The sequence below is a fragment of the Ramlibacter sp. GCM10027632 genome (genome assembly GCF_042675325.1).
GTDB lineage: Bacteria > Pseudomonadota > Gammaproteobacteria > Burkholderiales > Burkholderiaceae_C > Ramlibacter.
In genome coordinates this window covers 107,924-161,193 of the sequence record NZ_JBHTGW010000005.1, presented here as the reverse complement: position 1 = coordinate 161,193, position 53,270 = coordinate 107,924, and the positions used below count along the sequence as shown (strand labels likewise).

General features: G+C 69.0%; 61 protein-coding genes (2 of these 61 running past the window's edge). 17 read left to right on the top strand and 44 right to left on the bottom strand.

Going from position 1 to position 53,270, the window contains the following annotated elements:
* The 3 genes in view from ACFQZY_RS09725 to ACFQZY_RS09715 are tightly spaced (at most 8 nt apart) and all read left to right on the top strand, a layout consistent with a single transcriptional unit that may run on beyond the window.
* On the top strand, window positions 1-45 hold the end of the coding sequence (locus ACFQZY_RS09725) for a LemA family protein (RefSeq protein WP_377415555.1). 552 nt of this gene lie to the left of the window's left edge; only the last 45 of its 597 coding nucleotides appear in the window; its start codon lies off the left edge, out of view; its stop codon occupies window positions 43-45.
* Between the two features lie 8 nt (window positions 46-53).
* Window positions 54-950, top strand: coding sequence for a TPM domain-containing protein (locus tag ACFQZY_RS09720; protein WP_377415427.1), 897 nt, complete (start codon window positions 54-56; stop codon window positions 948-950).
* Window positions 950-1,462 (top strand): TPM domain-containing protein, encoded by a 513-nt coding sequence (locus ACFQZY_RS09715; RefSeq protein ID WP_377415426.1) that lies wholly within the window; start codon window positions 950-952, stop codon window positions 1,460-1,462. The genes ACFQZY_RS09720 and ACFQZY_RS09715 overlap by 1 nt, the downstream gene beginning before the upstream one ends.
* A 91-nt stretch (window positions 1,463-1,553) precedes the next feature.
* Here the strand turns inward: ACFQZY_RS09715 and ACFQZY_RS09710 are convergent, their stop codons facing one another.
* The 9 genes from ACFQZY_RS09710 to ACFQZY_RS09670 are packed head-to-tail and all read right to left on the bottom strand — an operon-like array spanning window position 1,554 to window position 8,613.
* Window positions 1,554-1,982 carry a F0F1 ATP synthase subunit epsilon gene (locus tag ACFQZY_RS09710; RefSeq protein ID WP_377415425.1) on the bottom strand — a complete coding sequence of 143 codons (429 nt, stop codon included), beginning with the start codon at window positions 1,980-1,982 and terminating at the stop codon, window positions 1,554-1,556.
* Between the two features lie 3 nt (window positions 1,983-1,985).
* Window positions 1,986-3,395: a F0F1 ATP synthase subunit beta gene (gene atpD / locus ACFQZY_RS09705; RefSeq protein ID WP_377415424.1), complete on the bottom strand. Its 1,410-nt coding sequence runs from the start codon at window positions 3,393-3,395 to the stop codon at window positions 1,986-1,988.
* A 19-nt stretch (window positions 3,396-3,414) separates the two neighbouring features.
* The gene (atpG, locus tag ACFQZY_RS09700; RefSeq protein ID WP_377415423.1) at window positions 3,415-4,284 is read right to left on the bottom strand and encodes a F0F1 ATP synthase subunit gamma; all 870 of its coding nucleotides are present in this window, start codon (window positions 4,282-4,284) and stop codon (window positions 3,415-3,417) included.
* A 15-nt stretch (window positions 4,285-4,299) separates the two neighbouring features.
* Window positions 4,300-5,853, bottom strand: coding sequence for a F0F1 ATP synthase subunit alpha (gene atpA / locus ACFQZY_RS09695; protein WP_377415422.1), 1,554 nt, complete (start codon window positions 5,851-5,853; stop codon window positions 4,300-4,302).
* Window positions 5,854-5,898: 45 nt separating this feature from the next.
* Window positions 5,899-6,429: a F0F1 ATP synthase subunit delta gene (locus tag ACFQZY_RS09690; protein ID WP_377415421.1), complete on the bottom strand. Its 531-nt coding sequence runs from the start codon at window positions 6,427-6,429 to the stop codon at window positions 5,899-5,901.
* A 12-nt stretch (window positions 6,430-6,441) separates the two neighbouring features.
* Window positions 6,442-6,912: a F0F1 ATP synthase subunit B gene (locus ACFQZY_RS09685; protein ID WP_377415420.1), complete on the bottom strand. Its 471-nt coding sequence runs from the start codon at window positions 6,910-6,912 to the stop codon at window positions 6,442-6,444.
* A gap of 38 nt (window positions 6,913-6,950) precedes the next feature.
* Window positions 6,951-7,199, bottom strand: coding sequence for a F0F1 ATP synthase subunit C (gene atpE / locus ACFQZY_RS09680; RefSeq protein WP_377415419.1), 249 nt, complete (start codon window positions 7,197-7,199; stop codon window positions 6,951-6,953).
* Window positions 7,200-7,256: 57 nt separating this feature from the next.
* On the bottom strand, window positions 7,257-8,126 hold the full coding sequence (atpB, locus tag ACFQZY_RS09675) for a F0F1 ATP synthase subunit A (RefSeq protein ID WP_377415418.1): 870 nt from the start codon (window positions 8,124-8,126) through the stop codon (window positions 7,257-7,259).
* Window positions 8,127-8,130: 4 nt separating this feature from the next.
* Window positions 8,131-8,613: an ATP synthase subunit I gene (locus ACFQZY_RS09670; RefSeq protein WP_377415417.1), complete on the bottom strand. Its 483-nt coding sequence runs from the start codon at window positions 8,611-8,613 to the stop codon at window positions 8,131-8,133.
* 156 nt (window positions 8,614-8,769) lie between these two features.
* On the opposite strand from ACFQZY_RS09670, the gene ACFQZY_RS09665 reads away from it, so the two are divergent.
* From ACFQZY_RS09665 to lipA, 4 genes are read left to right on the top strand one after another with little or no spacing between them, the layout of a single operon-like run.
* Window positions 8,770-9,339: a DUF2062 domain-containing protein gene (locus ACFQZY_RS09665; RefSeq protein WP_377415416.1), complete on the top strand. Its 570-nt coding sequence runs from the start codon at window positions 8,770-8,772 to the stop codon at window positions 9,337-9,339.
* Complete coding sequence (locus ACFQZY_RS09660; RefSeq protein WP_377415415.1) at window positions 9,336-9,614, top strand: YbeD family protein; 279 nt, start codon at window positions 9,336-9,338, stop codon at window positions 9,612-9,614. Before ACFQZY_RS09665 ends, ACFQZY_RS09660 begins: the two co-directional genes overlap by 4 nt.
* Before the next feature lie 25 nt (window positions 9,615-9,639).
* A complete protein-coding gene (lipB, locus tag ACFQZY_RS09655; protein ID WP_377415414.1) occupies window positions 9,640-10,314 on the top strand; it encodes a lipoyl(octanoyl) transferase LipB in 675 nt (224 codons plus the stop codon).
* Between the two features lie 9 nt (window positions 10,315-10,323).
* Window positions 10,324-11,307 (top strand): lipoyl synthase, encoded by a 984-nt coding sequence (gene lipA, locus ACFQZY_RS09650; RefSeq protein ID WP_377415413.1) that lies wholly within the window; start codon window positions 10,324-10,326, stop codon window positions 11,305-11,307.
* Window positions 11,308-11,344: 37 nt separating this feature from the next.
* Here lipA and ACFQZY_RS09645 read toward each other — a convergent pair whose 3' ends face one another.
* From ACFQZY_RS09645 to ACFQZY_RS09625, 5 genes are all read right to left on the bottom strand, one after another.
* Complete coding sequence (locus ACFQZY_RS09645; protein WP_377415412.1) at window positions 11,345-11,839, bottom strand: toxin-activating lysine-acyltransferase; 495 nt, start codon at window positions 11,837-11,839, stop codon at window positions 11,345-11,347.
* 8 nt (window positions 11,840-11,847) lie between these two features.
* On the bottom strand, window positions 11,848-13,161 hold the full coding sequence (locus ACFQZY_RS09640; RefSeq protein WP_377415411.1) for an HlyD family type I secretion periplasmic adaptor subunit: 1,314 nt from the start codon (window positions 13,159-13,161) through the stop codon (window positions 11,848-11,850).
* Window positions 13,154-15,355 (bottom strand): peptidase domain-containing ABC transporter, encoded by a 2,202-nt coding sequence (locus ACFQZY_RS09635; RefSeq protein WP_377415410.1) that lies wholly within the window; start codon window positions 15,353-15,355, stop codon window positions 13,154-13,156. Before ACFQZY_RS09635 ends, ACFQZY_RS09640 begins: the two co-directional genes overlap by 8 nt.
* Complete coding sequence (locus tag ACFQZY_RS09630; RefSeq protein ID WP_377415409.1) at window positions 15,352-20,070, bottom strand: Ig-like domain-containing protein; 4,719 nt, start codon at window positions 20,068-20,070, stop codon at window positions 15,352-15,354. Before ACFQZY_RS09630 ends, ACFQZY_RS09635 begins: the two co-directional genes overlap by 4 nt.
* 1,150 nt (window positions 20,071-21,220) lie before the next feature.
* Complete coding sequence (locus tag ACFQZY_RS09625; RefSeq protein ID WP_377415408.1) at window positions 21,221-21,898, bottom strand: hypothetical protein; 678 nt, start codon at window positions 21,896-21,898, stop codon at window positions 21,221-21,223.
* A 250-nt stretch (window positions 21,899-22,148) separates the two neighbouring features.
* On the opposite strand from ACFQZY_RS09625, the gene ACFQZY_RS09620 reads away from it, so the two are divergent.
* On the top strand, window positions 22,149-22,973 hold the full coding sequence (locus tag ACFQZY_RS09620) for a DMT family transporter (RefSeq protein ID WP_377415407.1): 825 nt from the start codon (window positions 22,149-22,151) through the stop codon (window positions 22,971-22,973).
* A 29-nt stretch (window positions 22,974-23,002) separates the two neighbouring features.
* On the opposite strand, the gene ptsP is transcribed toward ACFQZY_RS09620, so the two are convergent.
* The 4 genes from ptsP to ACFQZY_RS09600 are packed head-to-tail and all read right to left on the bottom strand — an operon-like array spanning window position 23,003 to window position 26,702.
* Window positions 23,003-24,772, bottom strand: a complete 1,770-nt coding sequence (gene ptsP / locus ACFQZY_RS09615) for a phosphoenolpyruvate--protein phosphotransferase (RefSeq protein ID WP_377415406.1) — start codon at window positions 24,770-24,772, stop codon at window positions 23,003-23,005.
* A gap of 25 nt (window positions 24,773-24,797) precedes the next feature.
* Window positions 24,798-25,067: an HPr family phosphocarrier protein gene (locus ACFQZY_RS09610; protein WP_377415405.1), complete on the bottom strand. Its 270-nt coding sequence runs from the start codon at window positions 25,065-25,067 to the stop codon at window positions 24,798-24,800.
* Window positions 25,036-25,491, bottom strand: coding sequence for a PTS sugar transporter subunit IIA (locus ACFQZY_RS09605; protein WP_377415404.1), 456 nt, complete (start codon window positions 25,489-25,491; stop codon window positions 25,036-25,038). Before ACFQZY_RS09605 ends, ACFQZY_RS09610 begins: the two co-directional genes overlap by 32 nt.
* Window positions 25,488-26,702: an MFS transporter gene (locus tag ACFQZY_RS09600; protein ID WP_377415403.1), complete on the bottom strand. Its 1,215-nt coding sequence runs from the start codon at window positions 26,700-26,702 to the stop codon at window positions 25,488-25,490. Before ACFQZY_RS09600 ends, ACFQZY_RS09605 begins: the two co-directional genes overlap by 4 nt.
* A 39-nt stretch (window positions 26,703-26,741) precedes the next feature.
* Between ACFQZY_RS09600 and ACFQZY_RS09595 the strand changes: the two genes are divergently transcribed.
* The 4 genes from ACFQZY_RS09595 (at window position 26,742) to ACFQZY_RS09580 (ending at window position 30,480) form a co-directional block, all read left to right on the top strand.
* The gene (locus tag ACFQZY_RS09595) at window positions 26,742-27,977 is read left to right on the top strand and encodes a CaiB/BaiF CoA transferase family protein (protein ID WP_377415402.1); all 1,236 of its coding nucleotides are present in this window, start codon (window positions 26,742-26,744) and stop codon (window positions 27,975-27,977) included.
* Between the two features lie 11 nt (window positions 27,978-27,988).
* Window positions 27,989-28,723 (top strand): alpha/beta fold hydrolase, encoded by a 735-nt coding sequence (locus ACFQZY_RS09590; RefSeq protein WP_377415401.1) that lies wholly within the window; start codon window positions 27,989-27,991, stop codon window positions 28,721-28,723.
* 68 nt (window positions 28,724-28,791) lie between these two features.
* Window positions 28,792-29,937, top strand: coding sequence for a hypothetical protein (locus ACFQZY_RS09585; RefSeq protein WP_377415400.1), 1,146 nt, complete (start codon window positions 28,792-28,794; stop codon window positions 29,935-29,937).
* Between the two features lie 42 nt (window positions 29,938-29,979).
* A complete protein-coding gene (locus ACFQZY_RS09580; protein ID WP_377415399.1) occupies window positions 29,980-30,480 on the top strand; it encodes a TlpA disulfide reductase family protein in 501 nt (166 codons plus the stop codon).
* Window positions 30,481-30,501: 21 nt separating this feature from the next.
* On the opposite strand, the gene ACFQZY_RS09575 is transcribed toward ACFQZY_RS09580, so the two are convergent.
* On the bottom strand, window positions 30,502-30,951 hold the full coding sequence (locus ACFQZY_RS09575; RefSeq protein ID WP_377415398.1) for a c-type cytochrome: 450 nt from the start codon (window positions 30,949-30,951) through the stop codon (window positions 30,502-30,504).
* A 42-nt stretch (window positions 30,952-30,993) separates the two neighbouring features.
* Here ACFQZY_RS09575 and ACFQZY_RS09570 point away from each other — a divergent pair, with 42 nt between their 5' ends.
* Together ACFQZY_RS09570 and ACFQZY_RS09565 are read left to right on the top strand one after the other, a co-directional pair.
* Entirely contained in the window at window positions 30,994-31,668 is a 675-nt protein-coding gene (locus tag ACFQZY_RS09570; protein ID WP_377415397.1) for a cytochrome b/b6 domain-containing protein, read from the top strand.
* A gap of 67 nt (window positions 31,669-31,735) precedes the next feature.
* Window positions 31,736-32,209 (top strand): GNAT family N-acetyltransferase, encoded by a 474-nt coding sequence (locus tag ACFQZY_RS09565; protein ID WP_377415554.1) that lies wholly within the window; start codon window positions 31,736-31,738, stop codon window positions 32,207-32,209.
* Window positions 32,210-32,225: 16 nt separating this feature from the next.
* On the opposite strand, the gene ACFQZY_RS09560 is transcribed toward ACFQZY_RS09565, so the two are convergent.
* From ACFQZY_RS09560 to ACFQZY_RS09460, 21 genes are all read right to left on the bottom strand, one after another.
* Entirely contained in the window at window positions 32,226-32,732 is a 507-nt protein-coding gene (locus ACFQZY_RS09560; RefSeq protein WP_377415396.1) for a peroxiredoxin, read from the bottom strand.
* 84 nt (window positions 32,733-32,816) lie between these two features.
* Entirely contained in the window at window positions 32,817-33,086 is a 270-nt protein-coding gene (gene rpsQ, locus ACFQZY_RS09555) for a 30S ribosomal protein S17 (RefSeq protein WP_377415395.1), read from the bottom strand.
* A gap of 9 nt (window positions 33,087-33,095) precedes the next feature.
* Window positions 33,096-33,299 carry a 50S ribosomal protein L29 gene (gene rpmC, locus ACFQZY_RS09550; protein ID WP_377415394.1) on the bottom strand — a complete coding sequence of 68 codons (204 nt, stop codon included), beginning with the start codon at window positions 33,297-33,299 and terminating at the stop codon, window positions 33,096-33,098.
* Window positions 33,300-33,316: 17 nt separating this feature from the next.
* The gene (gene rplP, locus ACFQZY_RS09545; RefSeq protein WP_377415393.1) at window positions 33,317-33,733 is read right to left on the bottom strand and encodes a 50S ribosomal protein L16; all 417 of its coding nucleotides are present in this window, start codon (window positions 33,731-33,733) and stop codon (window positions 33,317-33,319) included.
* 2 nt (window positions 33,734-33,735) lie between these two features.
* Entirely contained in the window at window positions 33,736-34,632 is an 897-nt protein-coding gene (gene rpsC, locus ACFQZY_RS09540; protein ID WP_377415392.1) for a 30S ribosomal protein S3, read from the bottom strand.
* Window positions 34,633-34,646: 14 nt separating this feature from the next.
* Window positions 34,647-34,976: a 50S ribosomal protein L22 gene (rplV, locus tag ACFQZY_RS09535; RefSeq protein ID WP_013899634.1), complete on the bottom strand. Its 330-nt coding sequence runs from the start codon at window positions 34,974-34,976 to the stop codon at window positions 34,647-34,649.
* A 9-nt stretch (window positions 34,977-34,985) separates the two neighbouring features.
* Window positions 34,986-35,264, bottom strand: coding sequence for a 30S ribosomal protein S19 (rpsS, locus tag ACFQZY_RS09530; RefSeq protein ID WP_377415391.1), 279 nt, complete (start codon window positions 35,262-35,264; stop codon window positions 34,986-34,988).
* 10 nt (window positions 35,265-35,274) lie between these two features.
* The gene (gene rplB, locus ACFQZY_RS09525; protein ID WP_377415390.1) at window positions 35,275-36,099 is read right to left on the bottom strand and encodes a 50S ribosomal protein L2; all 825 of its coding nucleotides are present in this window, start codon (window positions 36,097-36,099) and stop codon (window positions 35,275-35,277) included.
* A 2-nt stretch (window positions 36,100-36,101) separates the two neighbouring features.
* Window positions 36,102-36,437, bottom strand: coding sequence for a 50S ribosomal protein L23 (gene rplW, locus ACFQZY_RS09520; RefSeq protein WP_377415389.1), 336 nt, complete (start codon window positions 36,435-36,437; stop codon window positions 36,102-36,104).
* A complete protein-coding gene (gene rplD / locus ACFQZY_RS09515) occupies window positions 36,434-37,054 on the bottom strand; it encodes a 50S ribosomal protein L4 (RefSeq protein ID WP_377415388.1) in 621 nt (206 codons plus the stop codon). Before rplD ends, rplW begins: the two co-directional genes overlap by 4 nt.
* Complete coding sequence (rplC, locus tag ACFQZY_RS09510; RefSeq protein ID WP_377415387.1) at window positions 37,054-37,725, bottom strand: 50S ribosomal protein L3; 672 nt, start codon at window positions 37,723-37,725, stop codon at window positions 37,054-37,056. Before rplC ends, rplD begins: the two co-directional genes overlap by 1 nt.
* Window positions 37,726-37,915: 190 nt before the next feature.
* The gene (gene rpsJ / locus ACFQZY_RS09505) at window positions 37,916-38,227 is read right to left on the bottom strand and encodes a 30S ribosomal protein S10 (protein ID WP_145895499.1); all 312 of its coding nucleotides are present in this window, start codon (window positions 38,225-38,227) and stop codon (window positions 37,916-37,918) included.
* A 4-nt stretch (window positions 38,228-38,231) separates the two neighbouring features.
* A complete protein-coding gene (tuf, locus tag ACFQZY_RS09500; protein ID WP_377415386.1) occupies window positions 38,232-39,422 on the bottom strand; it encodes an elongation factor Tu in 1,191 nt (396 codons plus the stop codon).
* Window positions 39,423-39,544: 122 nt separating this feature from the next.
* Window positions 39,545-41,647, bottom strand: a complete 2,103-nt coding sequence (fusA, locus tag ACFQZY_RS09495) for an elongation factor G (RefSeq protein ID WP_377415385.1) — start codon at window positions 41,645-41,647, stop codon at window positions 39,545-39,547.
* A 71-nt stretch (window positions 41,648-41,718) separates the two neighbouring features.
* On the bottom strand, window positions 41,719-42,192 hold the full coding sequence (gene rpsG / locus ACFQZY_RS09490) for a 30S ribosomal protein S7 (RefSeq protein ID WP_377415384.1): 474 nt from the start codon (window positions 42,190-42,192) through the stop codon (window positions 41,719-41,721).
* A gap of 162 nt (window positions 42,193-42,354) precedes the next feature.
* Window positions 42,355-42,732: a 30S ribosomal protein S12 gene (rpsL, locus tag ACFQZY_RS09485; protein WP_027477404.1), complete on the bottom strand. Its 378-nt coding sequence runs from the start codon at window positions 42,730-42,732 to the stop codon at window positions 42,355-42,357.
* Between the two features lie 213 nt (window positions 42,733-42,945).
* Window positions 42,946-44,103, bottom strand: a complete 1,158-nt coding sequence (locus tag ACFQZY_RS09480) for a D-alanyl-D-alanine carboxypeptidase family protein (RefSeq protein WP_377415383.1) — start codon at window positions 44,101-44,103, stop codon at window positions 42,946-42,948.
* Window positions 44,104-44,129: 26 nt separating this feature from the next.
* Window positions 44,130-44,756: an alpha/beta hydrolase gene (locus ACFQZY_RS09475; RefSeq protein ID WP_377415382.1), complete on the bottom strand. Its 627-nt coding sequence runs from the start codon at window positions 44,754-44,756 to the stop codon at window positions 44,130-44,132.
* A gap of 4 nt (window positions 44,757-44,760) precedes the next feature.
* The gene (locus tag ACFQZY_RS09470; protein ID WP_377415381.1) at window positions 44,761-45,102 is read right to left on the bottom strand and encodes a ferredoxin; all 342 of its coding nucleotides are present in this window, start codon (window positions 45,100-45,102) and stop codon (window positions 44,761-44,763) included.
* 10 nt (window positions 45,103-45,112) lie between these two features.
* Window positions 45,113-46,222 carry a VanZ family protein gene (locus ACFQZY_RS09465; RefSeq protein ID WP_377415380.1) on the bottom strand — a complete coding sequence of 370 codons (1,110 nt, stop codon included), beginning with the start codon at window positions 46,220-46,222 and terminating at the stop codon, window positions 45,113-45,115.
* Between the two features lie 13 nt (window positions 46,223-46,235).
* Window positions 46,236-46,664, bottom strand: coding sequence for a CopD family protein (locus ACFQZY_RS09460; protein ID WP_377415379.1), 429 nt, complete (start codon window positions 46,662-46,664; stop codon window positions 46,236-46,238).
* A 282-nt stretch (window positions 46,665-46,946) separates the two neighbouring features.
* Between ACFQZY_RS09460 and hemB the strand changes: the two genes are divergently transcribed.
* Window positions 46,947-47,948 (top strand): porphobilinogen synthase, encoded by a 1,002-nt coding sequence (hemB, locus tag ACFQZY_RS09455; RefSeq protein ID WP_377415378.1) that lies wholly within the window; start codon window positions 46,947-46,949, stop codon window positions 47,946-47,948.
* Between the two features lie 7 nt (window positions 47,949-47,955).
* On the top strand, window positions 47,956-49,059 hold the full coding sequence (locus ACFQZY_RS09450; protein ID WP_377415377.1) for a magnesium transporter CorA family protein: 1,104 nt from the start codon (window positions 47,956-47,958) through the stop codon (window positions 49,057-49,059).
* Between the two features lie 16 nt (window positions 49,060-49,075).
* On the opposite strand, the gene ACFQZY_RS09445 is transcribed toward ACFQZY_RS09450, so the two are convergent.
* Together ACFQZY_RS09445 and ACFQZY_RS09440 are read right to left on the bottom strand one after the other, a co-directional pair.
* A complete protein-coding gene (locus tag ACFQZY_RS09445) occupies window positions 49,076-49,762 on the bottom strand; it encodes a dienelactone hydrolase family protein (protein WP_377415376.1) in 687 nt (228 codons plus the stop codon).
* A 38-nt stretch (window positions 49,763-49,800) separates the two neighbouring features.
* A complete protein-coding gene (locus ACFQZY_RS09440; protein ID WP_377415375.1) occupies window positions 49,801-50,406 on the bottom strand; it encodes a 2-hydroxychromene-2-carboxylate isomerase in 606 nt (201 codons plus the stop codon).
* 87 nt (window positions 50,407-50,493) lie between these two features.
* Between ACFQZY_RS09440 and ACFQZY_RS09435 the strand changes: the two genes are divergently transcribed.
* Window positions 50,494-51,240 (top strand): SDR family oxidoreductase, encoded by a 747-nt coding sequence (locus ACFQZY_RS09435; RefSeq protein WP_377415374.1) that lies wholly within the window; start codon window positions 50,494-50,496, stop codon window positions 51,238-51,240.
* 10 nt (window positions 51,241-51,250) lie between these two features.
* Here ACFQZY_RS09435 and ACFQZY_RS09430 read toward each other — a convergent pair whose 3' ends face one another.
* Both ACFQZY_RS09430 and ACFQZY_RS09425 read right to left on the bottom strand, forming a co-directional pair.
* A complete protein-coding gene (locus ACFQZY_RS09430; protein WP_377415373.1) occupies window positions 51,251-51,829 on the bottom strand; it encodes a GNAT family N-acetyltransferase in 579 nt (192 codons plus the stop codon).
* Window positions 51,826-53,270, bottom strand: partial view of a methyltransferase regulatory domain-containing protein gene (locus tag ACFQZY_RS09425; protein WP_377415372.1) — the 3' portion only. Its footprint extends 70 nt past the window's final position; only the last 1,445 of its 1,515 coding nucleotides appear in the window; its start codon lies off the right edge, out of view — the gene reads right to left on this strand; the stop codon is at window positions 51,826-51,828. Before ACFQZY_RS09425 ends, ACFQZY_RS09430 begins: the two co-directional genes overlap by 4 nt.

Here is a 53,270-nt window from a genome sequence, read left to right as displayed (position 1 = left end):
CTGGCCACGCCCCCGAAGGTCGACTTCGGCGCAGACAAGAAGTAGGCGCGGGCATGACCTGGCTGCGGCTGGCGCTGCTGGCGCTCGCCCTGTGGCTGCCGGGCGTCGCGGCGCACGGCCAGGCGCTGCTGCCGGTACCGCCGCTCACCGCCCGCGTGGTCGACACCGCGGGCCTGCTGGAGGCCCCGGTCCGCGAGCGCATCGAGGCCACCCTGGCGGCGCTGGAACGCGAGAAAGGCGCACAGGTGGTGTTCCTGCTGGTGGCCACCACTGCGCCCGAGGACATCGCGGCCTATGCCAACCGCGTCGGCAACACCTGGAAGGTCGGCCGCCAGGGCGTCGGCGACGGCCTGCTGCTGGTGGTCGCGCGGGACGACCGCCGCGTGCGCATCGAGGTGGCCAAGACCCTGGAGGGCGCCATCCCCGACCTCGCCGCCAAGGTCATCATCGACGAGGCCATCACCCCCGCCTTCCGCCGCGGCGACTACGGCGGCGGTCTGCAGGCCGCCGCCGACCGCATCGGGGCGCTGGTGCGCGGCGAGGCCCTGCCCGAGCCGGCCCGCGGCGGCGGGCGCGAGGCGGGCTTCAACCTGGAGGACCTGGCGGTCTTCCTGTTCGTCGCCGTCCCGGTGATCGCCGCCGTGCTGCGCGGCCTGTTCGGGCGCAAGCTCGGCTCGCTGCTGGCGGGTGGCGGGGCCGGCGCCATCGCCTGGCTGGTCACGACCAGCCTGGGCATCGCCCTGGTCGCGGCGCTGGTCGGCGGCGTGCTGTCGCTGGCCGGGGTCGCGCCCTTCATGCGGCGCGGCGGGCACCGCGGCGGCTGGAGCCCGCCCCTGGGCGGCGGCTGGAGTGGCGGGGCCGGAGGCGGCTGGAGCGGCGGGAGCGGCGGCGGCTTCAGCAGCGGCGGCGGCGGCGATTTCGGGGGCGGCGGCGCCTCGGGAGACTGGTGATGTGGAAGAAGCTGCGGCGCATCCTGCGCCATCGCTGGCTCGACGAAGCGGACCTGCGCCGCGCCCTGCCGGCCGACCTGCTCGGGCGGCTGGCGGCGCGCGTTGCCGCCAGCGAGCGGCGCCACGGCGGCGAGATCCGCATCCACGCCGAGGCCGGCCTGCCCTGGAGCTACCTGTGGCGCGACGCCACGCCGCGCGAACGCGCGGTCACGCTGTTCGGCAAGCTGCGGGTGTGGGACACGGAGCAGAACAACGGCGTCCTGATCTATCTGCTGCTCGCCGAGCACGCGATCGAGATCGTCGCCGACCGGGGGCTGGCGCGCCAGGTGCCGCCCGCGCAGTGGCAGGCCATCGTCGGCGGGATGTCGCGGGCCTTCCGCGAGGGACGCTTCGAGGACGGCCTCACCCAGGCCCTGGAGGAGGTCTCGGCGCTGCTGGTGCAGCACTTTCCGCAGGCCGGAGTTGCAGCGGCCGGCAACGAGCTGCCCGACCACCCCACGCTGGGCGACTGAGGCCCGCGCCGCGCGATGCGGCGGCCCGCAAACAAAAAAGCCCCGCTCTTTCGAGCGGGGCCGAGTGCGCGGTTTTTAGCGCTTCTTGTGCTTAACGCTTCTGGCGGAACTTGCGCAGTGCGGCGAGCTGGGCCGCCATGACGGCCAGTTCGGACTGGGCCTTGGCCAGGTCGATGTCGCTCTTGGCGTTCTTCACCGCCTCTTCGGCGGCGCGGCGCGCCTCATTGGCCTTTTCTTCGTCGAGGTCCTTGCCGCGGATGGCGGTATCGGACAGGACGGTGACGGCGTTGGGTTGCACCTCGAGGATGCCACCGGCGACGAAGACGAATTCCTCGTTGCCGTCAGCCATCTCGATGCGCACCGAACCAGGACGGATGCGCGTGATCAGCGGGGTGTGGCGGGGGTAGATACCCAGCTCGCCGGCCTCGCCGGGCAGCGCGACGAAGCGGGCCTCGCCCGAGAAGATGGACTCCTCGGCCGAAACCACGTCGACGTGGATGGTGTGGGTGCTATCGACCATGGCTTAGGCCGCCAGCTTCTTGGCCTTCTCGAAGGCTTCGTCGATGGTGCCGACCATGTAGAAGGCCTGCTCGGGCAGGTGGTCGCACTCGCCGGCGGTGATCATCTTGAAGCCGCGGATGGTTTCCTTCAGCGGCACGTACTTGCCGGGCGAGCCGGTGAACACTTCGGCCACGTGGAACGGCTGCGACAGGAAACGCTGGATCTTGCGGGCGCGGGCCACGGCCAGCTTGTCCTCGGGAGCCAGTTCGTCCATGCCCAGAATCGCGATGATGTCGCGCAGTTCCTTGTAGCGCTGCAGCGTGCCCTGCACGGCGCGGGCCACGGAGTAGTGCTCGTCACCGACGACAAGCGGGTCCAGCTGGCGGCTGGTGGAGTCCAGGGGATCCACGGCGGGGTAGATACCCAGGGCGGCGATGTCACGCGACAGCACCACGGTGGAGTCCAGGTGGGCGAAGGTGGTGGCAGGCGACGGGTCGGTCAGGTCGTCCGCGGGCACGTACACGGCCTGGATCGAGGTGATCGAGCCGACCTTGGTGGAGGTGATGCGCTCCTGCAGGCGGCCCATTTCCTCGGCCAGCGTCGGCTGGTAGCCCACGGCGGAAGGCATACGGCCCAGCAGAGCGGACACTTCGGTACCGGCCAGGGTGTAGCGGTAGATGTTGTCCACGAAGAACAGCACGTCACGGCCTTCGTCGCGGAACGACTCGGCGATGGTCAGGCCGGTCAGGGCCACGCGCAGACGGTTGCCCGGGGGCTCGTTCATCTGGCCGTAGACCATGGCCACTTTGGATTCGGCCAGGTTGTCCAGCTTCACGACGCCGGAATCGGCCATCTCGTGATAGAAGTCGTTGCCCTCGCGGGTACGCTCGCCCACACCCGCGAACACCGACAGACCCGAGTGAGCCTTGGCGATGTTGTTGATGAGCTCCATCATGTTCACGGTCTTGCCCACGCCGGCGCCGCCGAACAGACCCACCTTGCCGCCCTTGGCGAACGGGCACACCAGGTCGATCACCTTGATGCCGGTTTCCAGCAGCTCCTGCGAGGGAGACAGCTCGTCGTAGGCCGGGGCCTTGCGGTGGATGGAAGCCGACAGGCTGCCGTCGACGGGACCACGCTCGTCGATGGGGTTGCCCAGCACGTCCATGATGCGGCCCAGGGTGGCCTTGCCGACCGGGACCGTGATGGGGGCGTTGGTGTTGTAGACCATGTTGCCGCGGCGCAGGCCGTCGGACGAACCCAGGGCAATCGTACGCACGATGCCGTCGCCCAGCTGCTGCTGGACTTCCAGGGTCAGGGCCGAGCCGTCCATCTTGAGGGCGTCGTACACCTTGGGCATCTGGTCACGCGGGAACTCCACGTCGACCACGGCGCCGATACATTGAACGATCTTGCCTTGAACTTGAGCCATTCTTTGCTCCAATCGATTTTTAAACTGCGGCCGCGCCGGCCACGATCTCCGAAAGTTCCTTCGTGATCGCCGCTTGACGCGTCTTGTTGTAGACCAGCTTGAGCTCGGCAATCACATTGCCGGCGTTGTCGGTCGCGGCCTTCATCGCCACCATGCGCGCCGATTGCTCGGACGCCATGTTCTCGGCGACAGCCTGGTAGACCAGAGCTTCGACGTAGCGGATCAGCAGCTCGTCGATCACGGTCTTGGCATCAGGCTCGTAGATGTAGTCCCACGCGTGCTGGCCTTCGTCGGCCTGCAGCTTGCTGCCGTCGAGGGGCAGCAGCTGTTCCACCACGGCTTCCTGCTTCATCGTGTTGATGAACTTGGTGTAGCAGAGGTAGACGGCGTTGAGCTTGCCTTCGGCGTACTGGTCCAGCAGGACCTTCACCGGGCCGATCAGCTTGTCGAGGTGCGGCGTGTCACCCAGCTGGGTCACGTGAGCCGACACCTTGGCGCCGATGCGGTTGAGGAAGCCCAGGCCCTTGTTGCCAATGGCCACGGCCTGCGAGTCCACGCCGGCGGCCTGGAGGTCGCGCAGCTTGTTGGTCACCGCGCGCAGCACGTTGGTGTTCATGCCGCCGCACAGGCCCTTGTCCGTCGTCACGACGATGAAGCCGGCCGTCTTGGCCTGGTCATTCACCTCCATGAAGGCGTGGGTGTACTCGGGGTTGGCCTTGCCCAGGTTGGCCGCGACGTTGCGCACCTTGTCGGCGTAAGGCCGGGCCGCACGCATGCGGTCCTGCGCCTTGCGCATCTTGGAGGCGGCGACCATTTCCATGGCCTTGGTGATCTTCTTGGTGTTCTCCACCGATTTGATCTTGCCGCGAATCTCTTTTCCTGCAGCCATGTCGGTCCCCTGGCTTTAGGCGAAGGTCTTCTTGAACGCTTGGATGGCAGCGGTCAGTTCGGCTTCGGCGTCCTTGTCCATGGCCTTGTCGTTCTCGAGCTTGGCCAGCAGGGCAGCGTGCTTGTCCTTCAGGAAGGAATGCAGGCCGGATTCGAAAGCCAGGACCTTCTTCACGTCCAGGTCGTCGAAGTAACCCTTGTTCACCGCGAACAGCGAAGCAGCCATCAGGGAGATGGGCAGCGGCTGGTACTGGGCCTGCTTGAGCAGTTCGGTCACGCGGGCACCGCGGTCCAGCTGCTTGCGGGTGGCTTCGTCCAGGTCGGAAGCGAACTGCGCGAAGGCAGCCAGTTCACGGTACTGGGCCAGGTCGGTACGGATACCGCCGGACAGCGACTTGATCAGCTTGGTCTGGGCAGCACCACCGACGCGCGACACCGAGATACCGGCGTTGATGGCGGGGCGGATACCGGCGTTGAACAGGCTGGTTTCCAGGAAGATCTGGCCGTCGGTGATCGAGATCACGTTGGTCGGAACGAAGGCGGACACGTCGCCGGCTTGCGTCTCGATGATCGGCAGGGCGGTCAGCGAACCGGTCTTGCCCTTGACTTCACCCTTGGTGAAGGCTTCCACGTAGTCGGCGTTCACGCGGGCAGCGCGCTCGAGCAGGCGGGAGTGGAGGTAGAACACGTCGCCGGGGTAGGCTTCGCGGCCCGGGGGACGGCGCAGCAGCAGCGAGACCTGGCGGTAGGCCACGGCCTGCTTGGACAGGTCGTCGTAAATGATCAGGGCGTCCTGGCCGCGGTCGCGGAAGTACTCGCCCATCGTGCAGCCGGAGTAGGCCGACACGTACTGCATGGCGGCGGACTCGGAAGCCGACGCGGCCACGACGATGGTGTAGTCCATCGCACCAGCCTGCTCCAGGGAGCGCACCACGTTCTTGATAGACGAAGCCTTCTGGCCGATCGCGACGTAGATGCAGGTCATGTTTTGACCCTTCTGGTTGATGATCGCGTCGATCGCCACGGCGGTCTTGCCGGTCTGGCGGTCGCCGATGATCAGCTCGCGCTGGCCACGGCCGATCGGCACCATGGAGTCGATGGACTTCAGGCCGGTCTGCACGGGCTGGTCCACGGACTTACGGGCGATCACGCCGGGAGCGACCTTCTCGATCACGTCCGTCATCTTGGCGTTGATCGGGCCCTTGCCGTCGATGGGCTGGCCCAGGGCGTTCACCACGCGGCCGATCAGCTCGGGGCCGACGGGCACTTCCAGGATGCGGCCCGTGCACTTGACGGTGTCGCCTTCGGAGATGTGCTCGTACTCGCCCAGAATCACGGCGCCGACGGAGTCGCGCTCGAGGTTCAGGGCCAGGCCGAAGGTGGGCTCACCCTTGGCGTTGGCGGGGAATTCCAGCATTTCACCGGCCATCACGTCGGACAGGCCGTGGATGCGGGTGATGCCGTCGGCCACCGAGACCACGGTGCCCTGGTTGCGGATGTCGGCGCTGGCGGCCAGGCCCTCGATCCGGCTCTTGATCAGTTCGGAAATTTCAGCGGGATTGAGTTGCATGACTCTTTCCTATACGTCTTGTGTGTTGCGGGCGGCGGGGGCCAATCAGGCCGTCAGCGCGGCTTTCATCTGTTCGAGGCGGGCCTTGACGGAGGTGTCGAGCACCTCGTCACCGACCACCACGCGGATGCCGCCGATGAGGGACGGGTCTTCCTGCACCGAGAGGTTGAGCTTGCGGCCGAACCGCTTCTCGAGCGCGGCGCCGACTTCAGCCAGCTTGGCCGCGTCGATCGCGAAGGCGCTGTACACCACGGCATCGGACGATCCGCCCTGGGCATTCTTGAGGGCCTTGAACTGCGTGGCGATCTCGGGAAGGGCCGCGAGGCGGCCGTTCTCGATGACGGTGCGCAGGAAGTTCTGGCCGGACGCCGGCAGTTGGACCTTGGCCACGCCCGTGATCACGTCGAAGACCTGCTGGTCGGTGACCTTGGGGTTAGCCGCGAAGTCCAGCAGCTGGGCGTTGCCGGCCACGGCGGCCAGCGCATCCAGCCACTGGGCCGTGCCGTTCAGGTCCGCGGAGGCGGCCTTGAACAGCGCCTCGGCATAGGGACGGGCGATGGTGGCGAGTTCAGCCATGGACAGTCCTTCTTACAGCTCGGTCTTCAGGCGGTCGAGCAGGTCAGCGTGCACGCCGGCGTTGACTTCGCGGCGCAGGATCTGCTCGGCGCCCTTGACAGCCAGCGCAGCCACTTGCTCGCGCAGGGCTTCGCGGGCCTTGACGGCCTGCTGGTCGGCTTCGGCCTTGGCGGCGGCAATGATCTTGTTGCCTTCTTCGGTGGCACGGCCTTTGGCTTCGTCGACGATGGCCTGGGCACGACGCTCGGCGTCAGCGCGCAGGGCAGCGACTTCGTTGCGGGCAGTGGCCAGCTCGGACTCGACGCGGCGGTCGGCGGCGGCGAGGTCGGCCTTGGCTTTGTCAGCGGCGGCCAGACCCTCGGCGATCTTGCGGGCGCGCTCATCGAGGGCCGCCGTGATGGGCGGCCAGATGAAGCGCATCGTGAACCACACAAGGATCGCGAAGACGATCGCTTGCAGGAACAGAGTCGCGTTGATGTTCACGGAACGGTCCTTTCCGTCGTGACGGCGCTAGCCGCCAATTACTTCAGGACGAAGGGGTTGGCGAAGGCGAACAGCAGGGCAATGGCCACGCCGATCAGGAAGGCGGCGTCGATCAGGCCGGCCAGAATGAACATCTTGGTCTGCAGCTCGTTCATCAGCTCGGGCTGGCGAGCAGAGGACTCGAGGTACTTGCCGCCCATCAGCGCGATGCCGATCGAAGCGCCGATAGCGCCCAGGCCGACGATGATGCCGCAAGCGAGGGCGACGAGACCGAGGATGTTTTCCATGAGATTGCTCCTAGTTAGAAAAGTGGAAAGAGAAAGGGAGAGAAAAGGGTTGCGAGATCAGTGCGCGTCGTGTGCCTGGCCCACGTAGATCAGGGTCAGCATCATGAAGATGAAGGCCTGCAGCGTGATCACCAGGATGTGGAACAGGGTCCACACGGTGCCGGCGAGCACATGGCCGATGGCCAGGCCGATGCCGGTGCCGGTCATCGCGAAGCCGCCGCCCATGAGGGCGATCAGCATGAACACGAGTTCGCCGGCGAACATGTTGCCGAACAGTCGCATGCCGTGCGAGACCGTCTTGGCGACGAACTCGATGATCTGCATGGCGAGGTTGAACGGCCACAGCGCGGGGTGGGCGCCGAAGGGCGCGGAAATGAGCTCGTGGCCCCAGCCGCCGAGGCCCTTGATCTTGATGTTGTAGAAGAAGCACACCAGCAGGACGCTGGTCGACAGGCCCAGGGTGGTGGACAGGTCGGCCGAGGGCACGACGCGCAGGTAATCCTTGAAGCCCAGGGCCGGGCCGGCGGTGTGCCAGGCGGCGGGCAGCAGGTCGACCGGCAGCATGTCCATGAAGTTCATCAGGAAGATCCAGACGAACACGGTCAGCGCCAGCGGGGAGACGAGCTTGCGGCTCTTCTCGTTGTGGATCACGCCCTTGGCCTGGGTCTCGACCATCTCGGCCAGGATCTCGACGGCAGCCTGGAAGCGGCCCGGCACGCCGGAGGTGGCGCGGCGAGCAGCCATCCACAGGATCAGGCAGCCCACGATGCCCAGCACCACGGAGAAGAACACCGAATCCAGGTTGAAAACGCTGAAGTCGACGATGGAAGTCTGCTTGACACTCTCGAAGGAGAAGTTCTTCTGCAGGTGCTGCAGGTGGTGCTGGATGTATTCACCAGCCGTCGGTCCGTGCTGTTCGGCAGACATCGTTTCAATTTCCGTTTCGTCGCGGGCGGCGCGCAATGACGAGCGCCACCCAGTACATCTTCGTTGCCAGGGCCACACCGGCCAGCAGCGCCAGCCAGTTCAACCCGGGCACCAGTCTCGGCGCGGCCAGCAGCAAGGCGACCGTCAATCCGAGCTTGACCCACTCCCACAACAGGATCATGGCGCCAGCCCCGCGCCGAAGCGCCCGGGCGAACACGCCTGCAGGCACCGCGACAGCGAGGGCTCCGTAGCCCAGGGACCAGCCGATGGCCGCGTTCCCGAACCAGGCACCGGCAGCCAAGGCCGCCAGCAAGCCCACCCCCACCTGAGCACCCACGACAGCCCAGGGTGACACCTGGGAAATCCGGCCACGCAACTCGTTCGCCTGCTCGGCGGTCAAGGGCGTGACGGGCGCCTCCTCGATCGGAGAATCCTGCAAATCTTCAGGAAGCGCGGGCGCAATCTTGTTGGTTTGGCTGCCGCGCACTTGAGCCCCTGAAATTCACAAAGCCTCTGATTATAGGTAGAAACCACGGGGTCTCGGCTAGCGTTTCGCGTCAGGTCCGTTTAAGTTGTGGGAACCTAAGTGTTTTGCAGTCATCGAGGGACACTGGCGCCTCGCACGCTGAATACTTTCCGGACCATGCCCCACCCTGACCGCGATCGCGAACGCAGCCTGGTCTGGCGCATGCGCCATTCCCTGCACCGCAGCATTCCCGCCCGCAGCGAGATCGCGGCCCACCCCTGGCTGCGTCCGGTCGCCGGCCAGCTGCTGGCGCCGCGCCTGTGGCACCTGCAGCACGAGGCGGTGGCGCGGGGCGTGGCCATCGGCCTGTTCTGGGCCTTCGTGATGCCGGTGGCCCAGATCCCGCTGGCGGTGGCCCACTGCGTCTGGTGGCACGCCAACATCCCCCTGGCGATTGCCGCCACCCTGGTCACCAATCCCCTGACCCTGGGCTTCTGGCTGTGGGCGGCCTACCAGGCCGGCGCCTGGTTCGTCGAGGCGCCACCCCTGGTGATGCCCGGCGCCGGCACCGGCCTGCTCGAATGGCTGCAAGCGCTGGGCAAGCCGGTGCTGGTGGGCATGGGCCTGTTCGCCACCACCGGCGCCTTGCTGGCCTACCTGGGCATCCAGTTGGCCTGGCGGGCCGTGGTGGCATGGCGCTGGCGCACCCGCCACGCCGGCCGCAAGGCGCGACAATCCCGGCCATGACTTCTCCCGCCTCCCGCGCCGACTCGCTGATCGAGTACCCCTGCCGCTTCCCCATCAAGGTGATGGGCGCCAAGGTGGAAGGCTTCGTCGCGGCCATCGCCAACATCGCCCTGCAGTTCGATCCCGGCTTCGACGAGACCGGCATCGAACTGCGTGACAGCAAGGGCGGCAACTACCTGGGCATCACCATCACCATCACGGCCACCAGCCGCGAGCAGCTCGACGAGCTGTATCGCACGCTATCCACGCACCCCATGGTCAAGGTGGTGCTCTGAGCGCCGAGCCCTGCGCGGAGGCCGCATGACCCTGCAGGTGCAAGCCCGGGGGCGGGTGGACTACCTGGCCACGTACGAGGCCATGCAGGCCTTCACCGCGGCGCGCGACGCCGCGACGCCCGACCAGCTGTGGATCTGCGAGCACCCGCCGGTGTTCACCCAGGGCCTGGCCGGCCAGGCCGGCCACGTGCTGGCGGCCGGCGACATCCCGGTGGTGCAGACCAACCGGGGCGGCCAGGTGACCTACCACGGCCCCGGCCAGGTGGTGGCCTACCCCCTCATCGACCTGCAGCGCGCGGGCTACTTCGTCAAGGAGTACGTCTACCGGATCGAGGAGGCGGTGATCCGCACCCTGGCGCATTTCGGCGTGACCGGCCTGCGCGTGGCGGGGGCCCCGGGCATCTACGTGAGCCTGTCCGACCCGTTCTCCCACCACCGGCCGGCCGGCCCGCAGCCGGCAGGCGACCCGTTCCGCGGCCTGGGCAAGATCGCCGCCCTGGGCATCAAGGTCAGCCGGCACTGCACCTACCACGGCGTGGCGCTGAACGTGGCCATGGACCTGGAGCCGTTCAACCGCATCAACCCGTGCGGTTATGCGGGCCTGCGGACGGTCGACCTTTCTACAATCGGTGTCGACACCACCTGGAACGAGGCGGCTGCCGTGCTGGGCCAGAAGCTCGGCGCGCTGCTCGCCCCCTGAGAACCCACCATGAGCTCCAACCCCGTCGTGCGCGAAGCGCAAAGCACCGAGAACTACAACGCCTCCGCCAAGCAGAAGGCCGCGGCCAAGCTCTCGCGCATCCCGGTCAAGGTCGAACAGGCCGAAGTGCTGAAGAAGCCGGAGTGGATCCGCGTCAAGGCCGGATCGCCCACGACCCGGTTCTACGAGATCAAGCAGATCCTGCGCGAGAACAAGCTGAACACGGTGTGCGAGGAAGCCTCCTGCCCCAACATCGGCGAGTGCTTCGGCAAGGGCACGGCGACCTTCATGATCATGGGCGACAAGTGCACCCGCCGCTGCCCGTTCTGCGACGTGGGCCATGGCCGCCCCGACCCGCTGGACCCGAACGAGCCGGAGAACCTGGCCAACACCATCGCCAAGCTGAAGCTGAAGTACGTGGTGATCACCAGCGTCGACCGTGACGACCTGCGCGACGGCGGCAGCCAGCACTTCGTGGACTGCATCCGGCGCACCCGCGAGCTCTCGCCCGAGACCACCATCGAGATCCTGGTGCCCGACTTCCGCGGCCGTGACGACCGTGCGCTGGAGATCCTGAAGGCCGCGCCGCCGGACGTGATGAACCACAACCTCGAGACCATCCCGCGCCTGTACAAGGAAGCGCGCCCGGGCTCGGACTACGCCTTCAGCCTGAACCTGCTCAAGAAGTTCAAGGCGCTGCACCCTAACGTGCCGACCAAGAGCGGCCTGATGGTCGGCCTGGGTGAGACGGACGAAGAGATCCTGCAGGTCATGCGCGACATGCGCGCGCACGACATCGACATGCTCACCATCGGCCAGTACCTGGCGCCGACCACCTCGCACCTGCCGGTGCGCCGCTACGTGCACCCGGACACTTTCAAGATGTTCGAGGAAGAGGCCTACAAGATGGGCTTCACCCACGCGGCAGTGGGCGCCATGGTGCGTTCGAGCTATCACGCCGACCAGCAGGCCCACGCCGCCGGCGTGGCCTGACCCCGCCCGGCGGCCCGCCCCTGCGCTGGCCTGAACCTCAACCCGCAGGCCAGGTGTAGACCTCGGCCTCGGGCTCGCCCGCCAGCGCCAGCTGGCGCACCACCTGCCCGGGCAGCACGTTCTCGCGCAGGTCCTTCATCACCTCCCGCGCGCCGCCGAAAGGCGCCAGCAGGTCCACCACCCAGACCTCCTCGCCCGAGCGCCAGTCCGCCGGCGTGAGGCGGTGCGGCAGGCAGCGGAAACGCCGCGCCACCTCGGGCGACAGGCGGGCCCACGACACGAAGGCCACCGGGGTTTCGTCACGCAGGTAGACCTTGGCCTGGTTCAGCATCAGCGGCGGCATGACGCGCCACTCCAGGTCGCTCAGGAGCGCGTGGCGCGTGGTCGGCGCGGCCAGCATCAGCCAGCTCACCGTGCCGAGCAGGGGCACCTTCTTCATGACCTTGGCGGCCTGGGTCCGGGCGAGCGCGGCCAGGGCGTCCAGGGGCTCGCCGTCGGCCGGCGCGGGCGGGAAGGTGGGGGATGCGGTCACGGGCACTCCTAGCGTTCGCGAAGGGACTCCTGCCACCCTCGCAGCAGGGGGCTGAGGAAGTAGTCGACCAGGCGGCGCCGGCCGGTGCGGATCTCGGCCGCCACGTTCATGCCGGGCACGGCCAGCCCCTCGGCGCCGTCGGCGCTGCGCGGCGTGCGCAGGGCATCCAGCCGGATCCGCACGGGATAGGCCGCGCCAAGCGCCGGGTCCTGGAGGGCGTCGGTGCCGACCCAGGTGACCTCGCCGCCGATCGCGCCGTGGCGCGTGAAGTCGAAGGCCTCGAGCTTGCTGGCCACCGGCTGGCCGACCCGCACATGGCCGATGTCGCGATTGAGCACCCGGGCCTCGACCTCGAGGGCGGCCTGCTGCGGCACCACGGTGAGCAGGGCCTGCGCCGGCGTGACGACGCCGCCCTCGGTGGCCACCGCGAGCTGCTGCACCACCCCGTCGATGGGGCTGCGCAGCACCTGCCACTCGCGCCGCTGCCGGGCCTTCACCAGCTCCTGCCCGGTGGCCTCGCGCCGGCGCCGGGCCTCGGCCAGCTCGGTGCGGATGCGCGAACGGAATTCCGCCTCGGCGAGCGCAACCTGGCGGTGCGCCGCCTGCCAGCCAGCCTCGGCCTCGCGCAGGCGGCTGGCCTGCAGGGCGAGGTCGCGCTCATGCTGCTGCGCCTCGAGCCGCGTGTCGATGAGGGCGCCGTCGGAGAGGAAGCCGGTGCGGGCCAGCGACTCGCGCATCTCCAGCCGCCGCCCCACCAGGGGTGCGCTGCGCGCGAGCGCCTCCAGCCCCGAGGCCAGCGTGTCACGCTCGGCCTGCCGGCGCACGGCTTCGGCCTGGAGGGCGTCCACCCGGGCGCGCTGCTCGACGGCGCGCGCGGCCAGCAGGGCCTGCTGGTGCGCGAGGAGGTCCGGCGGCATGCCGGGCAGCCCCGCCAGCGTGGCATGCCCGGCCAGCAGGCCGGCCAGGCGCTCCACGTCAGCCTGCGCCTCCCAGGCCTCGCGCTGCAGGCGCTCGCGGTCGGCGTCGCTGGCGGTGGGGTCGAGCTCGATCAGCACCTCGCCCGCCCGGACGGCCTGGCCGTCGCGCACTGCGATGCGGCGGACCACGCCGCCCTCGGGCGACTGCACGACCTTGCTGCGGCCGGAGGCGATCACGCGCCCTTGCGCGGTGATGACGATGTCGGTGCGGACCCAGCTGGCGTAGGCGAGCGTTGCGGCGAGCAGCGCGCACAGCGTCCACAGCACGAGGCGCGCGCGCAGGAGCGGCGGCTGCGCCTGCAGGGCGATGGCGTCGATGCCGAAGGGGTTGGCCGGCTCACGCATGGAGCGGCTCCAGGGGCGCGGCGCCGGCATCCGGCGCGCCGCGGTCGCTCGCAGCGGCGGAGGCACTCGACGCACTCGACGCACTCGACGCACTCGCAGCGCTCAGGTCGCCTGGCTCGCTGCCGGACACGGCGCGGCCCTGCCCGATCACGACCACGCGGTGCGCCAGCCGCAGCATGGAGGGCCGGTGCGCCACGACGACGACGCTGCGTTGCGCGCTCCAGGCGCGCAGCTGCGCCAGCAGCGCCGCCTCGCCCGCCTCGTCGAGCCAGGCACTGGGCTCGTCAAGCAGGAGTACCGCCGGGTCGGCGGCCAGGGCCCTGGCGATCGCGATGCGCGCCCGCTGCCCGCCGGACAGCCGCGCACCGCGCTCGCCGACCCGCGTGTCGTACCCCTGCGGCAGGCACAGGATGAACTCGTGCGCCCCCGCCGCGCGGGCGGCCTCGACCACGCGCTCCATCGGCAGGCCGGGGGCCGCCGCCGCGATGTTCTCGCGCACCGTGAGGTGGAACAGCACCGGCTCCTGCGGCACCACGGCCACCTGCCGGCGCAGCCAGGCCGGGTCCATCAGGGCGACGTCATGCCCGTCGACGAGGACCCGCCCGGCCTCGGGGGCGTGCAGCCGCTGCAGCAGCCGCAGCACGGTGGTCTTGCCCGCGCCCGATTCGCCGGCGAGGGCGACGATCTCGCCCGGGCGAACCTGCAGGCTGAAGCCGTCCAGCACCCGCGGCAAATGCGGCGCGTAGCGGAACGCCACGGCCTCCAGGCGCAGCTCGCCGCGCAGCGGCGGCGGCAGGCTGGTGCCCAACGCGAGCGCGGGCTCGGGGCGGACCTCCATGACCTGCGCGAGCCGGCGCAGGCTCACCCGCAGCTGCACCGTGTCCTGCCAGAGGGAGGCGAGCTTGAGCACGGGAGCATGGACACGGCTGGCCAGCATGTTGAAGGCGATCAGCCCGCCGACGGTGAGCGTGCCCGCGATCACCTCGCGGGCCCCCAGCCACAGCAGTGCCACGGTGAGCAGGCGCGAGGCCAGGGCCAGCGCCTGCTGCGTTCCCTGCGCCACCTGGCCGGCGTGGAAGGCTGCGCGCACCTGCCGCGCGAGGCGGCGCTCCCAGGCCCGCTGCCAGGCGGGCTCGAGCGCCTGGGACTTGAGGGTCTCGATGGCGCCGATGGCCTCGGTGAGGAAGGCCTGGTTCTCGGCGCCCAGCGCATGGCGGTCGTCCAGCTCACGCCGCAGGCGGGGCGCCAGGCCCCACGAGAGCAACGCGAAGACCGGCAGCGAGGCGGCGACCACCGCCGCGAGGCCCACGCTGTAGTGGGCCATGACCGCGAGGAAGATGAAGACGAACGCCAGGTCCAGCCCGCTGCCCAGTGCGGGGCCGGTGAGGAAGGCCCGCACGTTCTCCAGCTCGCGCAGGCAGGCGGCGGTGTCCGCCGGGCGCCGCCGGTCGAAGTAGGACAACGGCAGGCGCAGCAGGTGCCGGAAGACGCGCGCGCCGAGCGCCACGTCGAGCCGCTGGGCCGTGTGGTTGGACAGGTAGTGACGCAGGAGCGCAAGGACGGCCTCGAAGACGCCCAGGGCCAGCAGGCCCAGGACCAGCACGTCGAGGGTGGACGGGGTGCGCTGGGTGAGCACCTTGTCGATCACCACCTGCAGCACCAGCGGCGTGGCCAGTGCGAGCAGCTGCAGGAACAGCGACGCGAGCAGCACCTCGGCCAGCACGGCGCGGTGCGGGCGCAGGGCCTGCAGGAACCAGCCGAGGCCGAAGCGCGCCGCCCCGGGCGCCTCGCCCGCCAGCTCGCCCGGCGCACGCGGCACGGCCAGCCAGCGGCCGCCCCACAGGGCCGCGAGCGCGTCATCGCCCAGGGCCTGGGGCGCGGCCTCGCCGGCGCACTGCACGAGCCAGCCGCCGGCCGCGGCCGGCGAGGCCAGGAGGAGGCGACCATCCCGCGCCTCGGCGAGCACGGGCATCGGCCCGCGCCGCGCCCGGGAGAGCCGGCCACGGCGCGCCACCGGCTCCAGGCCCAGGGCCTGCAAGGCCAGGGCGGCCTGCGCAAGGCCGAGCGATCCGTCGGCGGCGCCATGCTCGCGCAGCAGCAGGGCGGCGTCGGGGTGCAGGCCGAAGAGGCCGGCGAACAGGCGCAGCACCTCGGCCTGCTGCGCCGCGCCGGCAGCCGGCGGGCGGGCGCTCATGCCGGCCTCCCGGGCGTGGCGCCGGCGGGGTCGTGCAGGGGCAGGAACGGGTCGATGGCGTACACATCGGCATCGCCGGGCAGCGGCGTGAAGGTGAGGGGCGGCGGCTCGGCCGCGGGCGAACTCGCCGCCCACGCCAGGAACACCTGGGCGCGGCGGGCGAGGTCCGCGGCCTCGTCGGCAGCCGCCGCCTGCGCGCCGAGCACCACGTCACCGGCCTGGGTGGTGGAGCCGTCGTCCAGCCGCACCGGGGAGGTGCCCAGGACCGTGTTGCCCTCGCTCGCCCAGGCTTCGCCGCCGCGCGCGAGGGAGATGCCGGCGACCTGCGTGTCCGAGATCGGCGTGAACGCGCCATCGGCCGCGAGCAGGCCGAACTCGGACCAGCGCGCGTCGGCGGCGTCGAACCAGCCGTCGCGGTTGCTGTCGAAGGCACGCAGGCCTTCGAGGTCCGAGGTGGCGCCGGGCTGGTAGCGGGCGAGGCTGATCTCGTCGATGCGGCGGACCGCGCCATCGCGGTCGTGGTCCCAGGCGAGCAGGGCGTCGTCGCCGGCGACCCACCCGATGCGCTCGATGCGGCCGTCACCGCCGAAGTCCGCATAGGCCACCGAATCCGCAGCGCCGACGAGGTCGATGCCGTCACCGGCGAGGTCGACCACCACCGGGCCGCCGTCCGCGCTGCTATCGACGAAGGGGTAGCCGTAGGTGCCGACCGCGAGCGTCATGTGGAACGGGGTGCGGTCGACGCCGTCCGTGGCCACCACGGTGAAGGTGGTCTGCCCGCCCTTCTCGCCGCGCGGGTCGTAGAGCCAGTCGCCCGTGGCGGTGTTCAGCGAGACGCTGCCGCGGTCCGGCGCGCGCGCGAGCTCCCAGGTGATGGGGCCGGGGCCGTCCACGTCCGTCGCGAGGAAGCGGCCGCGGTGCGGGCCCCAGGGGGTGGGCTCCTTGGGTGCGGGGTCGTCGCCGAGGACCACCGGGGCATCGTTGACGGCGTGCACCGTGACACGGGCGGTGGCCTCGGCGCTACCGCCACGGCCGTCGCTGGCGCGGTACAGGAAATCGGCGGGGCCGTGGTAGTCCGGCGCGGGCACGAACCGCACGGTGCGGGCGACGGGGTCGAGCTCGTAGGTCCCCGCGCCGGGGACCTGGGGCGTGATGGCCTCGATGGTGAGGCGTTCGCCGGTGGCCGGCGTGTCCGGGTCGGTGTCGTTGGCCAGCAGCTGGTCGAAGCTGATGAGGACGGTGCCGGGGTCCTCGTTGACGTGGAAGCTGTCGTCCGCGGCGCGGGGCGGGTGGTTGGTGCGCGCGAGGTCGATGCGCACGGTGGCCGCCGCCGTCGCGCCCTCGGCGTCCGCCACGGTGTACGAGAAGCCGGCGGGACCCGCGTAGCCGGGCTCGGGGTCGAAGACCACGCCGGCTTCGGTCAGCGACACCGTTCCGTGCGCGGCGGGGCCGACGCGCACGAGGCGCAGGCCGGTGGGCGTCTCGGCGTCGGTATCGTTGGCCAGCAGGGCCTCGGGCGTGAAGGTGTAGCGGGTGTCCATCACGCCGGTGAACGATTCGCCGGTTGCCGCCGGCGCGTCGTTCACCGGGGCGAGCTCGACCTGCACCTGCCCGTGCGCCGACGCGGTGCCGTCGCTGACGACATAGCGGAAGCCAGCCAGGCCCGCGTACTCGGGGTCGGGCGTGAACTCGATGCGCGGCGTGCCGTCCGGCGCGGCCACCATGCGCACGCTGCCGTGCAGGACGGCGTCGATCGACGTGATGCGCAGGGTGTCGCCGTCGGGATCCCGGTCGTTCGCGAGGAGCAGCCCGGGATCGAACAGGAGCACGGTGTCTTCCTGTGCCGAGACGGCCTCACCCTGGACCACGGGCGCATGGTTCTCAGGTGGCGGTGGCGGTGGCGGTGGCGGAGGCGGAGGCGGAGGCGGAGGCGGTGGTGCCGGTGCCGGTGCCGGTGCCGGTGCTGGTGCTGGTGCCGGCGCTGGTGCTGGTGCCGGCGCTGGTGCTGGTGCCGGCGCTGGTGCTGGTGCTGGTGCTGGTGCTGGTGCTGGTGCTGGTGCTGGTGCTGGTGCTGGTGCTGGTGCTGGTGCCGGTGCCGGTGCTGGTGCCGGTGCCGGTGCCGGTGCTGGTGCTGGTGCCGGTGCTGGTGCCGGTGCTGGTGCCGGTGCTGGTGCGGGAGGCGACGATGGCGCGGGCGCCTGGGCGCGCACCGGCTCGGTCGCCGGATGCGGCACAGCGGGCACCATGCCGGGCCCCAGGGGCTGCGCCTGGAAGGGCGGCGGTACGTCGGCGAGCGGCCACCGGCCCGGTGCAGCGTAGTGAACGATGGCGCCCGGGTCGAAGGGCGCCACCTCATCCGCTCCCCAGGCCCCTGGCCGATCCCGCGCGATCAGCGGCTCGGCCACGGACACCCGCACCAGGCCACCGGGTATCGCCGGCCAGGCCCCGCCGGGGCCGTCGGCGGCATCGGTCGCCGCACCCGCCCCACCGCTGTCCGTGCCCGCCGGGGATCGGAAGATGGCGACATCCGGACGCCCCGCCACCGACAGGGCCGAACCGCCGCCCGACTCCCCGGCCACCGGCATGGCCACGGCCGCCCCGGAGAAGCCCAGCGCCACCGACGCCATGAGCGCCCCCTCCGACGCGAACAGGTCCCCCTGGGCCGCGCGGACCATGCCCGCCGTCACCTCGACGCGGGACTGCGCGAGCGAGGTCGCGGCAGGCCGGCCGGTGAGCCGCGCATCGCCCGGCCGCACCACCGCAGGCTGCCGCCCCCGCGCGTCCTCCCCCTCATGGACACGGGCATCGACTTCGCGCGTGTTGACCGCATGGAAATACGCGTCAACCTGACCTTCGTCGGCTTCGCGCAGTTCGGTGACGCCCACCGCCTCGCCCTGACCCGCCCGCACGAGCCGGCCCTGCGACTCGCCCGTGATGGCGATGAGGCCGGCGGTTTCGCGGCGGCCATCGGACCATTCGAGGACGAGCCCCCCGGGCTGCAGCACGAGGGCCGCCAGGCCGCTGTCGGCCAGCGACACGGTCTCGTCATGCCCGCCGCTGCGGCTGGCGCCATCGCCCTCGAGATCGACCCACAGCCTCAGCGCGTGGAAGGCGGGATCGCGTGCGTCGATGCGGCCATCCCGGTTGGTGTCGAGGCCCTCGGGGTCCGCCCCGATCAGCTCGCGCGGCTGCAGCAGGCCGTCGCCATCGAGGTCCAGGCCGACCAGGGCCTGGCCCGGTGCGGCCCACCGGGTGCGCTCGAGGAAGGCGTCCGCATCCAGGTTGACCAGCACCTCGCGCGCGGGCCCGATGGCCGCGGCGGGCCGCCCCAGCGAGATGACGGTCAGGCCCTGCCGGCTGCCGTCCTCGCTGGCCTCGGGGGCCTGCCAGAGCTCACCGGCGAGCGGCCGCTCGCGCAGCGTCTCCAGGCGCACCTCCAGCGGGACGCCGGCCTGCGCCTGCTCGACCCAGTGCGCCCGCAGCCCCTCCACCTGCCAGTCGGGCGCGAGTGCGTAGTGTTGCGCCAGCCGGGCGAAATCGAGGCCGAGCTGGTAGGCATAGGGCGGGTAGTCGTCCTGCGCGCCGGTCCACAGCGGCCCCTGGGAGAGGGGGCTGTCGTCCCGCCAGCCGCGGCGGCCGAACTCGTCGTAGTACCGCACCTGCTGGCGGCCCTGGTCGTCGACCCAGGTCAGCGAGTACGGCGTGAGGCCTCCCGCCTGGTACATCCCCACGTGCAGCGCGGGCAGGCCGTCGGGGATGAGCGCCCACCCCGGCATCTGGGCGGCGACCTGCTGGGCCAGGCCCTCGGTGAGTTGCGTGAGCATGTCCCTCGCGATGCGCTCGCCGCCGTTTTCACCGGGCGGGCTGGTGAAGGCGAGGGCGCCGTCGTCGGCCCATCCCGCGCAGGCGTCGCCGGTGACGGGAGGCGGGTCCTCGTCGGCGATCAGCGAGAAGCCGATACTGAGCGCGATGGCCATCGGCCCGGCCCAGGCCGATCCGCTGAGGGATCCATACAGGCCGAGGCCGCCGCTGATGATGCCGGCCACGTCGCCGGCCTCGATCGCGAGGGCCAGCTGCAGGCCGGGGATGACGCCGGACACGGCGTCCCCGAGCCCGAGCCAGCCTGCAATCTCGCGGCTGGCCTCCAGCCCGAAGGTGTCGGCCAGGCGGATCGCTCCCAGCGCGATGCGCGCGGCATCGCCTTCCTCCACCGCTTGCCAGAGGGACAGGGCGGCCGACACCGGGTCCAGCGAACCCAGGCCGGAGGCCTCGCCCAGGGCGCCTTGCTGGAGGCCATCGATCTCGCGGTAGACCCCCAGGACCGCCTCGACGCGCTGCGAGTCGTCGAGCGTGGACCACTGGTCCAGGCGCAGGAAGGCCGAGCCGGCGGACAGCCCCGCCCCGGCCCCGGCGAGGGAGGCGTCGGGTAGCGGCGCGCGCGGGTGGGGCTCGGGGGAATCGGCGGGCCGGTCGGAGGGCGGGACGTCGAGGGGATGGGTCGGGCCCTCGATGTCGTCCAGCACCGCGTCGGACTCGAAGGCAGCGGCCGTCACGACCGGCTCCAGGCTCGCGTGGAGCTGGCCGGTGGCATCGGTCACGACGATGCGGCCGGTGGCCGGGTCACGCTCGAGCGTGTCGCCTGGACGGGTGCGCAGGCGCTCCTGGCCCTCCTCGTCGAGGACGACCACGACGCTGGCGCCGTTGCGGTCGGTCACGTTGCGCAGGATGAAGGCCGGGCCGTCGGGGTGGGCGGGATCCTGGGGGACGCGGGTGTCGATGGCGTCACCGGCCGACGAGTCGGGCGGGGTAGGCTGCGGTGATGGGCGCCGGCCCGCAACCCAGTCGTCGACCGTAGGGTCGCCGCGGCCCGCACCCTCAAACAGACGGCCGCCCTCATAGGTCGACCACCGCTCGTTGCCATAGTTGTCGATGGACGCGTCGTGGAGGAAATAGCGGTCTGGATTGGGGCGTAGCCCCTCGGGGATAGGCCCGACCGGGATGCCCTGGGCTTCCAATGTCCCAACTGCCATCTCGAGGGTCACGCCCGATATGCCATCAGGGTTGTAGCCGCCGCCTATGGTGGCATGGACGCCGGGCACCTTGATGACCCGAGCCTCCCCGTCGAACGGCATCAAGACAAAGGAGTAGCGCGGATCATCGGACACCAGCAACAGGGGTGGATTCGCGAGCCCCGGCGGAACGGTCGTGTTGCGTACCCCGTCGGCCTGGAGCACGGGGTCAAAGAAGGTGGCCTGAGCGACGTTCGCGGAGCCGGGAGGAATCAGGCCTTCGATTCCGCGGTCGTGTAACTCGTTGAGGAACACGAGGGCACTGGCTGAGCCACGACTGTAGCCGCTGACGGTGAAGACGATTTCGGCGTCGGGATTCTCGGTGAGGATCTCGGACACGCGTCGACGGACCTCCTCATAGGCGTAGTCCGCGTTGGCATTGACGATCCGTCCTGCATTCATGGGCAACGCATCCCAGACGCTCGGCTCGGTGTAAGGAAGCGCGACACCATTGCCATCGGTGGCACCCGCTGCGTTCAACTGTGCGCCGGGGCCGGGTATGTAGATGGTGTTTTGGATATCCCCCTGCGTTTGCTGCAACTGGGTCAGCAAGAAGATGTTCGTCGGCGATTCGCCCGGCCTGGGAAATTTGCCGTTGTTATGGGTCCCATCGAAATTGACGTTGATGACGATGGCGGAGGACGACGCCGTCTGGTTGACGGGAAATGACTGAGCGGCATTTCGCATCTCCTCGATTTGTCGGACTTGCTCAGCTGAAGCGGCGCGGTAGGGCGTCGTGCCCGTCACACCGATGTAACCCCTGTCCCGAAGGGAGGGGGCCAGGTAGGGCTGGTCGTCAGCGGACATGGGCCTCTACCCGCTCCGGGACGGTGTCCCACTTACTGTCGAAGTCGATGTCCTGCGCCGGTGTCCCCGGGACAGTCGCAACAATATGCTCCTCCCGGACATAGACCGCCGGCCCTACCGTGCCTGGTGGTTTCAGGCGCTCGGCAACAGGCCTCAGGTTGAAGACGATCTGCCACTTGAGTACGAGCCAACCGTCGGCCACAGCGATCGCGAACAGAGGCGGATGGTCACCAGTGGGACCAAAGGTACGGCGCTCTCGCTGGTGCTGCAGGAGAATCTGGCGGGTCTCGGCAAACTCACGCACCAAGCGCCCGACGTCGACGCGCTCTGCGATGAACTGACGACCGTCCTTGAGTTTCCAGCGGACATCCAGCGGGTAAAAGCCTGTGAGGCCGACAATGAATCCGGACCCCTCACCACCCGAAAAGTCTCCCCACGCGCGCTGGCTGTGGGGACTGTAGTTCACTTGTGCGCGGGCGACTTGCCGCTCGAACATCACCCGGTCCTGCGCGACGCCGAAGTTGTAGACCGGATGCCCGCCAGGGATCGCCGATGCTCCCGCCTGCCCCCCTGGCGAAGCGCACCCGACCAGCCACAGCAGCAGCAGAACGCTGCTCCCCCACCGGCCATACCGCACGAGCCGTCTTGCACTGTCCACGCCACGCATCACGCCTCCCCGGCACACGCGCACGCACGCCGACCACGTACTGCCTGCTTGCTTCGTGGACGGCTCCGGGTCATGCCGGCCCAGGGGGCCGGCGGCCTCTGCGGGCGGCCTCGGATGCCATCCTCCCTGGGTCGCCGGGCCCGCGGGCCCGGCGACGGACGAAGGCTCGTCTGCGGGCCATTCTTCCACCCACCGGACCCGGCCCTGGCCGCGGGGATGTCAGATCTGACAGGGCTTATCCTCCCACCCCATGCCCGCCAACCTCCACGCCCTGGGCGCCATCGCGCTCTGGGCCTCGCTGGCCTCGCTCGGCCTGGCGCTCTCGCATGTCCCGCCCTTCCTCCTCACCGGCCTCGCCCTGGTGATCGGCAGCGTCCCGGCCTGGCCGCTCGTGCGCCAGTGGCGGATCCCCCTGCGCACGCTGGCCCTGGGGATCTACGGCCTGTTCGGCTATCACCTCCTGCTGTTCATCGCGCTGCGATTGGCTCCGCCCGTGGAGGCCAACCTGGTGAACTACCTGTGGCCCCTGCTGATCGTGGTGCTGGCCCCGGTATTCCTGCCCGGGATGCGGCTGCGGCCGGCCCATGTGGTCGCCGCCCTGGCGGGCTTCACCGGCGCAGCCATCGCCATCCTCGGCGGCGGGCCCGCCACGGCCGGCAGCAGTTGGTCCTGGGGTTACCTGCCGGCGCTCGGCGCGGCCTTCGCCTGGTCCACTTACTCGCTGTGGACCCGGCGCGTGCCCGCCTTCCCCACCGCGGCGATCGGGCTGTTCGGGCTGGTGTCCGGCCTGCTGTCGCTGGCCTGCCATGCGCTGTTCGAACCCGCGGTCAGCCTGACCACGACCGACTGGGTCCTGGTCACCCTGATGGGCCTGGGCCCGCTGGGCGCCGCGTTCTTCCTCTGGGACAAGGCCCTCAAGCAGGGCGACGCGCGCCAGATCGGCATCCTGAGCTACATCACGCCGCTGGCGTCGACCGTGCTGCTCATGCTGGTGAGCGGCCGGCAGCTCTCCACGAGCATTGCCCTGGCAGCCGCCCTGATCATCGGCGCGGCGATCGCGGGAACCCGCGGGTAGGGGGCATCAGCGGGTGAGGCGGGGCCGCCTCACTCCATCAGCTTGGCCGGCTCCTCGGCCTCGACCACCTCGAGGGCCCAGGGCGCCAGCTTGACGGTGTCGGCCCGCAGCACCTCCTGCTTCACGGCCAGGATCTGCGCCGGGTGCATGGAGAACGAGCGCAGCCCCAGCCCCAGCAGCAGGCGGGTGAAGCTCACGTCGCCCGCCATCTCGCCGCACACGCTCACCGGCTTGCCCTGCGCGCGGCACTCGGCGATGGTGTCGGCCACCAGGCGCAGCACCGCGGGGTGGCACGGGTCGTACAGGTGGGCGACGGATTCGTCGGCACGGTCGATCGCCAGGGTGTACTGGATCAGGTCGTTGGTGCCGATCGAGAGGAAGTCGAAGTACTTGAGGAAGGTCTTGAGCGTGAGCGCCGCGGCCGGGATCTCGATCATCGCGCCCAGGCTCACCGGCCCGTAGGCCACGCCCCGGTTGTCCAGCTCGGCGCGGGCGAAGTCGACCAGCGACAGCGTGTGCCGGATCTCGCTCACGTGCGCCAGCATCGGGATCAGCATGTTCACCTTGCCGTGCGCCGCCGCCCGCAGGATGGCGCGCAGCTGCGTGAGGAACATCGCCGGGTCCGCCAGGCTCCAGCGGATCGCGCGCAGGCCCAGGGCGGGGTTCAGGTGCGCCAGGTCACGCTGCTGCGTGTCGTCCAGCGGCTTGTCGGCGCCCACGTCGATGGTGCGGATGGTCACCGGCAGGCCCTGCATGCCTTCCACGGCGCGGCGGTAGGCCAGGTACTGCTCCTCCTCGTCCGGGAGCTTGCCGTGGCGGCCCATGAACATGAACTCGCTGCGGAACAGGCCCACGCCCACCGCGCCGGCCTCGAGCGCGCCGGCGGCGTCCTCGGGCAGTTCGATGTTGGCCACCAGGTCGACCTTCTGGCCGTCGAGCGTGACGGCGGGGGTGTGCTTGAGGCGCGCGAGGCGGCCGCGTTCGAGTTCGGCCTGGCGCTGCTTGAAGCCGTACTCGGCGAGGATGATGGGCGAGGGGTCGACGATCATCACGCCGGCGTCGCCGTCGATGATGACCCAGTCGTCCTGGCGCACGAGCTGGCTGGCGCTGCGCGCGCCCACAACCGCCGGGATGTCCATGCTGCGCGCGACGATGGCGGTGTGCGAGGTCTTGCCGCCCACGTCCGTCACGAAGCCCGCGAACACCGACTGCTTGAACTGCAGCATGTCCGCCGGGGAGAGGTCGTGCGCGATCAGCACCAGGGGCACGTCCACCGTGCCATCGAGCAGCAGGTCCTGCTGGCGCGGTGCGGTGGCGCGCTTGGCCGGCGGCGCCGCCACCGGCGAGGCCACGCCCTTCATGTACCGCAGGATGCGCTCAGCCACCTGCTCGAGGTCGGCCTTGCGTTCGCGCAGGTAGTCGTCCTCCATCTCGTCGAACTGGCGCGAGAGCGACTCGAGGTGCGTGGTCAGCGCCCACTCGGCGTTGTAGAGGCGGTCGGAAATCCAGTGCTTGACGCCGGCGATGAGGTCCTCGTCCTGCAGCAGCATCAGGTGCACGTCGAGCAGGGCGGAGAGCTCGTGCGGCGCCTCCTTCGGGCCCATGCCCGCGATGGTCTGCTGCAGGCGGTGGAGCTCGTCCACCACCGCGTTGCGGCCGGCGCGGATGCGGGCGATCTCCGCCTCGACCTGGTCCGGCTCGATGAAGTAGTGCGCCACGTCGACCCGGCCGCCCATGAGCACGGCGCGGCCGATGGCAATGCCGCGTGCGACGGGAAGTCCGTGGATCGCGAAGGTCATGGCGTCTCCAGCCCGGTGGCGGGCCTCATTCTCCCTCGCCGAACTTGTCGGCGATCAATGCCAGCAAGGCATCCATGGCCTCCTGCTCACGCTCACCCTCGGTCTCGAGCACGACCTCGGAGCCCAGCCCGGCGGCCAGCATCATCACGCCCATGATGCTCTTGGCGTTGACGCGCCGCTCGCCGCGGGAGATCCACACCTCGCAGGGAAAGCTGCCTGCCAGCTTGGTGAGCTTGGCCGAGGCGCGGGCATGCAGGCCCAGCTTATTGCTGATGGTCGTGGTGGTCCGGGTCATGGGTCGGTCGCTTCTGGTTCTGGGGGGCGGTCACGGTCACCTGCATCACGCCCTGCGTGCCGCCGCTGACGGCACGCGCGACGAGCGAGTCCATCGACTCGTGGCGGTAGCTCACGCTGCGAAGCAGCATCGGCAGGTTCACGCCAGTGACCAGCCGCGAGCGCACGCCATCGACGAGCTTCTGCGCCACGTTGCTCGGGGTGGCGCCGAAGATATCGGTGAGCACGAGCACGCCGGTGACCTGGGGGGAGTGCGTGAGCTGCTCCATCGCGATGCGGGCGGTGGCCAGCGTCTCCTCGGGGGAGAGGTTCGGCTGCACGTCGATCGCGCCGACACCGGCGCCGCAATCCGGGAACACGTGCAGGGCGCACTGCCGCAGCGCGTGCGCCAGGGGCGCGTGGCCGATGATCAGGATCGCGTTCATTGCCGTTGATTATCCTGCCTGCCGGCCACCGACCAGGCCCAGGCCGCGACGCTGGCGACCAGGAACACCGCCATCGCCGCCCGGAAGCTTGGCGGGTCGGCCCAGCCCAGGGCGCGGAAGCCGTCCACCAGAAGGCCGATGCCCCACTGCACGAGGAAGATGCCGGAGAAGATGACCAGGTTGTAGGCCGAGAGCGCGCGCCCGGCCAGCGCCGGCGGGAAGGCCAGGCCGACCGCGGGCTGCGCCAGCGAGGCGAAGGTGGTGCCGGCGCAGAACGCCGCCCAGTGCCAGGCCCCGGCCTCCTCGCCCTGGAGGATGATCGCGACCATCGCCGCAAAGCCCAGGGGCAGGCCGCGGGCGATCAGCCGGTCGGTGGTCCAGCCGCGGGCGAACAGCCAGGGCGTGAGCAGCCCCCAGCCCCAGAACGAGGCCAGCATGCACAGGTTGATGGTGAACAGGCCCGTCGCCGCCTGCGCCGGCGTGTAGCCCGCCACGCGCACCAGCCAGGGCCCGGCCCACAGCGTCTGCATGGCGACCATGCCCCCGTACGTGATCAGGCCCACCGGGACCATGCGCCGGAAGTAGGGGTGGCGCCAGACCTCGCGGTAACTGGTGTCGCCATCGCCGTCCGCGGGCCGGGCGGCCGGCCATGCCGGCACCTTCCAGGCGATCACCACCCAGGCCAGCGCGAGCAACGCCGCCAGGCCCCAGAACAGCGGGCGCCAGCCCACCACCGGCATCAGCCACTGCACCGGCAGCGTCGAGGCCACCATGCCGCTGGAGCCCGTCATGAGCATCCAGGAGTTGGCGCGCATCTGCGCGTGGGGCGTGAGCCAGCGGCGAAAGCCGGTCATGGGCGCCATCAGGCTGGCGCTCAGGCCGACCCCGCACAGCACCCGCGCGGCGAGCAGGCCCGAGAAGCCGGTGGCCAGGGAGAACGCCAGGCAGGCCGCCACGGCCACGGCCATGAAACCGAGCACCACCCGCTTCGGGCCGTGGCGGTCCAGCCAGCGCCCCAGGGGCAGCTGCGTGATCGCGAAGCCGATGAAGTAGCCGCCGGCGAGCAGGCCGAGGTCTCGCGCGTTCAGCGCGAATTCCTGGGTGAGGGTGGGCGCCAGGGTGGCGGTGATCGCGCGCACCAGCGCGGAGAAGAAGTAGGCGAACGCGAAGGCGATGAACACCACCACCGCGTCACGGCGAGACAGGAGCATCCGCGGATTATGGGTGGAGCTTCGGGGCAGAATTCCCCCATGAACTCACTTGACGGCATCCGAGTCCTGGACCTCTCCCGCGTGCTCGCCGGCCCCTGGTGCACCCAGACCCTGGCCGACCTGGGCGCCGACGTGATCAAGATCGAGCGCCCCGGCACCGGCGACGACACCCGCGGCTGGGGCCCGCCCTTCCTGCAGGACACCGAGGGCCGGGACACGCCGGAGTCGGCCTACTACCTGGGCGCCAACCGCAACAAGCGCTCGGTCACCTGCGACATCGCACGTCCCGAGGGCCAGGCCCTGATCCGCGAGCTGGCGGCGCATTGCGACGTGTTCGTCGAGAACTTCAAGGTCGGCGACATGGCCCGCTACGGCCTGGACTACGACAGCCTGCGCGCGATCAACCCGCGCATCGTCTACTGCAGCATCACCGGCTTCGGCCAGGACGGCCCCTACGCCGAGCGCGCCGGCTACGACTACGCGGTCCAGGGCATGGGCGGCCTCATGAGCATCACCGGCGAGCGCGACGACCTCGGCGGCGGCCCCCAGAAGGTGGGCGTGGCCGTGGCCGACCTGTTCACCGGCCTGAATGCCACCGTGGCCATCCTGGCGGCGCTGCGCCACGCCGAGCGCACCGGCGAGGGCCAGCGCGTCGACATGGCCCTGCTGGACACGCAGGTGGCCATGCTCGCCAACCTCGGGGCCAACTACCTGGTCTCGGGCAAGGTGCCGGGACGGGCCGGCAACGCCCACGCCAACATCGTCCCCTACCAGGTGTTCGAGGTCGCGCCCAAGGCCGATGGCTCGGCCGACCACATCATCCTGGCGGTGGGCAATGACGGCCAGTTCGCCAAGTTCTGCGAGGTGGCAGGCTGCGGGGAACTCGCCGCGGACCCGCGGTTCATCCGCAACCAGGACAGGGTGCGCCATCGCGCCACCCTGGTGCCGATGCTCGAGGCGGTGATGAAGACGCGGCCGAAGGCGCAGTGGCTGTCGGCCCTGGAGGCCGCCAAGGTCCCGTGCGGCGCCATCAACAACCTGGCCGAGGTCTTCGACGACCCGCAGGTCAACGCGCGGGCCATGGTCGACACCTGGGCCCACCCGCACCGGCCCGGCTTGCGCCTGGTCGCCAGCCCGATCAAGCTTCGGGGCACGCCCGTGCGCAAGGACCTGCCGCCGCCGCTGCTGGGGCAGCACACGCGGGAGGTGCTGGCCGATGTCCTCGGGCTCGAGGCCGACCGCATCGAGGCGCTGCAACGCGAGCAGGTGATCTGAGAGGGATTCGAATGGCCCACTTCGTCCTCGTCCATGGCGCCTGGCATGGCGGCTGGTGCTGGCAGCGCGTGCTGCAGCAGCTGGCCGCGCAGGGGCACCGCGCCCATGCCGTCACGCTCACCGGCGTGGGCGAGCGCGCCCACCTGCTGTCCCCGGCGATCACGCTGGAAACGCACATCGCCGACATCACCGCCCTCATAGAGGCCGAGGAACTGCGTGACGTGGTGCTGGCGGTGCACTCGTACGCCGGCATGCTCGGCACCGCCGTCGCCGACCGTATGGGCGAGCGGCTGCGCCACCTCGTGTACGTGGACGCGGTCGTACCGCAGCCGGGCGAGATGTGGTGCAGCACGCATTCCGCCGCCACCCGAGAGGCGCGCATCGCCGCGTGCGAGGCCTCGCCCGACTACGCCTTCCCGCCGCCCGACCCCTCGGCCTTCGGCCTGGCCGGCGAGGACCACGCATGGGTGCAGCGCCGCCAGGTGCCGCATCCGGGGCACACGTACACCACGCCGCTGCCTTTCGACGCGGCGCGCGTGGCGCGCACACCACGCACCTTCATCGACTGCACGCGGCCGGCGCTGGCCACCATCGACGCCAGCCGGCAGCGCGTTCGCGACCCGGCTTTCTGGGGCGGCCAGTGGGCGGCCGGCGGCGGCGCACGCATCGTCGAACTCGCCACCGGCCACGACCCCATGGTGAGCGCGCCGCGCGAACTGGCCGACCTGCTGGCCGCCTGCGCCTAGCCAAAAGGTCGCAAACCGATGCGTTTTCTCCTAGAGTGTCAACTGCAGAGATGACACCCGGAGGGGAAGTGAACGACAAGTCGAACGGGACCGGCGCAACGGCGCCCGGCGCCGCCGCCACAGCGGCCCCGGCGGCGCCTGCCCGCGAACCGCTCCAGCCGGTCTCCGGCCCGCAGCTGGCCTCGGCCATCGGGGCCGCGCTGGCCGCCCCCCTGGCCCGCCTCGAACACCTGGCGGCCAGCCTGCGCGCGCGCCGCGACCTGCCCGAGGCCGAACAGGCCGAACTCGACGCGGGCCTGTCCGACATCCACCGCATTGCCATCCAGAGCCAGCAGGTCGGTCGCCTGGCCCACGGGCGCCTGCGCCAGTCGCACGAGAAGCTGGCCCTGCACCAGGCGGTGCATGACATCCTGCTGGAACGCCATGCGGCCTTCCAGGCCCGGGGCATGGAGGTGCGCCAGAGCCTGCGGGCCGTCGAGGTCATCGTCGACGCAGGCCTGCTCGTCGGCCTGCTGGGCGCCGCCACCGATTGGGCCGCGCACCAGGGCTCGCACCTGATGGTGAAGCTGGGGATGCAGAACTGGCCCGAGCACGGCCTGCTGGTGATCAAGGCGGTCGGCGCCGCGGCCGGGCGCGACCCGGACTGCCTCGCCTGGTTCCTCGTGCAGCACTTCGCGCAGGCCATGGAGGTCCGTGTCGACCGCGCCTTCGACGCCGAGTCGGCGCAGCTCACCCTGGAGTTCACCCGGACCGTGCGCAACCTCTCCGGCCTGACCACGCTCGACACCGAGCGCAAGGACAGCGGGCCCGACACCTGGCTGGTCGCCAGCGGCAGCAGCCGTCAGTTCGCGGGATCCCGTGTCCTCCTGGTCACCGACGACCCCGCGCTGCAGCGGGACGTCGCGCGTGTCTGTCAGCGCCTGGACCTGCGACTGGACACCGTGCCCTCGACCAGCAAGGCCACCCGCGCCTGCGAGCTGTCCACCCCACACCTGATCGTCATCGACGAGAACCTGCACGACGCCGACTTCGACCACCTGCATGCCGACCTCCTGCAGCGCAACCTGCGCTTCCCGGTGATCGAGGTGGCGCCGCAGAACAGCGGCTTCGCCATCTCGTCCTGGGACGCATCCAGCACCAGCCGCATCGGCCGCGATTCCATCCGAGAGCGGCTGCCGGAGGCGATCGAGATGGAACTGGGCAAGGCGGCCTGACTCCAAGTCCTACAATTTCGGACTCAGACAGGATCCTGATCGATGAAGACGCGTGTTTGGAGTGCCGCCCTGGTGGCCGTCGTCGTGGCCGCAGCGGCCGCCGTCTACCTGGGCACCGGCCGCTCCGCGGCCCCGGCCTCCACCTTCGTGCTGCTCGATGGCAGCCAGCAGACCACCGCCAGCCTCAAGGGCCAGGTGACGCTGGTCAATTTCTGGGCAACCAGCTGCGTGACCTGCGTGGCCGAGATGCCCGAACTGGTGGCCACCCACGAGAAGTACCGCAGCCGCGGCTACCAGACGCTGGCTGTGGCCATGAGCTACGACCCGCCGGCTTACGTGGTCAACTTCACGCAGAGCCGCAAACTGCCGTTCCAGGTGGCGATCGACAACACCGGCGCCGTGGCCAAGGCCTGGGGCGATGTGGCGCTCACCCCCACCACCTACCTGGTGAACAAGCGCGGCGAGATCGTCAAGCGCTATGTCGGCGCGCCCGACTTCGCCGAGCTGCACAAGCTGATCGAGAAGCTGCTGGCGGAGGCCTGAGCCCCCGCCGCAGGCGCCGAATCAGTTGGCGCGGTAGTTGTCGTGGCAGGCCTTGCAGCTGGCCGCGGTGCTCCCGAACGCGGTCTTGAGGTTGTCCAGATTGTTGGTCTTGGCGGCCGCCGACAGCTTGGCGGTCTCGGCCACCATCTTCTCGGCGTAATCCTTGAACTTGGCCTGCTCCGCCCAGATCTCCGGCTTCGCCTTGGCGGACAGCTTCTCGCTGCCGGGCACGAAGCCGGCCCAGGGCAGGCGGGAGAGTTCGCTGAGCACCTGTGCGTTGTCCTGGGCGACCTTGGCGTCGAAGGGCACCCGGCCATTGGCCATCTGGCCCAGGCGGGTCAGGTGGGTGCCCATCAGGCTCAAGGCGCTCTGGCGGTACTTCACCGCGTCCTCCGGCTTGGCGAACTGGGCGCTGGCGGGGACGGCGGCCAGTGCGGAAACGGCCAGGATCAGGGTCGCGGGGAATTTCATCAGGTCTCCAGTTGGTTGATGGACAAGCGACACAATGTATACATGAATCATGAGACCGTGCGGGTCTGGGACCTGCCCACCCGACTCTTCCACTGGGCCTTGCTCGCCTGCGTGATCGGCCTATTCGTCACCGCCTACGCGCCCGGCAACTGGATCGACTGGCATGCGCGCCTGGGGTTCTCGGTGCTCGCCCTTCTGCTGTTCCGGCTGGTCTGGGGATTCATCGGCGGGCACTGGTCACGCTTCGCGACCTTCCTGCCCAGCCCGGGTCGCATCCTGGCCCACCTGCGCGGGCAGCCCGGCGAGGCGCAGCGGCTGGGGCACAACCCGCTGGGATCACTGTCCGTCCTGGCCATGCTGGCCGTACTCGCCGCCCAGGTCGGCACTGGCCTGGTGGCCGATGACGAGATCGCCTTCACCGGCCCGTTGAACCGCTTCGTCAGCACGGCGAGCGGCCTGGCTGCCACCGCCTGGCACAAGGGCTGGGGCCAGTGGTTGCTCCTGGGTCTCATCGGCCTGCACGTGGCCGCCATCGTCTTCTATGCACGGGCGCGGCGTACCGATCTGGTCGGGCCCATGCTCCATGGGGACAAGCGAGTGGCTGGCCCGGCAATCTCCGCGCGCGATGACCTGGTCGTTCGGCTGTGCGCGCTGGTGGCGTTCACCGCGTGCGGCGCTGGGGTCTACGTGCTGGTAAACCTCCTGCCGCCTGCCTGAGGCCCGCGCTACACTGAGCCTCCCGCATTTCCGACGTTCCGCGGTGGACACCCTCCAGAAAGCAGAGATCCAGCTGATCGCCGCCCACCCGGGCGAGCACCTCGACACCGTCCGCGCCATCTTTCGCGAGTACGCGCAAGGCCTGGGCATCGACCTGTGCTTCCAGGACTTCGAGGGTGAATTGCGCGACCTGCCCGGTGATTACGCGCCGCCGCGCGGCGCGCTGCTCCTGGCTGCGGTGGACGGTGCGATTGCCGGCTGCTGCGCGCTGCGGCCCCTGGATTCGAGCGACTATCCCAACGCCGCCGAGATGAAGCGCCTGTACGTGCGCAAGGCGTTCCGCGGCTTCGGCCTGGGTCGCCGGCTGGCCGAGGCCACGCTCGACGCGGCCCGCCAGGGCGGCTACGCGAGCGTGCTGCTCGACACGCTCAGCGACATGGAGGCCGCGCGCGCCCTCTACGAGGAGCTGGGGTTCGAGGAGATCCCCCCCTACTACCACAACCCCATCGCGGGGGCGCACTACCTCAAGGTCGACCTTTGAGCTGACGGCCGAGGGCTCAGCCCTTGGCCTGGGCCAGCATCGTGGCCGCGTCGCTCACTTCAAACTTGCCCGGCGCCTCGATGTTCAGCGAGACGACCTTGCCGTCCTTGACGAGCATCGAGTAGCGGTTGCTGCGCAGGCCCATGCCGCGCGCGGTGAGGTCCAGCGTCAGGCCGGTGGCCTTGGTGAAGTCGGCGCTGCCGTCACCCAGCATGCGCACCTTGCCGTCGGTCTTCTGGTCACGCGCCCAGGCGCCCATCACGAAGGCGTCGTTCACGCTCACGCACCAGATCTCGTCGACACCCGCGGCCTTGAGCTCGGCGGCCTTCTCGACATAGCCGGGCACATGCTTGGCCGAGCAGGTCGGCGTGAAGGCGCCGGGCAGGCCGAAGATGGCGATGGTCTTGCCGGCGGCGGACTTGGCGACGTCGACCGGGTTGGGGCCGATGCTGCAGCCATTGCCCTCGACTTCCGAGTACTCCTGCAGCGTGGCGCCGGGGAGGGTGTCTCCGACCTTGATCATGGGTGTTGTTCCTTGTGTGTTGTTGAAAAAGAAAAACGGCCCACGATTGTGGGCCGTTTTCAAAGGGCGCGCAGGGCCGGGGTATCAGACCTCGGCGGCCTTCTCGACCAGGCGGGTCGCAACCCAGTTCTTGGTCTTGGAGATCGGGCGGGACTCGGTGATCTCGATGATGTCACCGATGTGGTACTCGCCCTTCTCGTCGTGCGCGTGGTACTTGCTGGACTTGGCAACGATCTTGCCGTACAGCTCGTGCTTCACGCGACGCTCGACCAGGACCGTCACGGTCTTGGCGCGCTTGTCGCTCACCACCTTGCCGATCAGGGTGCGCTTGAGGGAGGTTTTGGCTTCCGTCATGTTCACTCCTTACTTGGCGGATTCCGCACGCTTCTGGGCCAGGATGGTCTTGGCGCGAGCGATATCGCGGCGCGTGGCGCGCAGCGTGGCGGTGTTGTTCAGTTGTTGCGTGGCCTTCTGCATGCGCAGGCCGAAATGGGCCTTTTGCAGATCCTTGACCTCGGCTTCCAGGCCGGCAACGTCCTTCTGGCGCAGTTCAGCAGATTTCGTCATGTCGATGTTCTCCTGAATCAAGCGCCGAGCATGCGGCTGACGAACGTGGTGCGCAGCGGCAGCTTGGCGGCAGCCAGCTTGAACGCTTCGCGAGCGAGTTCCTCGGGGACGCCGACGATCTCGTACAGCACCTTGCCCGGCTGGATCTCAGCCACGTAGTACTCGGGGTTGCCCTTGCCGTTACCCATACGCACTTCAGCAGGCTTCTGGGAGATCGGCTTGTCGGGGAACACACGGATCCAGATGCGGCCGCCACGCTTGACGTGACGGGAGATCGCGCGACGCGCGGCCTCGATCTGGCGGGCCGTCAGGCGGCCACGGTCCGTGGACTTCAGGCCGAAGTCACCGAAGGCCACCGAGTTGCCCCGGGTGGCGATGCCGGTGTTGCGGCCCTTTTGCTCTTTACGGTATTTCCGGCGAGCGGGTTGCAGCATGTTTACTCTCCTTTGCCGTCGGACGCAGCGCCCGGCGCGGCAACCTTGCGGGTCACGCGCTTAACGGCAGATTTCGGTGCATCGGCACCTGCGGTTGCTTCTTGCGGCTTGTCGCTGCCGTCAGCGGGGGCCACGTTGCCGGCGCCGGCACGGCGCGGGCCGCCACGGCGGTCGCCACCGGGGCGCTGGCCGTCACGACGCGGGCCGCGCGGACCGCGACGCTCCTCGCCTTCGGGGCGGGGGGTGCTGTCCAGCGAGGGAGCGTCAGCGCGACCCAGCGTGTCGCCCTTGTAGACCCACACCTTGACGCCGATGACGCCGTAGGTGGTCTTGGCTTCGGAGAAGCCGTAGTCGATGTCGGCGCGCAGGGTGTGCAGCGGCACACGGCCTTCGCGGTACCACTCGGTACGGGCGATCTCGATGCCGTTCAGGCGGCCGGCGGACATGATCTTGATGCCCTGGGCGCCCAGGCGCATCGCGTTCTGCATGGCGCGCTTCATGGCGCGGCGGAACATGATGCGCTTTTCGAGCTGCTGGGTGATGCTGTCGGCGATCAGCTGGGCATCGACTTCGGGCTTGCGCACTTCCTCGATGTTCACTGCGACGGGCACGCCCAGGCGGGTCGAGAGTTCCTTCTTCAGGTTCTCGATGTCCTCGCCCTTCTTGCCGATCACGACGCCCGGACGAGCCGAGAAGATCGTGATGCGGGCGTTCTTGGCAGGGCGCTCGATCAGCACGCGCGACACGGCGGCGTTTTTCAGCTTGGCCTTCAGGTACTCACGCACCTTGATGTCTTCGGCCAGCATGCCGGCGAAGTCACGGTTGTTGGCGTACCAGCGGCTGGCCCAGTTGCGGCTGACCGCAAGGCGGAAGCCGGTCGGATGGATTTTCTGTCCCATGTTCTTCCTAGGCCTTAGTTACCGACGGTCACGTACACATGGCACGTGGGCTTGCTGATGCGGTTGCCGCGACCCTTGGCACGCGCGGTGAAGCGCTTGAGGGTGGCGCCCTGCTCGACGTAGATGGTCTTGACCTTCAGTTCGTCGATGTCGGCACCGTCGTTGTGCTCGGCGTTGGCAATGGCGGACTCCAGAACCTTCTTGACGATCACGGCAGCTTTCTTCTGCGTGAAGTTCAGGATGTTCAGAGCCTGATCCACCTTCTTGCCGCGGATCAGATCAGCGACCAGACGGCCCTTGTCGACCGAAAGACGGACGCCCCGGAGGACTGCACGAGTTTCCATGGTCATTCCTTATTTCTTCTGGACTTTCTTGTCCGCGGGGTGACCCTTGAAGGTACGGGTCAGGGCGAATTCGCCCAGCTTGTGACCCACCATCTGGTCGGTGACGTAGACGGGCACGTGCTGCTTGCCGTTGTGGACGGCGATCGTCAGACCGATGAACTCGGGCAGGATCATGGAGCGACGCGACCAGGTCTTGATCGGCTTCTTGTCCTTGGTGGCCACGGCCTTCTCGACCTTGGCGACCAGGTGATGGTCAACGAACGGACCCTTTTTGAGAGAACGAGTCATTGGCTACCCCTTACTTCTTGCGACGCGACACGATCATGACCTGCGTGCGCTTGTTGTTACGGGTGCGGTAGCCCTTGGTCAGGTTACCCCACGGGTCCACCGGCACGCGGCCTTCGCCGGTACGACCTTCACCACCACCGTGCGGGTGGTCGATCGGGTTCATGGCGGTACCACGGACGGTCGGGCGAATGCCCATGTGACGCTTCACACCGGCCTTGCCGAGCTGGCGCAGGCTGTGCTCTTCGTTGGCGACCTCACCGATGGTGGCGCGGCACTCGATGTGGATCTTGCGCACTTCACCGGAGCGCATGCGAACCTGGGCGTAGATGCCTTCGCGAGCCAGCAGGGTGGCGGAGGCGCCAGCCGAGCGGGCGATCTGCGCGCCCTTGCCGGGTTGCAGCTCGATGCAGTGGATGGTCGAGCCCACCGGGATGTTGCGGATCGGCAGGGTGTTGCCAGCGCGGATCGGGGCTTCCGAACCGGACAGCAGCGTTGCGCCGACTTCCAGGCCACGCGGGGCGATGATGTAGCGACGCTCGCCGTCGGCATAGCACACCAGGGCGATGTGGGCCGTGCGGTTCGGGTCGTACTCGATGCGCTCCACCTTGGCGGGGATGCCATCCTTGTTGCGACGGAAGTCCACCACACGGTAGTGGTGCTTGTGGCCGCCGCCCTTGTGGCGAACGGTGATGTGGCCGTTGTTGTTGCGGCCAGACTTCTGGTGCTGGGGTTCCAGCAGGGGCGCGTAGGCCTCACCCTTGTACAGGTGGTCACGCGTGACCTTGACCACGGCGCGCTGGCCGGGCGAGGTCGGTTTCATCTTGATGACGGCCATGATTAAGCAGCCTCCCCAGAGAGGTTGAGCTCTTGACCCGGCTTGAGCGTCACGTAGGCCTTGCGCACGTTGTCGCGGCGGCCCACCGAGCGGCCGAAGCGCTTGGTCTTGCCTTTGGTGTTCACCACGGAGACGCCGGTGACCTCGACCTTGAACATCAGTTCAACGGCGGCCTTGATCTCGGGCTTGGTGGCGTCTTGCAGCACCTTGAACGTCACAGCATTGGACTTCTCGGCCACGGCGGTCGCCTTCTCGGAGACGATCGGGGCGACGAGGACCTGCATGAGACGGCCTTCATCGAACTTGCGTTCGGCGGGGGTGGGGTTCACACGGCTCATGCGAACATCTCCTTGAGCTTCTCGACGGCGCCCTTGGTCACGAGGACCTTCTTGTAGTGCACCAGCGACAGCGGATCGGCGTAGCGGGGCTCGACAACCAGCACGTTGACCAGGTTGCGCGAGGCCAGGTACAGGTTCTCGTCCACTTCCTCGGCGATGACCAGGACGGAGTCCAGGTTCATGGCCTTGAACTTGGCAGCCAGCGGCTTGGTCTTGGGCGAGTCCACCTTGATGGAGTCGACCACGGCCAGACGGCCTTCACGGGCCAGCTGGGAGAAGATGGAGGCCATGCCGGCGCGGTACATCTTCTTGTTGATCTTCTGGGTGAAGTTCTCTTCCGGGCTGTTCGGGAAGATGCGGCCGCCGCCACGCCACAGGGGCGAGGAGGTCATACCGGCGCGGGCGCGGCCGGTGCCCTTCTGCTTGAACGGCTTCTTGGTCGAGTGCTTGACCTGCTCGCGGTCCTTCTGGGCGCGGGTGCCTTGACGGGCATTGGCCTGGTAGGCGACGACGATCTGGTGAACCAGGTCTTCGTTGTACTCGCGGCCGAACACGGTCTCGGGGGCGTCAAACTTGGACGCGGCCTGGCCCTGGTCGTTCAGGAGTTCGAGTTGCATTACTGGGCTCCCTTGACCTTGGCCTTCACGGCCGGACGCACGGTGACGAAGCCGCCCTTGGAGCCGGGAATGGCACCCTTGATCAGCAGCAGCTGACGGGCTTCGTCGATGCGGATCACGTCCAGGTTCTGGGTGGTGACGGTCACGTCGCCCAGGTGGCCGGACATCTTCTTGCCGGGGAACACGCGGCCCGGATCCTGGGCCATCGAGATCGAGCCCGGGACGTTGTGCGAGCGGCTGTTACCGTGCGAGGCGCGCTGCGAAGCGAAGTTGTGACGCTTGATCGTGCCGGCGAAGCCCTTACCGATCGAGGTGCCCTGCACGTCGACCTTCTGGCCCACGGCGAACACGTCGGCAGCAGGCACCACGGCGCCAGCGGCGTACTTGGCGGCGGCTTCGGCGGTGACGCGGAATTCCTGGACGATCTCACCGGCTTCGACACCCGCCTTGGCGAGGTGGCCGGCTTGCGGCTTGGTCACGCGCGAAGCTTTGCGCGAACCGAACGTGACCTGCAGGGCCACATAGCCGTCGTTCTCTTGGGTCTTGACCTGGGTCACACGGTTGTTGGACACGTCCACCACCGTGACGGGCACTGCGTCCCCGTCATCGGTGAACAGGCGCATCATGCCCACCTTGCGGCCCAGCAACCCGAGGGAGTTGCTCTGACTCATGTTTGTTACTCCGTTGCTTCCGCCGCAGCCGCTTCAATTGGCTTCTGCGTTTGACGTCCCCAGTCGCAAAAAGCGGTGGAAACGGCGAAAGAAGGTTAATGAAAGCCCCACCCAAAATGGGCGGAGCCACAAATTATAGCCCGCCCTCACCATTGCTGGCAAGGGCGGGCCTCAAGAGAAGCAGTTGGTATTACTGCAGCTTGATTTCGACGTCGACGCCGGCCGGCAGGTCCAGCTTCATCAGGGCGTCAACCGTCTTGTCGGTCGGGTCGACGATGTCCATCAGGCGCTGGTGCGTGCGGATCTCGAACTGGTCGCGCGACGACTTGTTGACGTGCGGCGAACGCAGGATGTCGAAGCGCTTCATGCGGGTCGGCAGGGGCACGGGGCCCTTGACGATCGCGCCGGTGCGCTTGGCGGTGTCGACGATCTCGGCGGCAGACTGGTCGATCAGCTTGTAATCGAAGGCCTTGAGGCGGATACGGATCTTTTGCTGGGCCATCTGATTACTCCATGATCTTGGCAACGACGCCGGCGCCGACGGTCTTACCGCCTTCGCGGATGGCGAAGCGCAGACCTTCTTCCATGGCGATCGGGGCGATCAGCTTGACGGTGATCGTCACGTTGTCGCCAGGCATGACCATTTCCTTGTCCTTCGGCAGCTCGATCGCGCCGGTCACGTCCGTGGTACGGAAGTAGAACTGCGGACGGTAGTTGTTGAAGAACGGCGTGTGACGGCCACCTTCGTCCTTGGACAGCACGTACACCTCGGCGGTGAAGTGCGTGTGCGGCTTGATGGAGCCGGGCTTGCACAGCACCTGGCCGCGCTCGACTTCTTCACGCTTGGTGCCGCGCAACAGGATACCCACGTTGTCGCCAGCCTGGCCCTGGTCCAGCAGCTTGCGGAACATTTCCACGCCCGTGCAGGTGGTCTTCAGGGTCGGCTTGATACCGACGATCTCGATTTCCTCGCCGACCTTGATGATGCCGCGCTCGACGCGACCGGTCACCACGGTGCCGCGGCCAGAGATCGAGAACACGTCTTCCACCGGCATCAGGAACGCGCCGTCAACCGCACGCTCAGGCGTGGGGATGTAGGAGTCCAGGGCCTCGGCCAGCTTCAGGATCGCGCCTTCGCCCAGCTCGCCCTTGTCGCCTTCCATCGCCAGCTTGGCCGAACCCTTGATGATCGGGGTGTCGTCGCCAGGGAAGTCGTACTTGGACAGCAGCTCGCGCACTTCCATCTCCACCAGCTCGAGCAGCTCGGCGTCGTCGACCATGTCGCACTTGTTCAGGAAGACGATGATGTAGGGCACGCCCACCTGGCGGGCCAGCAGGATGTGCTCACGGGTCTGGGGCATCGGGCCGTCAGCGGCCGAGCACACCAGGATGGCGCCGTCCATCTGGGCAGCGCCGGTGATCATGTTCTTGACGTAGTCGGCGTGGCCAGGGCAGTCCACGTGGGCGTAGTGGCGGTTGGCCGTCTCGTACTCGACGTGGGCGGTGTTGATCGTGATGCCGCGAGCCTTCTCTTCCGGGGCCGCATCGATCTGGTCGTAGGCCTTGGCTTCGCCGCCGAACTTGGTGGCCAGCACGGTGGTGATCGCCGCCGTCAGGGTGGTCTTGCCGTGGTCCACGTGGCCAATGGTGCCCACGTTCACGTGCGGCTTGGTCCGCTCGAATTTACCTTTTGCCATTTTCAAAAACTCCAAAGAGCAACGCCCGTGTACAGGTTTTAGGTCTGCACCGCATTGCTGGATCCCACGCCACGGGCAACGTGGGGCATGCGGTCGCAGACCGGCTGAAAATCAGCGCTGGTTTACTTGGCGCGAGCCGCGACGATCGCGTCGGCCACGTTCTTCGGAGCTTCGGCGTAGTGCTTGAACTCCATCGTGTACGTGGCACGGCCCTGCGACATCGAACGCAGCGTGGTCGAGTAGCCGAACATTTCGGACAGCGGGACCTCGGCCTTGATGGCCTTGCCGCCGCCGACCATGTCGTCCATGCCCTGGACCATGCCACGGCGGGAGGACAGGTCGCCCATCACGTTGCCGGCGTAGTCCTCGGGCGTCTCGACTTCCACGGCCATCATGGGCTCGAGGATGACGGGGTTGGCCTTCTTGGCGGCTTCCTTGAAACCGAAGATGGCGGCCATCTTGAACGCCTGCTCGGACGAGTCCACGTCGTGGTACGAACCGAAGGTCAGGGTGACCTTGACGTCAACGACGGGGTAGCCGGCCAGCACGCCGGAGTTCAGGGCTTCGATCACGCCCTTTTCCACCGCCGGGATGTACTCGCGAGGCACCACGCCGCCCTTGATGGCGTCGACGAATTCGAAGCCCTTGCCGGCTTCCTGCGGCTCGAGCGTGAACACGACGTGACCGTACTGGCCCTTGCCGCCGGACTGGCGAACGAACTTGCCTTCGACGTCGGTGACCTGCTTGCGCACGGTTTCGCGGTACGCCACCTGGGGCTTGCCCACGTTGGCTTCCACGCCGAACTCGCGCTTCATGCGGTCGACGATGATTTCGAGGTGCAGTTCGCCCATGCCGCCGATGATGGTCTGGCCGGACTCTTCGTCGGTCTGCACGCGGAAGGACGGGTCTTCAGCGGCCAGGCGGGACAGGGCGATGCCCATCTTCTCCTGGTCGGCCTTGGACTTGGGCTCCACGGCCTGGCGGATCACCGGCTCGGGGAAGACCATGCGCTCCAGGGTCACGACGGATTCCGGATCGCACAGGGTTTCACCGGTGGTGACGTCCTTCAGGCCCACGCAGGCGGCGATGTCGCCGGCGCGGATCTCGTCCACTTCCTGGCGGTTGTTCGCGTGCATCTGCACGATACGGCCGATACGCTCCTTCTTGCCGCGCACCGAGTTGTACACGGTGTCGCCCTTGGACAGCACGCCGGAGTACACGCGCACGAACGTCAGCTGGCCCACGAACGGGTCGGTCATCAGCTTGAACGCCAGGGCGGAGAACTTCTCGTTGTCGTCGGCCTTGCGGCTGGTGGGCTGCTCGTCTTCGTCCGTGCCGGCCACCGGGGGGATGTCCACCGGGGAGGGCAGGAAGTCGATCACGGCGTCCAGCATGCGCTGCACACCCTTGTTCTTGAAGGCGGTGCCGCACAGCATCGGCTGGATCTCGGTCGCGATCGTGCGGGTGCGGATGCCCAGCTTGATCTCTTCCTCGGAGAGGTCGCCCTCTTCCAGGTACTTGTTCATCAGGTCTTCGCTGGCCTCGGCAGCCGCTTCAACCATCTTCTCGCGCCATTCCTTCGCGGACTCGACCAGGTCGGCCGGGATGTCCTCGTAGTTGAACTTCATGCCCTGGGAGGCTTCGTCCCAGATGATGGCCTTCATCTTGAGCAGGTCGACCACGCCCTTGAAGTTTTCCTCGGCACCGATCGGGATCACGATCGGCACGGGGTTGGCCTTCAGGCGCAGGCGCATCTGGTCATAGACCTTGAAGAAGTTGGCGCCGGTACGGTCCATCTTGTTGACGAACGCGAGGCGGGGCACCTTGTACTTGTTGGCCTGGCGCCAGACGGTTTCCGACTGGGGCTGCACGCCACCCACGGCGCAGTACACCATGCAGGCGCCGTCCAGCACGCGCATGGAACGCTCCACCTCGATGGTGAAGTCCACGTGGCCGGGGGTGTCGATGATGTTGAAGCGGTGCTCGGGGTAGGACAGGTCCATGCCCTTCCAGAAGCAGGTCGTGGCGGCGGACGTGATCGTGATGCCGCGCTCCTGCTCCTGCTCCATCCAGTCCATGGTGGCGGCGCCGTCGTGCACTTCGCCGATCTTGTGGTTCACGCCGGTGTAGAACAGGATGCGCTCGGTGGTCGTGGTCTTGCCGGCGTCGATGTGCGCGGAGATGCCGATGTTGCGATAGCGCTCGATGGGCGTATTGCGGGCCATGATGAATCTCTTTCGGTTGAAACGGATTCGGGCCCGCTCGTGGCGGGCCCGTCATCCAGGGGAGGAATTGCTTAGAAGCGGAAGTGGCTGAAGGCCTTGTTGGCCTCGGCCATGCGGTGAACCTCGTCACGCTTCTTCATGGCACCACCGCGGCCTTCGGTGGCTTCCATCAGCTCGTTGGCCAGGCGCTGGGCCATCGACTTCTCGCCACGCTTCTTGGCGGCTTCCTTGAGCCAGCGCATGGACAGGGCCAGGCGACGCACCGGGCGCACTTCGACGGGCACCTGGTAGTTGGCGCCGCCGACGCGGCGGGACTTCACTTCCACCATCGGCTTGATGTTGTTGATGGCGGTGGTGAAGACTTCCAGCGGGTCCTTGCCCGGCTGCTTCTTCTCGATCTGCTCGAGTGCGCCATAGACGATGCGCTCGGCGACCGCCTTCTTGCCGCCTTGCATGATCACGTTCATGAACTTGGCGAGCTCGACATTGCCGAACTTGGGATCCGGCAGGATTTCACGTTTAGGGACTTCGCGACGACGTGGCATTTCTTACCTCTTCAATTGCTTCAGTTGGCGCACCCTTCCGGGATTGCCGCGAGAGCCATCAGGACCCTCACTTACTCGACCCGCAGGCGACATGCCTGTTTGGGGTCACTACGCCGGACCAGCCTGCCAAGGCGGCTCCAGCACCGATGAACGAATGACCGCTTAGGCCTTCTTCGGGCGCTTGGCGCCGTACTTGGAGCGGGCCTGCTTGCGATCCTTCACGCCTTGCAGGTCCAGCGAACCGCGGACGATGTGGTAACGCACACCGGGCAGGTCCTTGACACGGCCGCCGCGCACGAGCACCACGGAGTGTTCCTGCAGGTTGTGGCCTTCACCGCCGATGTAGGAGATGACCTCGAAGCCGTTGGTCAGGCGCACCTTGGCGACCTTACGCAGCGCGGAGTTCGGCTTCTTGGGGGTCGTGGTGTACACGCGGGTGCACACGCCACGACGCTGGGGGCTGTTTTGCATCGCGGGGCTCTTGGATTTGGTCTTTTCGACCTCCCGGCCCTGACGCACGAGTTGGTTGATGGTTGGCATTAAACGTCCCTAAACGTCTTCAAACAATCTGCCGGTACGCCAGGCCCCAGCAGGGACCGAAACGCATGCGCCCCGGCTCCAGCAGGAGCAAAAGCGCAAACACGGCAGGCACAAATTCCCCGCCCCAATAGCGGGAAAGCCCTCCAGTATATCCCGCGGCCCCGCCAGAGGCAAACCTGGCGCGGCCAGCGGGCCGGAGTTAAACTTTTCGTATTACTTGATCCAGAGGCGCACGGCGTCCCAGGCGCGGCCCAGCACGCCGGCCTGGGGCACGGCCTCCAGGGCCACGAGGGGCACGTCCACCACCGGTTGGTCAGCGGCCGAAACCTTCAGCACACCCACCGCCTGGCCACGGGCCAGGGGCGCCACCAGGGGATCGGGACGCACGACCTGCGTCTTGATCCGGGCCGCCATGCCCGCGGGCACGGCCACCACGATGGGCTGCGGGCGGCCGAGCTTGGCCTTGCCCTCGGTCCCCTTCCAGACATCGGGGGTGACCACGGCCTGGTTGGCATCGAACAGCTTGACCGCCTCGTAGGCGGTGTAGCCCCAGTTCAGGAGCTTCTGCGACTCGCCGGCCCGGGCGTTCTCGTTGGCCGCGCCCAGCACGATGGACAGCAGGCGGCGGCTGCCCACGTTCGGGAAGTCGCGCCTGGCGGTGGCGATCAGGCAGTAGCCCGCGGCGTCCGTGTGGCCGGTCTTGAGGCCGTCCACCGTCGGGTCGCGGAACAGGAGCATGTTCCGGTTGGTGTCGTTGGTCGCCGGCGTGCCCGGGTAGTGGTACTTCTTGATGGCGTAGTAGCCCACGTACTCCGGAAAGTCCTGCATCAGGCGGGTGGCCAGGATGCTCAGGTCGCGCGCGGTGGTGATGTGGCCGGCGGCGGTCAGGCCCTCGGGGTTGCGGTAGCTGGTGCCCTTCATGCCCAGGGCCTTGGCCTGGTCGTTCATCAGCTGGACGAAGCGCTCGACGCTGCCGCCCACGGCCTCGGCCAGGAGCACCGTGGCGTCATTGCCGGACTGGACGATCATGCCCTTGATCAGGTCCTCCACCGGCACCTGCATCTTGGGGTCGATGAACATGCGCGAACCCGGCATCTTCCAGGCGCGCTCGCTCACCGGCAGGGTCTGGGTCAGGGTCAGCTTCTTGGCCTTGAGCGCGTCGAAGACCAGGTAGGCCGTCATCAGCTTGGTCAGCGAGGCGGGCTCGACCGGCGAGTCGATGTCGCGGCCCACCAGGACCTGGTTGGCGGTGATGTCCACCAGCAGGTAGCTGCGGGCGGCGATCTCGGGCGGTTGCGGGGTCTGGGCCTGGGCGGCCAGGCAGCACAGGGCGAGCAGGGGCGCGGCCAGCGCCCGGAGGAATCGGTTCATGCGGTCGAAGCGGGGAAATCGAACGGTCAGCGCAGGTGGCGGGCCACCAGGCTCTTCAGCAGCGGTAATTGTCCGTGAAAGAAGTGCTCCACCCCGGGGATCACGGTAACGGGGAGCAACTGCGGGCGCGCCCAGTCCATCACGGCGGACAGGGGCACGGTGTCGTCCTGCTCGCCGTGGACCACCAGGGTGCGCTCATGCAGGTCGACAGGCACGGCGGCCGGCGCCGAGCGCACCACCGAGGTCCCCACGAGCACGAGGCGCTCGATGGCGCGCTGCGGCCACAGGTTCGCGACCACATGGGTGGTGACGAAGCCGCCGAAGGAGAAGCCGGCCAGGGCCAGCGGTCCCTCGGGCGCCACCTGGCCAACCAGGCCCAGCATGTCCTGCGCCTCGCCCAGGCCCTCGTCGTGCGCGCCTTCGCTGGCGCCCACGCCGCGGAAGTTGAAGCGGATGGCGGTCCACCCGGTCTGCACGAATGCGCGGGCCAGGGTCTGGACGACCTTGTTGTCCATGGTGCCGCCGAACAGCGGGTGCGGGTGGGCGATGACCGCCGTGCCGCGCGGCGCCATACCCTCCGCGGGATCGTCGCGCAGCGCCTCGATCACGCCGGCGGCGCCGGTGAAGCGCAGCTTCTGGGTACGCGGGTTCATGGGGTCAGCGCCCCAGGTGGGGCGGGGCGATCAGGCGCTCGACCACCTTGCCGTTCTTCAGGTGGGACTCGACGATCTCGTCGATGTCCGCGGCGTCGACATACGTGTACCAGACCGCCTCGGGGTAGACCACGGCCACGGGGCCCGCGGCGCAGCGGTCCAGGCAGCCGGCCTTGTTCACGCGCACCTTGCCCGGGCCGGCCAGGCCCGCTTGCTTCACCTTGGCCTTGCAATGGTCGAAGGCCTCCTGGGCCTTGTAGTTCGCGCAGCAGTCCTCGCCGTTGGCGCGCTGGTTCAGGCAGAAGAAGACGTGGTGCTTGTAGTAGGAGGAGGTCGGCTGGGTCATGCCGGGAATTCTAGGTGGCCCTCTCCGATCGGGAGGCCCGCAGCACCACGTACGCGATCACGGCATAGGGCCACAGCCACCCGAGCCACTGGGCCAGCCCGTTGAAACGGATGAAGCGCCCCTGCTCCCAGGCCTGGAGCGTGAGGCTGAAATAGGCGCTGGCCGGCGCCTGGTTCAACAGGCTCAGGTGCACCACGGATGCCAGCAGCACCAGCGCCGCGCAGCCCCGGCGCGGCACCGGAACGAGCAGCAGCGACAGCACCAGCCCGCCCACGAGCCCCAGCCGTACGGGCAGGGACAGCCAGGCCCAGGCATTCGCCGGCCCCCAGCTCAGGGCCGCCGACAGCGCCGAGGCGCCGAGGCCTGCCAGCAAGGTGGCAACGGCGAAGGCAGCGCGGCGCGGCAGTGACCGCATCACCGAATACCCCAGGAGGCAGGGAATCACCAGGCCGAGCGCGACGCACACCAGTTCGCTGCCCGGGACCAGGGGCTGCAGTTCCACGTCGCGCACGGGCAGCCACTCCAGGAACGGGGTGTCCATCAGCCAGTCGGTCAGCGCGATCTCGAGGCGCTCGAACACCTGCCCCAGTCCCAGGGGCACCGAAGCGGGGAATAGCAAGGCGAACGGCCACAGCGCAAGCAGGACCAGGGCGCCGCGCGACTCGTCGACGAACCAGCGCTGGCGGAAGCGGTGCCAGTGGTCGATCGCCCCGAACCGCTCCAGGCCCGCGGCCAGCACCCCGCCGAAGGCCACGCCGAGCACGTTCAGGGCGAAGTCCAGGTTGGACGGCACGCGCGCCGGCAGGTAGGTCTGCAGGGCCTCCATGGCGAACGACAGCGCGGCTCCCGCGAGGACGGCCAGGCCGATGGTGCGCCCCACCGCCCGCACGGCCGTGGTCCGCAGGCCCGCCAGGGCCAGCAGGAAGCCCAGGGGGGCATATCCGGCCACGTTGGCCGCGAGGTCGAACCTCGTCCAGTAGCGGGGCCAGGGGCTGGCGAGGAAGGCCCAGGGCGCGATGCCCTGGTCGCGCCAGCCGTCGAAGGGGTAGAGGCTGGCATAGACGATCAGCGCCGCATACGCCTGGGCCAGGGGCCAGGCGGACGTCTTGTGCGCAGCCATTGTGGCGACCGGGTCAGAACGGCTTGACTACCACCAGCACCACGCCCGCCACCAGCAGCAGCACCGGCACCTCGTTGAACCAGCGGTACCAGACATGGCTGCGGTGATTCCGGTCCGCCTCGAAGCGGCGCAGGATCGCGCCGCAGGCATGGTGGTAACCCAGGAGGGCGACCACGACCGCCAGCTTCGCGTGCATCCAGCCATTGCCCGGGCCGCGGCCGATGCCGTACCCGAGCCACAGCCACAGTCCCAGGGCGACGGCGGGCACCGCCAGCAGCGTCATGAACCGCATCAGCTTGCGCGCCATCAGCAGCAGGCGGTCGCGTTCAGCCGAGGCGCCCGGGCCGACCATGGCCAAATTGACAAATATTCGCGGCAGGTAGAAGAGACCGGCGAACCAGCTGGCGACGAAAACGATGTGGAAGGCTTTGACCCAGAGCATGGGGCCGAGTGTAGTGAGGCCGGCGCGGTCAAAAAAAACCCCGGCGCACAGCCGGGGTGGGAAGCCTTGTTGCTGTCACACATTAAGGCACCCGCTCAGGGAGGAAAAGCGGGGAGCGGCAAGCCGCCCGGGTCGAAATTTATCAGGGGGTCTATGGCGTTTCAAGCGCCATAGGGAGGAATTACCCGGAGATATCGGCAGAAAAGGCGCCCAAACCAAACCATAACTATTCATTCGGAAGGGCCTGGGCAGGCCGCCGCAGCCATGCGGCACAATTTTGCAATGACCCTGCACGCACCCTTCCCCCTGGGCCGCCCCCGCCGCCTGCGCCGCGATGAGTTCACCCGCAACCTGGTGCGCGAGCACCGGCTCTCGCCGCACGACCTGATCTACCCGGTGTTCGTGCAGGAAGGCAGCAACCGGCGTGACCCGGTGCCGTCGATGCCCGGCGTCGAGCGCCTGAGTCTGGACCTGCTGCTGCCGGTGGCCGAGGAGTGCGTGGCCCTGGGCATTCCGGTGATGGCCCTGTTCCCGGTAATCGACCCGTCCCTCAAGACGCCCGATGGCGCCGAGGCCTTCAACCCCGACGGACTGGTGCCGCGCGTCGTCGGCGAGTTGAAGAAGCGCTTTCCCGAGCTGGGCGTGATGACCGATGTCGCGCTCGACCCCTACACCAGCCACGGCCAGGACGGCCTGCTGGACGACACCGGCTACATCCTGAATGACGAAACCGTCGCCGTCCTCACGCGCCAGGCGCTGGCACAGGCCGAGGCCGGCGTGGACATCGTGGCCCCGAGCGACATGATGGACGGGCGCATCGCCTCGATCCGCCAGGCACTGGAGCAGGCCGGCCGCATCCATACGCGCATCATGGCCTACAGCGCCAAGTACGCCAGCGCGTTCTACGGCCCGTTCCGTGATGCGGTGGGCTCGGCCGCCAACCTCGGCAAGAGCAACAAGAAGGTCTACCAGATGGACCCGGCCAACACCGACGAGGCGCTGCGCGAGGTGGCCATGGACATCGCCGAGGGCGCCGACATGGTGATGGTCAAGCCCGGCATGCCGTACCTCGACGTGGTGCGCCGCGTGAAGGACGAATTCCGCGTGCCGACCTTCGCCTACCAGGTCTCGGGCGAGTACGCCATGCTCAAGGCCGCGGCGCAGAACGGCTGGCTGGATCACGACGCGGTGATGATGGAAAGCCTGCTGGCCTTCAAGCGCGCCGGCGCCGACGGCGTGCTGACCTACTTCGCGCGTGACGCCGCGCGACTGCTGCGGGCCTGACGCCGCCATGCGGATCGTCGAGTTCACCGAAGGCACGCTGCGCTTCCTGGACTCGGCGCCGCAGCAGCCGCCGTCGAGCGGCTTCCTCTGGGTCTACCTCGATCGCGAGGCGCTGCCGCAGCGGCTGGCCGAGCTGCAGGCGCTCACGCAGCGCCTGGGCGGCTCGACGCTGCTGGACCTGCACGTGAAGGACCTGGGCAACGCGGACCACCCGTCCAACTACGACTACACCTCGATCTACGACCTGGTGATATTCCGCCGCCTGGCCAGCCCCGAGGAGGTCGATGCCGACCTGCGTGGCGCCGCCATGCATACCGGGCCGGCGCAGGCCCTCGCCAGTTTCCGCCGCATCCGCACGCGGGCCATGGGCTTCGCCGTGTTCGACCGGCTGCTGGTGACGGTCCACCCAGCGGGCTGCATGACCGCGCGCACCTTCATCGAACGCTACGTGGCCGACACGGCATTGGCGGACGGCCAGGCCACCGTCTCGCGCAGCCGCCTGCCGGCGAGTCCCGCCGACCTGATGCTGCGCATGCTGAACGTGATGGTCGACGGCTACCTGGAGATGCGCAAGCAGCTCGCCGGCGAGCTGGGACAGTGGCAGGAGGGGCTGCTGCAGCCCCGCGGCGAGCGCGCGGACTGGCGCGCGCTGATGCTGGCGCGGGCCGAGCTGCACCGGCTCGAGGACCTGTGCGAGGACCAGCAGGACGCCCTCCAGGAATGGCTGGACACCGCGCGCGAGCAGCCCATGCCCTGGCTGTCGCAGGCCGAGCACGACACGCTGGTCGCGCGCGCCAACGACGTCATCGAGCATGTCGGCCGGGTGGTGCACCAGGTGCGCCGCATGGAGCAGGGCGCGGAGGCGGTGGTGCAGATCCACTTCTCGGCACAGAGCCACCGCGCCAACAACATCATGCGCACGCTCACCGCGCTGACCGCGATCTTCCTGCCGCTGAACCTGATCACCGGCATCTTCGGCATGAACTTCGACGCCATGCCCCTGCTGCACGAGGGGCGCGGCTTCTGGATCGCGCTGGGCGCCATGGCCGCCGTGGCGGCGGTCATGGGCGTGGTCTTCTGGCGCAAGCGTTACCTGCGCTCGGGGCGCTGAGGCCCCGCCGCGGCGATCAGGCGCGCAGGTGCTTGGCGAAGAAGGCCAGGGTGCGCTCGCGCGCCAGCTTGGCCGCGGCGGCATCGTACGAGCCGCGCTGGTCGCAGTTGAAGCCGTGGTTGGCGGCGTACACGTGCACCTCGACCTCCGGGTGCGCTCGCTTGAACGCTTCAACCGTGTCCATCGGGATCCAGTGGTCCTGGTCGCCGAAGTGCGCCATCACCGGCACGCGCGGCTGGCGGGCGGTCTCCTCGGGCGTGGTCACGCCACCGCCGTAATACGGCGCCGCGGCCGACAGGCCATGGACGCCGCAGGCCGCTCGCCAGGTCAGCAGGCCGCCCCAGCAGTAGCCCACCACGCCGACCTTGCCGGCCTGGCCGGCGTAGTCGACGGCAGCCTGGATGTCCTGCAGCACGCCGGGCGCGGGCAGGGCCTCGACCGCCGCCTTGAGGTCGATGCCGGCCTTCATGTCGGCCTCGGCATAGCCCAGTTCGACGCCGGCCTTCACACGGTGGAAGGTCGACGGCGCCACGGCCAGGTAGCCCTCCTGGGCATAGCCGTCGGCCACGGCGCGGATATGGGAGTTGACGCCGAAGATCTCCTGCAGCACCACCACCGCGCCCCTGGGCGCGCCGGCGGGACGGGCCACGTAGGCGGGGAAGGCGTGGCCGTCGGCGGCCTTGAGGTCGATGAATTCACCCATGGTTTCTCCTTGTGTCGTGAGTTGTCGTGGAAGGTGGGTCAGGCGGGCGCGCCGAGCTTGCGGGCCAGGAAGTCCAGCCGGTCCTGGCCCCAGAAGATCTCGCCGTCCACCACGTAGCTGGGCGCGCCGAACACGCCAAGCTCGATGGCAGCGCGGGTGTTGGCCTCGTAGGCCTCCTGCACGGAGACTTCGCGCGATGCCGCCAGGCACTCGGACGGCAGGCCCCGGGCGCGCAGCACGTCGGCCAGGACCTCGGCGTCGGCGATGTTGCGCTCCTCGGCCCACACCGCGGCGAGCAGGGCACCGGCCAGGCCGAGGGCGGCCTCGGCGCCCTCGCTGCGGTCGACCACGACGATCAGGCGCGCCGCATCATCGGCGGCAACGGGAAAGAACCGCGGCTTGAGGTTCAGGGGCAGGCCCAGGAATTTCGAGAAGCGTTCGAGCTCCACAAGGCGGTAGGCCTGCCGCTGCGGCGCGCGCTTGGCCAGCGGCAGGCCGCCCGAGACGGGGAAGACCTGGCCCAGGTCCATCGGCAGGACCCGCACCGGGGCGCCATGCTCGCGCGCCAGGCGCACGAGCCTGTCGTGTCCGAGGTAGGTCCAGGGGCTGTTCGGGGCGAAGTAGTAGTCGATGCGGCGGCTCACGTTGTCTCCGGTTGGTCGCCGCCTCGTGGACGGCTTTGCTCTAATCGAGCGCGAAGCTTACCCGCCCCGCGGAGATGGAGGTTGCACATGGACAAGATCCTGCTGGTCACCGGCGGCAGCCGCGGCATCGGCGCCGCGACGGCCTTGCTGGCGGCACGCCAGGGCTACGCGGTGGCCGTCAACTACGCGACGCGCCCGGACGCCGCGCAGGCCGTGGTCCGTCAGATCCGCGAGGACGGCGGCACGGCCATCGCCGTGCAGGCCGATGTTGCGCGGGAGGAGCAGGTGCTGGCGATGTTCGAGCGCATCGACGCCGAGCTGGGCCGCCTCACCGCCCTCGTGAACAACGCCGGCGTGGTCGACGTGCCGGCACGGGTGGACGAGATGGACATGGCGCGCTGGCGCCGCATGTTCGACATCAACGTGATGGGCACCCTGGCATGCTCGCGCGAGGCGGTGCGCCGAATGAGCACGCGCCATGGCGGGCGGGGCGGTGCGATCGTGAACCTGTCCAGCGCCGCCGCGCGCCTGGGCGCCGCCGGCCAGTACGTGGACTATGCGGCGGCCAAGGGGGCCATCGATGCCTTCACCATCGGCCTGGCGAGAGAGGTGGGCGGCGAAGGCATCCGCGTCAACGCGGTGCGCCCGGGCCTGATCGAGACGGAGATCCATGCCTCGGGCGGGTTGCCCGACCGGGTACGACAGCTCGCGCACCAGGTGCCCATGCAACGGGGCGGGCGGCCCGAGGAGGTGGCCGAAGCGATCGTGTGGCTGCTGTCGCCGCAGGCCAGCTACACGACGATGACGCTGATGGAGATTTCCGGAGGGCGTTGAGGCGCGCGGGTCAGTCGGTCACCAGAGACAGCAGCACGTTGTCGCGCCACTCGCCGTTGACCTTGACGAAGTCCCGCGCGTAGCCCTCCACCGTGAACCCCAGCCGGCGCAGCAACCGGGCGCTGCGCAGGTTCTCCGGCAGGTGCGTGGCCATGATGCGGTGCAGCTTGTAGCGGGCCAGGACCTCGCGCACCGCGGGTGCGATCGCGGCGTACATCAGGCCGCTGCCCTCCAGCGGCTCGTCGACCAGGAAGCTGATCGTGCAGGCCTGGAAGTCGCCATGCTCGATGGCCCAGAAGCTGGCCAGGCAGCCGATCTCCCGGGCGTCACCCTCCTTGGTGAACCCCACGAGGTGGACGGCCTGTCCGGCCGACATGGCCTGCCGGCGGCGCGCGAGCTCGCCTTCCCAGTGGGCAGCCTGCTCCAGCTCCGGCGCGAGGCTCATCGCCATGCGCAGGTGGTGGCGGTTGCGGGCATGAAAGCGCGCGAAGGGAGCGGCGAACTGCGGGTGAACCCCGTAGAGCCACCACCGCTCGTTGTCCATCCAGATGACGGGTTGGTCGACCGGCGTGACGACTCGGGCTTTCATGATGCGCGCTCCTCCAGCAGGCCAAGGCGGCGCCACATCGGCACCACCGTCTCGATGAACTGCTCGGCCCGTGCGGCCAGATCGCGCCGGACGGCGTCAGCGTCCTGCGCCCGCTCGGGGGCCTCGTGCCAGGGCCAGGCGACGTCAGCCAGCTGGCTGGCCGTGCGCGCGCCCTGTTCCCACGCCAGCAGGAACAGCCGCTCCGCCCGGGCGCTCTCGATGGCGTGGCCGGTCACGGGGCTGGCCAGGTACCGCAACGTGTCGTCGAACCGGGCCTGGCGGGCGACCGCGCGATTCATGGCGCGGGCCGGCACCGGGTCATGCGCAGCCAGGTCCTCGGGGAACACGGGGAACGCATGGACCTGGGCCACCAGGGCGGCCGCAGTCTCGAACACCCGCTCGACGGGATACCCGCCGAGCCCGGCGTCGTCGATCAGCCGCCCCAGGGGGACCGGTGCGTCCGCGACGTCCAGCGCCTGTACCAGCCGCGTGGCGATCTCAGGATCGAGCGAGATGCTGCCGTACGGGGTCTGCACCGTGGTGCCGATGGCAGCAGCGGGGCGCAGGAGGACCAGGGCCACCTCCCGCAGCCGAGCGTTGCGCTCGGGCCGGGACAGGCGGTTGGCGCCACGCACGAAGACATCCCGGCGGAAGCGGCGATTGAGCAGGAAGTCGGTGGTGGTTTCGCGCAGCGCCGGGTTGAGGGCCAGGTCGGCCACGCCACAGGCCTGGCGGCGCTGCAGAGACTCCCCCACGAGGTCGGACTTGTGCACCGAGCAGGCGAAACCCAGACCGGCGGCCTCGAGGGTTTCCGCCAGCTCGGCGAAATAGGTGATGTGCCAGGAGCGGTTGAAGTACTCGTGCGCGACGACGTTCACGTCGTCGCGCAGCATCTCGTCGAGCATCTGGCCGGCCTTGGCGTTCTGCTCGAAGTAGGCGGCCCGCCCCCGGCGCAGGCGCTGCGCGAACGCCAGCGAATCGCTGATGCGCGTGGCCGTGGAGGCGCCCCGGCCCCCGGCCAGTTCGGAGTGCAGCCACAGCAGGTCCCGCAAAGGCTTCTCGGCGGACCAGCCCGGCATCACGTTGTAGCTGACGTACACGATGCCCCCGGGGCGCAGGCGCCGCCGGATGAACTCGACGACCGCATGCCGCGCCGACGCATTGATCCAGGACCAGACGCCATGCAGGGTGATGAAGTCGAACTCAGGCAGGCTGGCCTCGAGCATGTCCTCGAAGCCGAGGGCCAGCCAGTGGGCCGGCAGCTGGGCCTGGCGCGCCAGCGACTGGGCGAAGACCGCATGGTCCGGGTTGAAGTCCGTGCCCCAGAACTCCCCTCGGGGGTTGGCCGCAGCGTGGAGATTGGCGCAGACGCCTTGCCCGTAGCCGAGCTCGCAGTAGCGGTAGGAGCCGTCGCCGGTGGCGTTGGACAGGCCGTTCAGGA

Coding starts and splice junctions, on each gene's coding strand:
- ACFQZY_RS09560 (WP_377415396.1), bottom strand. CDS start 32,732: ATGATCAAGGTCGGAGACACCCTCCCCGGCGCCACGCTGCAGGAGTAC.
- ACFQZY_RS09450 (WP_377415377.1), top strand. CDS start 47,956: ATGCGGATCGTCGAGTTCACCGAAGGCACGCTGCGCTTCCTGGACTCG.
- ACFQZY_RS09640 (WP_377415411.1), bottom strand. CDS start 13,161: ATGCGTGAGCCGGCCAACCCCTTCGGCATCGACGCCATCGCCCTGCAG.
- ACFQZY_RS09435 (WP_377415374.1), top strand. CDS start 50,494: ATGGACAAGATCCTGCTGGTCACCGGCGGCAGCCGCGGCATCGGCGCC.
- ACFQZY_RS09665 (WP_377415416.1), top strand. CDS start 8,770: ATGCCCCACCCTGACCGCGATCGCGAACGCAGCCTGGTCTGGCGCATG.
- ACFQZY_RS09635 (WP_377415410.1), bottom strand. CDS start 15,355: ATGAGCGCCCGCCCGCCGGCTGCCGGCGCGGCGCAGCAGGCCGAGGTG.
- fusA (WP_377415385.1), bottom strand. CDS start 41,647: ATGGCCCGCAATACGCCCATCGAGCGCTATCGCAACATCGGCATCTCC.
- rplP (WP_377415393.1), bottom strand. CDS start 33,733: ATGCTGCAACCCGCTCGCCGGAAATACCGTAAAGAGCAAAAGGGCCGC.
- ACFQZY_RS09570 (WP_377415397.1), top strand. CDS start 30,994: ATGAATCATGAGACCGTGCGGGTCTGGGACCTGCCCACCCGACTCTTC.
- ACFQZY_RS09465 (WP_377415380.1), bottom strand. CDS start 46,222: ATGGCTGCGCACAAGACGTCCGCCTGGCCCCTGGCCCAGGCGTATGCG.
- atpB (WP_377415418.1), bottom strand. CDS start 8,126: ATGTCTGCCGAACAGCACGGACCGACGGCTGGTGAATACATCCAGCAC.
- rpsJ (WP_145895499.1), bottom strand. CDS start 38,227: ATGGCCCAGCAAAAGATCCGTATCCGCCTCAAGGCCTTCGATTACAAG.
- ptsP (WP_377415406.1), bottom strand. CDS start 24,772: ATGACCTTCGCGATCCACGGACTTCCCGTCGCACGCGGCATTGCCATC.
- ACFQZY_RS09580 (WP_377415399.1), top strand. CDS start 29,980: ATGAAGACGCGTGTTTGGAGTGCCGCCCTGGTGGCCGTCGTCGTGGCC.
- ACFQZY_RS09605 (WP_377415404.1), bottom strand. CDS start 25,491: ATGAACGCGATCCTGATCATCGGCCACGCGCCCCTGGCGCACGCGCTG.
- ACFQZY_RS09430 (WP_377415373.1), bottom strand. CDS start 51,829: ATGAAAGCCCGAGTCGTCACGCCGGTCGACCAACCCGTCATCTGGATG.
- atpG (WP_377415423.1), bottom strand. CDS start 4,284: ATGGCTGCAGGAAAAGAGATTCGCGGCAAGATCAAATCGGTGGAGAAC.
- hemB (WP_377415378.1), top strand. CDS start 46,947: ATGACCCTGCACGCACCCTTCCCCCTGGGCCGCCCCCGCCGCCTGCGC.
- atpA (WP_377415422.1), bottom strand. CDS start 5,853: ATGCAACTCAATCCCGCTGAAATTTCCGAACTGATCAAGAGCCGGATC.
- ACFQZY_RS09595 (WP_377415402.1), top strand. CDS start 26,742: ATGAACTCACTTGACGGCATCCGAGTCCTGGACCTCTCCCGCGTGCTC.
- ACFQZY_RS09460 (WP_377415379.1), bottom strand. CDS start 46,664: ATGCTCTGGGTCAAAGCCTTCCACATCGTTTTCGTCGCCAGCTGGTTC.
- ACFQZY_RS09720 (WP_377415427.1), top strand. CDS start 54: ATGACCTGGCTGCGGCTGGCGCTGCTGGCGCTCGCCCTGTGGCTGCCG.
- rpsS (WP_377415391.1), bottom strand. CDS start 35,264: ATGACTCGTTCTCTCAAAAAGGGTCCGTTCGTTGACCATCACCTGGTC.
- rplD (WP_377415388.1), bottom strand. CDS start 37,054: ATGCAACTCGAACTCCTGAACGACCAGGGCCAGGCCGCGTCCAAGTTT.
- ACFQZY_RS09480 (WP_377415383.1), bottom strand. CDS start 44,103: ATGAACCGATTCCTCCGGGCGCTGGCCGCGCCCCTGCTCGCCCTGTGC.
- ACFQZY_RS09575 (WP_377415398.1), bottom strand. CDS start 30,951: ATGAAATTCCCCGCGACCCTGATCCTGGCCGTTTCCGCACTGGCCGCC.
- rpsQ (WP_377415395.1), bottom strand. CDS start 33,086: ATGACGGAAGCCAAAACCTCCCTCAAGCGCACCCTGATCGGCAAGGTG.
- rpsL (WP_027477404.1), bottom strand. CDS start 42,732: ATGCCAACCATCAACCAACTCGTGCGTCAGGGCCGGGAGGTCGAAAAG.
- rplB (WP_377415390.1), bottom strand. CDS start 36,099: ATGGCCGTCATCAAGATGAAACCGACCTCGCCCGGCCAGCGCGCCGTG.
- rplW (WP_377415389.1), bottom strand. CDS start 36,437: ATGAGCCGTGTGAACCCCACCCCCGCCGAACGCAAGTTCGATGAAGGC.
- atpE (WP_377415419.1), bottom strand. CDS start 7,199: ATGGAAAACATCCTCGGTCTCGTCGCCCTCGCTTGCGGCATCATCGTC.
- atpD (WP_377415424.1), bottom strand. CDS start 3,395: ATGGCTCAAGTTCAAGGCAAGATCGTTCAATGTATCGGCGCCGTGGTC.
- ACFQZY_RS09470 (WP_377415381.1), bottom strand. CDS start 45,102: ATGACCCAGCCGACCTCCTCCTACTACAAGCACCACGTCTTCTTCTGC.
- rplV (WP_013899634.1), bottom strand. CDS start 34,976: ATGGAAACTCGTGCAGTCCTCCGGGGCGTCCGTCTTTCGGTCGACAAG.
- ACFQZY_RS09445 (WP_377415376.1), bottom strand. CDS start 49,762: ATGGGTGAATTCATCGACCTCAAGGCCGCCGACGGCCACGCCTTCCCC.
- ACFQZY_RS09620 (WP_377415407.1), top strand. CDS start 22,149: ATGCCCGCCAACCTCCACGCCCTGGGCGCCATCGCGCTCTGGGCCTCG.
- rpsG (WP_377415384.1), bottom strand. CDS start 42,192: ATGCCACGTCGTCGCGAAGTCCCTAAACGTGAAATCCTGCCGGATCCC.
- ACFQZY_RS09690 (WP_377415421.1), bottom strand. CDS start 6,429: ATGGCTGAACTCGCCACCATCGCCCGTCCCTATGCCGAGGCGCTGTTC.
- rpsC (WP_377415392.1), bottom strand. CDS start 34,632: ATGGGACAGAAAATCCATCCGACCGGCTTCCGCCTTGCGGTCAGCCGC.
- ACFQZY_RS09600 (WP_377415403.1), bottom strand. CDS start 26,702: ATGCTCCTGTCTCGCCGTGACGCGGTGGTGGTGTTCATCGCCTTCGCG.
- lipB (WP_377415414.1), top strand. CDS start 9,640: ATGACCCTGCAGGTGCAAGCCCGGGGGCGGGTGGACTACCTGGCCACG.
- ACFQZY_RS09715 (WP_377415426.1), top strand. CDS start 950: ATGTGGAAGAAGCTGCGGCGCATCCTGCGCCATCGCTGGCTCGACGAA.
- ACFQZY_RS09625 (WP_377415408.1), bottom strand. CDS start 21,898: ATGCGTGGCGTGGACAGTGCAAGACGGCTCGTGCGGTATGGCCGGTGG.
- rplC (WP_377415387.1), bottom strand. CDS start 37,725: ATGAGTCAGAGCAACTCCCTCGGGTTGCTGGGCCGCAAGGTGGGCATG.
- ACFQZY_RS09590 (WP_377415401.1), top strand. CDS start 27,989: ATGGCCCACTTCGTCCTCGTCCATGGCGCCTGGCATGGCGGCTGGTGC.
- lipA (WP_377415413.1), top strand. CDS start 10,324: ATGAGCTCCAACCCCGTCGTGCGCGAAGCGCAAAGCACCGAGAACTAC.
- ACFQZY_RS09475 (WP_377415382.1), bottom strand. CDS start 44,756: ATGAACCCGCGTACCCAGAAGCTGCGCTTCACCGGCGCCGCCGGCGTG.
- ACFQZY_RS09610 (WP_377415405.1), bottom strand. CDS start 25,067: ATGACCCGGACCACCACGACCATCAGCAATAAGCTGGGCCTGCATGCC.
- ACFQZY_RS09660 (WP_377415415.1), top strand. CDS start 9,336: ATGACTTCTCCCGCCTCCCGCGCCGACTCGCTGATCGAGTACCCCTGC.
- tuf (WP_377415386.1), bottom strand. CDS start 39,422: ATGGCAAAAGGTAAATTCGAGCGGACCAAGCCGCACGTGAACGTGGGC.
- rpmC (WP_377415394.1), bottom strand. CDS start 33,299: ATGACGAAATCTGCTGAACTGCGCCAGAAGGACGTTGCCGGCCTGGAA.
- ACFQZY_RS09710 (WP_377415425.1), bottom strand. CDS start 1,982: ATGGTCGATAGCACCCACACCATCCACGTCGACGTGGTTTCGGCCGAG.